This is a genomic window from Falsihalocynthiibacter sp. S25ZX9, from assembly GCF_041205405.1.
Lineage (GTDB): Bacteria > Pseudomonadota > Alphaproteobacteria > Rhodobacterales > Rhodobacteraceae > Falsihalocynthiibacter > Falsihalocynthiibacter arcticus.
Genome location: NZ_JBGFCD010000005.1, coordinates 1 through 57,671, shown reverse-complemented (window position 1 = coordinate 57,671; position 57,671 = coordinate 1). Strand labels below are relative to the sequence as shown.

The window sequence follows — 57,671 nt, the reverse complement described above, 5'->3', positions numbered from 1 at the left end:
TGGCACAGACCAGAAAGCTTTGGCGTGACCCCAAAGCTAAAATGTAAGGACATTTTTTGAGATGCAAGCAAACTCATCGGACGCAGTCTATCTAAATATCGAGAATCTATGGAAAGCGTTTGGCACTTTTCTTGCCCTCAAGGATATCTCTCTTGAAATCAACGAAGGCGAGTTTGTGTGTTTTCTCGGCCCATCGGGGTGTGGGAAAACGACCTTGTTGCGGGCGATTGCGGGGTTGGATTTACAAACCAAAGGCAAAGTGACCCAGGATGGCAAGGATGTTTCGAACCTGCCGCCCGCGGAGCGTGATTTTGGGATTGTTTTTCAGTCTTATGCCCTGTTTCCCAACCTGACGATTGAAAAGAACATTGCTTTTGGCCTTGAGAATACGGGCCGCAGTAAGTCGGAGATTACAGCCCGCGTGCGGGAGTTGCTTGAACTTGTCGGCCTCTCCGAGCAGGGCAAGAAATACCCAGCTCAGCTCTCGGGTGGACAGCAACAACGCATCGCACTGGCGCGTGCCATCGCCACCAATCCCGGCCTGTTACTTCTGGATGAACCTCTCTCGGCCTTGGATGCAAAAGTGCGCGTGTATTTGCGCCACGAGATAAAAGAGCTCCAACGCAAGCTTGGGGTGACGACCGTGATGGTGACCCACGATCAAGAAGAAGCCCTCAGTATGGCTGACCGGATTGTCGTTATGAATCATGGTATTATTGAGCAGGTCGGCTCGCCCACAGAAATTTACCGCACCCCTGCGAACCTGTTTGTCGCGGATTTTATTGGCGAGATGAACCAGATTAAATCGATCGTCACCGAAGGGGGGCGCTTAAGTATCGGCGAGAAAACCTTCGCCTGTTTGGAGCATAAATTCCAAGATGGCGATGCCGTCGTGGCCGCGATCCGTCCTGAAGACGTGATCCCACATAAAGCGGGATACGAAGCCACAGATGCCGACCGCAATTGCATCGAGGTTCGCCTGCAAGAGATGGAGTTCCTTGGATCATTCTGGCGTTGTCGGTTGCAAAATGAACGTTTCGAAGGCTCCGAGTTAATTGCCGACTTCTCGATTAACGCCGTACGGCGCTTGGACTTGGGCGAGGGCAAAAACATGGTCATCGAATTGCCAAATGACCGACTGATGGCCTTTAACCGTCCGGAGGTCGCAGCATGAGTTTTTTCCAAGCGGCCCCAACTGGGCTGCCTGCAGGCCCCGTGATTAAACCCAAGCTCAGCCGCGACGACATCGTTATGCGCGGCGGTATGCTGGTCATCGCGCTTTATCTGATCGTAACGTTGATTTTGCCCCTTTGGGCGATGTTGTCGAAATCAATTTTGACCTATCATTTTGATCTTTCGCAATACGAGTTTCAGGTCAGTGATGAGGTAGGCACATTCGACGGAACCATCCTCAACGCAGCAGTGCTGAACACTGAAACCAAGGCCTATGCGCCAGATGACCTCAGTGCGGGGAGCGATAGCCGGTTAAGTGTTACCAGCTTTTTCCCTGATTTTAGTTTCCGTAGTCCCGTGCTGTATCAGGTCCGTAACACGGTTGAAGGCGGGCGTTTCTTGGTCGGCTCCACCTTGAATGACACCACCGATTGGGTCGAGTTGGACAGCAACACGTTTAGGCGGGTTCAATTGCGGCCCGTCCAATCGACAGGTCTTGAAAACTTTGTGAACTATTTCTCGACCCCCGCTTTGTTCAATTCGATCAAAAACTCGGTAATGATTGCGACGATTTCAACGATCATTACGGTCACGCTGGCGTTCTGGTTCGCCTATGCCCTTAACCGTACGTGCATGCGTTTCAAAGGGGCGTTTCGTCTGGTTGCGATGATGCCCATTCTTGTGCCGTCGCTCCTCCCGGGCATCGCGCTCGTGTACTTGTTTGGCAACCAAGGGATGATCAAAGAACTGCTGTTTGGCGCTTCGATATATGGCCCGATTGGGATTGTCATTGGTTCGGTGTTTTTCACCTTTCCGCACGCGTTTATCATTATTTCAACAGCACTCGCGATCTCGGATGCGCGTCTTTACGAGGCCGCAACCTGCCTGCGCTCCACCCCGTGGCGCACCTTCTGGACGGTTACAATTCCGGGTGCGCGGTATGGTCTGATCTCTGCGGCTTTTGTGGTGTTCAATCTCGTGATTACCGACTTTGGCCTGCCCAAAGTCATCGGTGGGCAATTTAATGTGCTTGCGGTCGATATCTATAAACAAGTGATTGGCCAGCAAAACTTCGAGATGGGGGCGGTGGTGTCCGTTGTCCTTGTGATCCCTGCGATTTTGGCCTTCGCGATTGATCGCCTTGTGCAAGGAAAACAGGTGGCGCAATTGTCCTCGCGCTCAGTTCCGTTTCAACCGTCGCCCAACGCGAAAAATGACAGGCTTTTCTTTATCTACGCGTTGTTTGTGGCCATCTTTATTGTCGGAATGCTGCTTGTTTGCCAGTTTGCGGCCCTTGTCAAATTTTGGCCCTATGACCTGAGCCTGAGTTTGAAAAACTATCAGTTCGGCAACATGGACGGTGGCGGATGGGCGTCGTATTTCAACTCGATCAAACTGGGTTTTCTTACGGCTATTGTTGGTACGATAATTGTATTCTTTGGCGCCTACCTTGTTGAAAAAACGAATAGATTCTTCGTAGGTCGCGCTATGTTTCAGATGTTTGCCATGTTGCCAATGGCAATTCCGGGCATGGTACTCGGCCTTGCATATATCTTCTTTTTCAACAATCCCGCTAACCCGTTCAACGCGATTTACGGCACGATGGCGATCCTAGTGATCTGTTCGGTGACACACTTTTACACTGTGTCACATCTCACGGCAGTGACGGCGCTTAAGCAGATGGACCGCGAGTTTGAATCCGTGTCGTCTTCCCTCAAACAACCCACGCTCAAGTTGTTTACCCGCGTGACGGTTCCGGTTTGTTTGCCGTCGGTGCTCGACATTTCGATCTACCTTTTCGTCAATGCGATGACCACAGTTTCGGCGGTTGTTTTCCTCTATTCTCCGACCACAACGCTGGCATCGATTGCGGTTTTAAATATGGATGATGCTGGGGATATTGCACCTGCAGCGGCGATGGGAATGATGATTTTCTATACCAACGCGGCGGCGCGGATTATTCACCTGATCGCGTCAAAAGGCATCATGCGGCGCACACAGGCTTGGCGCGCGCGGTAAGCAAAAACGCTTCCGCGCCACATCAATGTGTGGCGCGGGTCTCCTTTTCTTCTTGGGCCACGCGGGCAAAATCCACAAAGGTTCTGATGACTTTAACATCGCGGCGTTGGGCCATATGCAACATCACTTCGCTCATCTGGATGTCGACGCCTTGAAGGTGGATTTTTGTGAAGCGATCATCGTTGCCAAACTCCGCCTCCGACACAAACCCAATCCCTGCGCCAGAAGCCACAACTTCACGCACCGCCTCCCGTCCCTCCGCGACAATCGCCGGTGTCAGGCTTAGCCCCTGTTTCTTAGCAACTTCCTCAAGTTGTTGACGGGTTTTGGAGCCAGTCTCGCGGAAAATGAGCGGGTACTTAGTCAACTCCTTCAGGGTAAGCGCGGTTTTGGACGGGGGTAGGAAATCATGTGCGGCGAAGGCCATAATCTGGCTTGATCCAAGGTTCATGATTTCCATATCCCTGCCGGGTGCCATGCTGCCCGCAATGCCAATATCCGCATTATAGGCGCGTAATTCCTCAAGGATATCTTCCGTGTTTCCAGTCCGTAAAGTGACGGTGATATTTGGATAGCGATTGCGAAATTTGCCCAGAAAAAACGTAATATGGTGCGCAGAATCTGCGATAATACGCAGCTCTCCATCCACCGTGGCGCTGGTTGCCGACATGTATTCCTCAATCTGCTGTTCGATCTCGAAATACTGTTTGGTATAGCGAAAAAGGCGGTCCCCCTCTGGGGTCAGAGACACCATTTTACGCTCGCGATGGAATAACAGCACGTCATAGTCTTGTTCCAGTTTGCGGACTTGCTCGGAAATCGCGGGTTGGGTGAGGAAAAGCGCCTCTGCGGCTCGTGAAAACCCGCCCGTTAAGGCAACGTAATGAAAGGCTTTTAGCTGGCTGTGGCGCATATTTTTGGCTTTCACTTATTTCATAAGCTGAGCCTATGATTTGATTGTAATTAGCAATTTCACATATAGGTTGGAATTCTGCAATGGTCGTTTTGAAAGTCACTTCGGAGAGATAAAATGGCCGCTCCAGAATTCAAAATACCCCGCCCACATTTGGGCGAGCCTTACCTTCTTACCCCCGGTCCGTTGACCACATCTTACGCCGTCAAACAGGCGATGTTGCGCGACTGGGGAAGCTGGGACGATGATTTCCGCGGTATGACGCGCGAGTTGAGGGCGCGTTTGCTTGATCTTTTGGGGGCGGGCAAAGAAGCCTTCGATTGTGTCCCAATGCAAGGCAGCGGCACGTTTTCCGTTGAGGCCATGTTGGGGTCGTTTATCCCTCGCAACGGCAAGGTTTTGGTGCTTGCCAATGGCGCCTACGGCAAACGCACGGCGCAGACGCTGGAGTATCTTGGGCGCGCTCATGTGGTTCTGGACAAGGGCGATTACCTGCCGCCACGCGGCGCAGAGGTCGCGAAAATCTTGGCCGACGATCCGGCCATCACCCACGTTGTCGCTATCCATTGCGAAACCAGCTCGGGCATTTTGAATCCGGTTGAGGAGATTTCCGAAGTTACTTATGCGGCAGGTCGCAAGCTGTTAATTGACTCCATGTCGGCCTTTGGTGCGATTGAATTGAAAGTTGCGGATATCCGCTACGAAGCTCTGGTGTCTTCGGCGAATAAATGCATCGAGGGCGTGCCCGGATTTGGCTTTATCATCGCGCGCAAAACCGAGCTTGAGGCCGCCAAGGGCAATAGCCATTCCTTGAGTTTGGACGTCCATGCCCAATGGGCGCATATGAATAAAACCGAGCAATGGCGCTTTACGCCGCCCACCCATGTGGTGGCTGCATTCCTTGTGGCATTGCGCGCCCATGAGGCCGAAGGCGGTGTCGCAGGGCGCGGCGGGCGCTATGCGAGAAACCGCGATGTGATGGTTGCTGGCATGCGCGACCTTGGGTTTGAAACCCTGCTCAAAGATCGCTGGCTTTCCCCCATCATTGTCACATTCTTTTGTCCTTCGGATGATAACTTTGCCTTTGATCGCTTTTACGAACTGATGAAGGACAAAGGGTTTATCATCTACCCTGGAAAATTGACCGTCGTCGACAGTTTTCGTGTCGGTTGTATCGGCCAAATGGACGAACATGTTATGCGGCAAGTTGTTGCCGCTGCCAAAGAAGCGCTTGCCGAAATGGGCGTTGCAAATGCAGCACCACCCGCGCGCGCCCTAGAAGAACGCGCTATCCTAGCCGCTTGATTACAAAAGGAAATACCACATGACTATTCAATCTCCCATCGTCGCCAATGGCCGCGCATATCCCGTTCCTAAAACCTGCGCCATCGCCATTTGTCTGGACGGTTGCGAGCCGGAATATCTGGAGGTCGCTATCGCCGATGGCCTGATGCCAACCCTCAAACGGATGCGCGAAACAGGCACTGACAGGTTGGCGCATTCCGTGATCCCGTCGTTCACCAACCCCAATAATCTGTCCATCGCAACGGGACGCCCGCCTGTTGTGCATGGCATTTGCGGCAACTATTTGTATGAACCGGAAACCGGCGAAGAAGTCATGATGAACGACGTGCGTTTCCTGCGCGCGCCCACCATTTTCAAGACGTTTTATGATGCCGGTGCCCGTGTTGCGATAGTCACCGCGAAGGATAAATTGCGCGCGCTTTTGGGGGCGGGCCTGACGTTTGAGGACGACCGCGCCAAGTGCTTTTCAGCCGAGAAATCCGACACCTCCACACTGGCCGAGCATGGTCAGGAAGCCGCGAGCAAATGGCTCGGTATGGCGCAACCTAATGTCTATTCCGCCGAATTGTCTGAGTTTGTTTTCGCAGCAGGGGTCAAGCTTCTGCGCGAGTGGAAGCCCGATGTGATGTACCTGACGACGACCGATTTTGTGCAACATAAATACGCCCCGCATCAGCCCGAAGCCAAGGCATTTTACGAAATGTTCGACAAATATCTGACCGAACTTGATGCCATGGGCGCGGCGATTGTGGTTACGGCCGATCATGGAATGAAGCCAAAGCACCTCGCCGATGGATCGCCTGCGGTGGTCTATGTTCAGGACTTGTTGGATGAGTGGCTTGGCGAAGCGGCGGCGCGTTTGATCCTGCCAATCACCGACCCCTATGTTGTGCACCACGGCGCCTTGGGGTCCTTCGCTACAGCGTATTTGCCAGAGGGTGCCGATCAGGCCGATATCATGGCCAAGCTGCGCGCGACGAAGGGTATCACGGATGTTCTGACCAACGCCGAAGCGGTTGCGCGGTTTGAACTGCCAAGTGATCGTATTGGCGACATTATTTTGGTTTCGGGCGAGAATATTTGCATCGGAACCTCGGAGCATCGCCATGATTTGGCCGCGCTCAAGGAACCGCTGCGCAGCCACGGTGGGTTAACCGAACAAGAGGTTCCCTTCATTTGCAACCGTGTCTTGCCGCTGCCTGAACGTCCCGTTTTGCGCAATTTTGATGCGTTCTTTTACGCCACTACAGCGGCGGCCCTTTAAAAAATGGCCGTTCTCAAATCTGAAATCCGCAACGAAGGCATGCGCATCGGGGGCGAAATTGTCTTTACCGACGATGTGATCCCCGTTCACTATCCTTTCACAAACGAGGTGGTTGGCTCCGTTCCTGCGGGCACGGCCGAACATGCAAAGCGTGCGTTCGAGATTGCGGCAAACTACACCCCTAAATTGAGCCGCTATGAGCGCAGCCAGATTTTGCGGCGGACGGGGGAGCTGATTGGAGAGCGGCGCGATTATCTTGCGAAATGGTTGACGCTTGAGTTGGGGATTTGCCACCAACATGCGATTTATGAAACCAAACGCGCGCAGGATGTGTATCTATTTGCCGCGCAACAGGCGCTGGTGGATGACGGCGAGATTTTCTCCTGTGATCTGACGCAAAACGGCAAACCGCGCAAGATTTTTACCAAGCGCGAACCCGTGCGGGCGATTTCGGCGATCACCCCGTTCAACCACCCGCTTAACATGGTCAGTCACAAAATCGCACCTTCGATTGCTACCAACAATTGCATGGTCCTTAAGCCCACTGAGCTGACGCCCCTCACCGCGATTGCGCTGGCGGATATCCTCTATGAGGCCGGATTACCGCACGAAATGCTCCAGATTGTTACGGGGTGGCCCAAGGATATCGGCGAAGAAATGATGGTGAACGAGAACATCGATATCGTCACATTTACGGGCGGCGTGCCCGTGGGTAAACTGATTGCAGCCAAAGCGGGCTATAAACGTCTGGCGTTGGAATTGGGTGGCAATGACCCGTTTATCGTTTGCAATGACCTGTCTGATGAAGACCTCGAAAAAGCCGCGTCGATTGCCGTCGCGGGAGCGATTGGCAACTCTGGCCAACGCTGTACCGCGATCAAACGCATTCTGGTTCAAGAGTCTGTGGCGGATAAATTCGTGCCGATGGTTCTGGCCAAGGCCAAAGCGGTGAAGTTTGGCGATCCCCAAGATCCCGAAACGGAACTGGGCTGCGTGATCCATGCAGAGGCGGCAGAACTCTTTGAAAAACGTGTGTTCATGGCGGAGAAGGAAGGTGCGAAGATACTTTACCATCCCGGCCGTCAAGGCGCACTTCTTCCGCCCATTGTGATTGACCACGTGCGCCATGACAGCGAGTTGGTGATGGAGGAGACCTTTGGCCCCATCGTGCCCATCGTGCGTGTTCCCGACGATGACATCGAGGTCATGCGGATTTCAAACTCCACGAATTTCGGCCTAAGTTCCGGTGTCTGTACCAATGATTTAAATCGCGCGATTGCCTATATCAACGGTCTGGATGTTGGCACCTGTAACATTTGGGAGCAACCCGGTTATCGTATCGAAATGTCCCCCTTTGGCGGCATCAAAGACAGCGGCAATGCGGTTAAGGAGGGCGTGATCGAGGCGATGAAATTCTTTACTAACGTCAAAACCTACTCCCTGCCGTGGCCTGAATAACGTCAAATCATCTGTCTCGTTTTTTCTAATTGAGGTCCCATGTCCAAAAAGATTGTCCACACTGAAGGCGAGTCAAACACATCAGACGCCCGCCAAGCTTGGTTGAAAAAATCGATCGGACCGCGGTCCGCGCCATTGCTTGAGAGGGATTCAAATGCTTTTCTGCATCAAAGTCTGTCGAGCCCCTGTGTGAGCACAATCGCCAAGGCCGAAGGGATTTGGATCGAGGACATGGACGGGCGGCGCTATATGGATTTCCACGGAAATTCGGTGCATCACATCGGATATGGCCACCCGAAATTGGTGGCGGCAATCAAAAAGCAGCTGGATGATCTGCCCTTTGCACCGCGTCGTTTTACCAATGATCCCGCCGTCGAATTGGCCGAAAAAATTGCCGAAATCGCACCGGGGGATTTGTGTAAAACACTGTTTACCACGGGCGGGTCGGACGCAAATGAAGTCGCGTTAAAGATCGCGCGTGCGGCAACGGGGCGGTTCAAAACCGTGTCGTTTTGGGATGCATTTCACGGCGCGGGGTTGGGCGCGGCGAGTGTCGGCGGCGAAGCAACCTTCCGCAGCCACATCGCCGGACCGCTTTTGTCGGGCACCGAACACGTCGCGCCATTTGCCTGTTATCGCTGCCCGTATAATCACGCGGGGCCGGATGTTTGCGGCTTGGCCTGTGCGCAGATGGTCGAATATGTTTTGGAGCGGGAAGGCGACGTCGCCGCCGTAATCGCCGAGCCAATGCGGGCCGTGCCTTATGTGCCGCCGCCCGGATTTTGGAAGGTCGTCCGCGAGGCCTGTCATCGTCATGGCGCCTTGCTGATTTTCGATGAAATCCCAACGGGCTTGGGTAAAACGGGCAAAATGTTTGCCTTTGAGCATGACGATGTCATCCCCGATATTGTCACGATGGGCAAAGCTTTGGGCGGGGGAATCCTTCCTATTGCGGCTTGTGTTGCGCGGCGGGAATTGGATGTTTGCGGCGATTTTGCCATCGGCCATTATACCCACGAGAAAAACCCCGTGACTGCGCGCGCCGCCCTCACGACCATTCAAATCATCGAAGAAGAGGGACTTGTTGCGCGTGCGGCCGAACTTGGCGATTACGCGATGGCGCAGTTGCAAGACCGCCTTGTTGATGTGCCAATCGTTGGGGATATCCGCGGACGCGGTTTGATGTTTGGCGTAGAGATTGTCGAAGATCGTGCTGAGAAAACCCAAGGCAATGCGCGCGCCGAACGGATATATTATGCCTGCCTTGAAGCGGGGTTGAGCTTTAAAATCAGTCAAGGTTGTGTCCTTACCCTTTCGCCACCCCTCACCATCGCAAAGGCCGATCTTGATCGCGCATTGGATATTGTGGTGACGGCGATCAAGGAGGCGGCTTGACAGCGGACATCCATTTCGACGTCGCGATTGTCGGTGGCGGCATCAATGGCGCGAGTGCAGCGCAGCATTTGAGTGCGGCGGGGTACCGCGTTTTGGTCGTGGAAAAAGACGACTTTGCCAATGGGGCCACCAGTCGGTCCAGTCGCTTGTTGCATTGTGGATTGCGTCATTTGGCGAATGGTGATCGGTTGCGCGATCTATTGCGTCATCCCCTGCGGTTGATGCGCGCGCTCGCGACTGTGCGCGAAGACATGTTGGCGCGGGACGAGTTGGTCGCCACCCTTCCTGAGCAGGTTAAAGCGATGAAATTTTGCTTGCCAATTTACAAGGATGATCCCTATCCCGCGTGGCTTCTTGATCTCGCCTTTGCAGTTCTGAGGCTGGCAAGTCCGCGGGGTGTGCCGCTTGAATATCGCCGGTATCGCCCTTCCGAAATGCAGAAAATCCCGATTTATCCATGGCTGCGTACGCCAGAAAAGCTGCGCGGGCTTGTGGTGTTTCGGGAGTATATTTTCGACTGGCCCGAACGAATTGCGCTGGATGCCTTATTGGATGCGCGGCGGATGGGGGCCGACATTCGCAACTATACCCAAGTGACGGCGCTGCACCGCGAGGGCAACCAATGGCAATTGAATTTGCGAAAGTCCGACGCAACACAGGCCAAGGTGACCGCGCAAACAGTGCTTAATTTCTCGGGTGCTTGGGTTGATGCTGTGCATCAGTCTACGGGCGATCCTGTGGGTGAAATCTGTCAGGGGATCAAGGGCATCCACATCGCGATTCAACTGCCAGAGGCTTTTGTCGATCATGGCGTTTTTACCTACAACAGCCTTGGCGAACCGCTCTATTGCCTGCCGTGGCGCGGCATTCATTACGTGGGCCTGACGCGTACGCCGTTCACGGGCGATGCCAGCGATATTTCGGCCTCGGATCAGGAAATCGACTGGATACTTGCCGAAACTAACCGCGTGATGCCCGACCTGAATTTGGGGCGTTCGGATGTCTTGTATAGTTGGGCGGGGGTCAATCCGCTAACGTATGATCCACAGGAAGCTTTGGGCAGTCGCGAGATTAAAATCCACGACATGGCGTCCCACGGAATGGAGGGTATGTTTGCCTTGACGGGAGGCGCGATCATGACCCATCGGCGTGTCGCGCGGCGAGTTGTTCAGAAGATTAGGGCCAACATTCAGCCGTCCGTCGCGCCGCAAGACATGCAATTTGGCGCGGGTCTGGGGAGGGTTGACGCCGAATGTGCGCAAAGCTTGACTGACGTTCTGTCGCGCCGGATGGGCCTTGCGTGGGACGCCGATCAGGGGCGCGACTCCGCCCGTGGGATCGCCGAAAAACTGGCTCCCAATCTGGGGTGGGACGCCCAAAGGATCGAAGCAGAACTGATGGACTATGAGGGCTACTTACAAACGGCGCGGCGCAAGCCAACGCAGGATTAATTTTCGAAAACAACGCCTTGGGATTGGGCGCGCAATCGGGGGTCTGTAGATTTCACCAACACATCGCGCCCTTCAAGCACCTCAAAACACCGCTCTAGGGTTTCCGCTTCTAACCGCTCCATCGCCCCCTCCGTATAGAACGTGAGATGCGGCGAGAGGATGACATTCGGGCGATTGAAAAGGGCGCTCATCGGGTGCCGCTCGCGCGCGAGCGGCTCTTGGGAATAAACATCAAGGCCAGCCCCCGCGATCCATTTCTCCTCGATGGCCCGCACCAACGCTTGTTCATCAACAATTGCGCCACGCGAGACATTCACCAGAAACGCGGTGCTTTTCATGGCCCGCAATTCGGCCTCGCCAACCAGGTGGAGCGTATCATCATTTAGGACGCTGTGAATGGTGACAAAATCGCTTTGGGCCAACATTACGTGTAAATCGTCGATCTTTTCGACACCGATCTCCTGCATGTCTTGCGCCGAAGTATGGGGGCTATAGGCGATGACACGGGCGTTGAAACCTTGCCCTGCCATGCGCGCCATGCTGCGCCCGATTTTTCCGAGGCCGATAATCCCCACGGTTTTGCCGGCAATATCCGAGCCCATCCACGTGGGTTCCGGCCACGCCCAGCCTTCGTTGTTCATTTGCTGGTTCAAATGGGGGAGCCGCTTGGCGAGGGCGATCAACATAGAAAAAGCGCCTTCGGCCACCGTTTCTTCGGCGTATTCGGGAATGTTTACCACCGTCACGCCGTGCTCAATCGCGGCAGGAATATCGATGGCGTCAATTCCGACACCGTATTTCACGATGCCCTTAAGTTTGGGCGCGTTTTCCAAAACATGGCGTGTGATCGGCGTATAGCACATGAGGAGAAGGTCGGCGTCTTTTAGGGCTGCAATGAGATTCTGAGGGGTCGTCGCATCAGGAAGAAGTGCCAAATCGTGGCCCGCCGCAATCAAGGCTTGATCCAAATAGGGTGTTTGTAATTCGCTGTCGGTTCTTACAATTCTCATGGTCAGCCTTTCAAAATCAGAACTGCAATAGTTCACCCATTTAACGATTGCTCAAATACAAAAATGTGATCGGTCCATATGCCTGACCTATATGTGCCCGTGGAATGGTGCGTGAAATTGCCAACGCTGGACCGAACTCCGAGACCCTTGAGGAAGATATGGCAGCTTAACGTTCGTTCTGGTGCTGAGGTTGCTATCCGACGCGAGATTTAGGGATGCAAAGTACTAATTGTTTGTATAACAATGTTAATAATTAAAACTCAATTTTTCCAAGGGTGATGCGCTGTGGTATTTCAGACTTGCGTGACCGGGGTTCGCAAAAGCAAATTCCTTGTGTGCCTTTTCATGACGTGCCTGGTAGGGGCGCAGGCGTTGGCGCAGACGGCCAGTGAAATCACACCCGACACATTTCAGCCCCCGTTGCAGCGGTTAACGGGCGCAATTGTTTTTTCAGGGCAAGCGGGAACCGAGGCTCCTGCGGGATCAGAAAAGATTGAGATCACACTCTCTGGGGTGGATTTGCAGGATGGTTTGCGCCAGATGGCAAAGGAAAACGCGGCGTTCGAAGCGCGGTTGACGCGTGGCCGCATTCCCGTATCTGAACTGTTCGAGGCGACCGCCGATCTTGAGGCGGCCTATGCCAACGCCGGATATGTTTTGGCGCGCGTCGTGTTACCACAGCAAACCTTGAACAACGGGGGCAGGCTGAAGGTCACGGTTGTTAACGGGTTTATCGAAGCGATTGATTCAACAAATGTTGCGCCCAATATCCGTGCGCGCCTTGAGTTGTTGACGGCCCCATTGGTGGACCAGCCCGGCCTTACGCGTGCGGAACTTGAAAGTCAGCTGCTGTTGGCGGGCGATATGCCCGGGGTGGCTTTGCAGTCGGCACTGGCCGCAGGGGAGCTTGAGGGCGGCGCAGTAATTGCATTGGATCCTGAGTTTAGGCCGTTCACTGGTTTTATCGGATTTGGGAACCCCTATGGCGAAGATTTAGGGGGCAACAGCCTAAATATGGGCTTTGAAATCAATAGCCCGTTTAAGTTCGGCGAGACTTTTTATGCCCGTTTGTCGGGCGCACCGGGGGCGATGGAAACGTCTGATCCGCGCAATCGTATTTTTGCCATCGGGGCTGTGGTGCCGCTGGGATATTCCGGATTAACGATAAACGTTGAGGCGACCCAGAGCGAGACAAACCCGGACGTCGCCTTTTTCCCAACGCAATCCACCTTTGAGCGCAATGCGGTGCGCCTCGCTTATCCCTTTATACGGTCGCTTGATTTGAATGTGTCGGGGCTGTTTGCGTTGGATATGCAGACGGATCAGCAATCATTGAGAAGTGGGCCGCAGATATACGAAGATCGGCTCTCAATTTTGCGCCTCGGCGGTACCGTCTCGAAAATTCACGACAGTGGCGCGACGAGTTTTCTGGGTCTGACCGTGTCGCAGGGCATAGACGCCTTTGGTGCGCGGGTCGAAGGCGATGCGGGATATGCGCCGTCACGCGCGGGTGCCAATGCGATCTTTACCAAGTTGAACGGCGCATTTTCGTATTTGAGCAACGTGTCTGAATCTGTGATGGTAGCTGTCTATGGGCGGTTCCAAACGTCGTTTGGCGATCCGCTACCAACATCAGAACAGTTTAGTTTGGTAGGTCCGACGGAATTGTCGGCGTTTGATTCCGGCGAGCTTCGAGGCGATAGTGGTTGGGTTCTGCATGCAGAAGTCTCGACCCTGCGCCAAGTCAGCCTAGGAGAGACGCCGCTTTTGGCGAGCCCCTATCTTTTTGCCGGTTTCGGACAAGCCTTTACCGAGAGGCCGACCTTCTATGAACAAAGCCGCGTCAATGCGTTTGTTTATGGTGTTGGCACCGATCTATTTACAGTAAATGAATCCAACTTCCGATCCGACAGTTTGCGGATAGAGTTTGGGAGAGGGAGCCGAGACGATGGGAAATCAGATGATTACAGATTCAGCATTACTGCCAATTCCCGCTTCTAAATTCGCCGCTCGTTTGCGCGGGGTTTTGCGCACCAGCGTGGCGGTATGTATTTGCCTGCCCAGTGTCGTATTCGCGCAAGCCTTGCCCCAGAACGGCACGGTGGTCAGCGGCAATGCAAACATCAGTACCGCAGGCACAGGCATGACCGTGCGCCAAGGGACCAACTCGGCCATCGTGAATTGGCAAAGCTTCTCGATTGGCACTGGCGCGGATGTTAATTTCATTCAGCCCAACGCGAATAGCGTGACTTTGAACCGTGTGACAGGCAGTACCACAAGTGACATTCACGGCAATCTGACGGCCAATGGATCGGTCTATCTCATCAACCCCAATGGTATTTTCATTGGCCCAAATGGCGCGGTGAATGCGCAGGGTTTTGTGGCCTCGACGTTGGATATGACGAACGAAGATTTCAACAATGGCAGATTGCGGTTTAGTGGCGACGGCAATTCGGCCTCTGTCACCAATCAAGGGCGCGTCACCATTGGGCGGGGCGGCTATGCCGCGCTGTTGGGCGGGCACGTCCGCAACGACGGGATTGTGACCGTGCCGATGGGGCGGGTTGCCTTTGGCTCGGGCGAGCGGATTACGCTGGATTTTTCGGGCGACCAGTTTTTGCAAGTGGCCCTGCCGACGGGCGAAGACGCAGATGTGTTGATTGACAACGCGGGCGCGGTGCAGGCCAACGGCGGCTCAATCGAGATGCGGGCGGCGACGGCGCGCAACGCGGTGCGCAATGCGATCAACCTTTCAGGCGTGGCCGAAGCGCGGTCAGTTTCCTTGCACAACGGCAGCATTGTGCTGGGCGGCGGCAGTGGCGGCGGAGTGAACGTTTCCGGCACGGTCAACACGCGCAGCGCCAGCAACGCCAACGCGGGCACCACGGGCGGCGACATTACGATCACCGGACAAGACATTGTGCTAGACGGCGCGCAGATGGATGCCAGCGGCAATGGTGGCGGCGGTCTGGTGCGGATTGGTGGCGATTTCGCTGGCGAGGGTGCCTTGCCACGCGCCGATACGCTGTCGGCGGATGCAGAGACACGGATTATTGCCGACGGGCTTTTGAACGGCGACGGCGGGCGGATTGCCCTTTGGTCTGACGTCAATACGGGTTTTGCTGGGGATTTATCGGTGCGGGGCGGCGATATCGGTGGGGACGGCGGCTTTATCGAAGTTTCCAGTCGTCAGACGCTAGCCTATAGCGGGTTCGCGGATCGCCGTGCGCCAAACGGCATATGGGGAATGCTGCTTTTAGATCCGGGCGATGTGACCATAAATTCAGGTACTGGAGGGGATTATGGCGGCACAGTCGGTGTCGAAGGCAGCCTAGCGTTTGGCAATCTCACTATTGAGACGAATTCGCGCAGTGGCCCTCCGGGGGCGGGGACGATCACCATCAACGGCGATATTTCTTGGACCACGAGTACTTCCCTATATTTGACGGCTGACGTAGATATCGTGCTAAACGGCGCGATTAACGGGCAAAATGGCGGGTTGCATATCTACGCGATAGGCGATGTCATCGCCAATTCCGCCACCAGCAGCATCGACGTGGAATCTCTTTACGTGGACGGAGGGAATTGGATTGAGGTCGGAGCGGCATTGACCCCGATCGACGTGACTTCCTTCTATCTGGATAGCTATGCTGCCACCTTCGTGCGCGCCACGGGTGGAACGGGTATTGAGAGCGATCCCTATATGATCGCCGATATCTATGGCTTGCAGGGGATAGCATCAGGCAATACTTCAGCGGCGCATTTTGCTCTTCAAGGGGATATTGACGCCCGCAGTACGGAGTTTTGGCTCACGACCTATGGCTCAGGATTTTCCCCAATCAACACAGTGGACGGATCCTTGAATGGGAACGGCCATACTGTCAGTAACCTTTTTATCTTGCCTTCGTTTGATGAATCTGGCCCGAGTTCCGCAGCCTTCGCGTATGGTATTGGAACCACGGGTTCCATTTCGAACTTGTTCCTGACCGGCGTTGAAGTGGTTGGTTCCAATGCGGCAATTTTGGCGCTCTACAATGACGGCCTAATCAGCAACGTGCATGTTGACGGGGCAATTCAAACCGTTGGCAGCGCCGCCGGTGGTTTGGCGGCCTATAACAATGGTATCATTGAGGACAGCAGCGCCGATGTTTCTATCCTCGTGGAGGACTCGTTTTTTGGAAATGGAAGCCCCCGCAGTTTCGGCGGATTGGCTGGGGAAAGTGCTGGCGTGATCCAGAATTCGACGGCGGTTGGTGATATTACTCTGCCTATGAGCCTCGACAATCTCGCCGTCGGTGGTGCTGTCGGCGCGCAGTTTGGTGGGGATTTGATCAATACAAACGTCGATGTCGATATCTCGGCAACGGGGACGTTGTTTGCCAACGCGTATTTTGGTGGCCTTGTGGGGTATGTGGATGACGATCTTGGGGAAGGGGCTGTCGATGCAGAGCCATTAGGCGATGCGGCCCTCGGCTCTCCGAATGCGACCCTCACCAATAACACCTCTCGGGGTGATTTGACCTTTAACATTCAGACCGACCATACCAATCTTGACTCGCTATATGTTGGGGGCCAAGTCGGCTACTTGTCGGGCACCTCTACGTTAACACGAGGCCTCTCGTATGGCGATATTTCGGTCACATCCATCGGCACAACCAGCCTGAATGCAGGCGGTGCCATTGGGCGCGCCGATTTCAACGCCACCATCGGCCAAACGCGTTCTCTTGGCGGCAGTATGACCGTTGACTATGACGGTACGGGCGAGATTGGCGGATTTGTTGGGGCGAACGACGGGACGATCACGCAATCCGACACTGCAACCGCCCTCCGCAGTTACGGTTTCAATGACACGAGCATCGGTGGTTTTGCAGGGGCGAACCAAGGCATAATCATGCGGACCGCCGCCAATAACGAAATCTATGTTGATTTCAGCGGTGGTGACAAAGTGATTGGTGGCCACACGGGAAGCAATCTGGGTGGCTCAATCGACATGTCCTATACGACCGGAGATTTGATTGTTTCAGGCACATCAGCTGGCTATCAGTCCTATCTTTACGACGTTGGTTTGTTCGCAGGTCAGCAATACGGTAGCGTCTCGGAAAGCTTCGCTGCACGCGATCTCTCCCTTGCCGACTCGCCCATGTTGAACTCTGGTTTCTCGGGTGCCTTCAATGATTTATTAGGCTTCGTGGATGTGTTTTTTGATAGTGATCTGGCTGGATTTGCGGCGTCTGCTGATGGTGCGACCGGATATACGACGGCGCAATTGCAAGACACAGAGTTTTTCGTCTCCACCCTCGGGGGCCTGAGTGCTGGGTTTTCTATAACCGACTGGGCACCGGGGGCGGCGGGTTTCTATCCTGTTTTGTATAATCTTGTGCCGGTGATCTATGCTGAACCTGATCCCGTAACGGTTGTGTTTGGGCAAACGGCAAGTGCTACGACGACGGGTACCGTATATGGCGGAGTTGGGTCCTATGTTTTTGGGCCGGACGGCGATAGTGTAAATTTGGACACGCTATTTACCACACTGGTATTCGGCGGAACCTCGGTTGGGCCGCAAGTGTTTACGTTGGCCACAACGGCGCTGACCAGTGCTCTGGACGTGATCTATCAAGTCATTGCGCGTGAAGGGGATGCAACGATTACAGCCGCACCGCCACCACCGCCACCACCACCACCGCCACCACCGCCACCACCGCCGCCGCCACCTCCGCCACCACCGGATCCAGATCCGAAACCGGAGCCGGTCGCTCCACCACCAGTGGTACCTGAGTTTTTGCTGCCAAATCCGACGGATATCATTGTGGGCGGTGAAGGCCCCCAAAGTGTATTGACGATCCAATCGGTCACCACCCAGTCGGCGGCGACCGCATTGTCAGTGACGCAAGCAAGCGCGGATGGGCTGGTTTCAGCGACGAGTGCTTGTGACGAAAGTGGTGACGTTAATCAGTATCTGGCCTGTGTGTCCGATGCGCTGAATGACTTTGCGGATGAGCTGGATGCGATTGCCACGGATTTGCCACCGGGAATGGAAAACGTTGCGCAGATTGTGCAAACCGCACGGGCGGAAATTGATGGCGCACGCACCCGCGCCACCAGACGTTTGGCAAGCGCCACAACGGACGCCGAGCGTCGGGCCATTCGCCGTGATGCGTTGAGTGAATCCACCGCGGCCCTCGCCACCGCTGCAAGCGAAATTCGCAAAGTGATCTCTTTGGTGCGGGTTGAAGACCCCGAATTGGCGAGCATTCAGCAAGAGACGATTGTGACGGCCTCCGCTGCTGTGGACAATGTTGGAATTCAACTTTCGCGCGCTGTTGGACTTTAAGGGGAAGTTATGCTGAGACACATTATTGCGTCTGTCCTATTGTGGGGGCTGACGGTTTCCACCGTTTGGTCTGAGGGGCGTGTGGCCTTTGTTGTGGGCAACTCTGCCTATGAAAACGTCGGGGCACTGGACAATCCGATCAATGATGCTTTGGATATTTCCGTTGCCTTGGAAGGCCTTGGCTTTGACGTGATCTTGGGCAGCAACCAGAGCTTTGAGGCGATGTCCGACGCGATTGCACGGTTTTCGCAGGCGGCGCTGACGGCGGATGCGGTGCTGTTTTACTATGCGGGGCATGGGTTTCAGGTTAATGGCGAGAACTATCTGGTGCCGGTTGACGCGGTGATTGCACAAGCCAGTGATGTGGCGACGGCTACGATCCCTTTGACTGAAGTTATGAACGCAATGGAGCAGTCAAAAGGGTTGAAACTTGTGTTTCTGGATGCCTGTCGCGACAACCCTTTTGCGGGCGGAGCAGCGGTCCCTGAGGCCGGAAGCGGTTTGGCACGGGTTGGCTCGTCGGCGGATTTCATGATTGGCTATGCAACCCAGCCCGACAATGTGGCCTATGACGGGACTGGGCGGAACAGTTTCTTTTCCGAGGCGATGCTGAACCATCTCTATACTCCGGGCCAGTCGATTTCCGAACTGATGATCGCGGTGCGCCGCGATGTTTTGGCGGCGACGGGCGGGCGACAAATTCCTTGGGATAACTCGTCCCTGACACGGCAGTTTCGCTTTGATAACAGCCCCGTAACCGCCTCCGAGGAAACGTTGTTGTGGCAGGTTGCGGCGAGCGAGAGCGATGCCAACTTGATGCAGTTATATGCCGAGCGCTATCCGCAGGGCGCGCATGTGGATGATGTGAATGCGTTTATTCAGAGCGGCGCGCAAACCCGCACGCTGGCGGACCGCGATGAAGTGGCCGAGGCCGCGCGACTGTGGTCGTTGGCGCGGCGCAGTCGGATGCGCCCCCTGTTGGAATATTATCTGGAGCAATACCCGACCGGCGCCGACGCCGAACAGGTCGCACGTCTTTTGGCGCTGATCCCCGAGGCCGATGACACCACACCGGGAGGGATTTGCGAGCGCTTAGCAACCCATCCTCGTGATGCGACGGCAAATCAGTCAGGCGTCAGTTTCGAGCAATTACAACGCAATGCTTTTTCGGCCATCCAAGCCTGTTCTGCGGCTGCGGTTCGCTCGCCAGAATTGCCACATTACACCGCCCTTTTGGCGCGGGCGACGGCGGCCTCGGGAGAGATGGATCGGGCGGTGCAGCTGTATCAAAGTGCGGCAGAGCGCGGCGATTTGCGCGCAATGGTCAGCCTTGCGCAATTGACCGAGTCCGGCAACGGCCTGCCACAGGACCAAACCCAAGCACTGGCACTATATGAACGGGCGGCAGAGGGGGGAAGCGCTGATGCGATGATCAACCTCGCTATAACTCTGTTTGAGGGCGTGTTGCTCCCTGCCGATCCAGATCGCGGTGTGGCTTTGCTGCGGCGAGCGGCGGAGGGGGGCTCGGCCAAGGCCGTGTTCAACCTTGGTGTTTTGGCCCAGAGCGACCAGATTGATACGCCGGCGGATGCGCTGGATTATTTCCGCCGCGCCGCACGCGATGGCGAGGTTGAAGGTTATCGTGCCGCTGCGATCTTGCTGGATGAAGGCCGAGGCATTGATCGCGACCCTGAAGCGGCGGCGGATTTGCTGCTGCGCGGCTTGGCCGAAGATCGGGGCGCTTTGCTGCAACAATTGACGACCGCGTCGGATGAGTGGTCCCGCGATACAATCTCTGCGGTTCAGTCGCGCCTGTTAGAAGCGGGATATTACACAAGCACCATTGATGGCCTGCCCGGGCCGAACTTCACGTCTGCGCTGACGCGTTGGCGCAATGGTGGTTTTAACGCGGATGTTTTGAAGAGTTGAGCTGAACTGGGCTAGAAAAGCCGCCTTTCGTTGCGGGTATATGCGGCGCAAAGGGAGCTTTTTGATTGAACGCTCTCCTCGTTCAAAGGGCTTGTGGTGTTGATTGTGCGTTGGTTCTTGCTTGAATCGACCTTGCTCAATTACGCGGCCTTAGAAGGCTTGGAAATATATACTTGGTTGCATTCCGTCAGTATTGCGATAGTTTGTGGCCTGAAAGCGACTAGAGATGTCGCAAATAGACCTTCCACTTTTTTTGACAAAAAAAGGAATGCAGCCTGACTGCTGGGATGGCGTTTGCGAGGTTGCTGGGCTTTCTGCGAGTGCGCCAACACGTGGCTGACACTCGGTAAAACAAGAAATAAGAAGGAATTACCCATATGAAACGTATTATTATCGGCGCGGCATTCGCGGCACTCGCAGCCCCAACGGCGGCTTTGGCACAAGACCAGTGCGGCGAAGTTACGATCACTCAGATGAACTGGGATTCAGCTGCTATTGTTACGGCTGTCTCGAAATTCCTGATGGAACAGGGCTATGGGTGTGACGTAACGGCGGTGCCGTCGGACACGACGCCGGCGATGACGTCCCTTTCCGAAAACAACGAACCAGATATCGTAACCGAGTTGTGGGTTAACTCCGCAGGTGATGCTTACAAAAAGCTAAAAGCTGACGGCAAAATCGAAGAGTTGACCAGCGTCCTTGACCCCGGTGGTGTCGAAGGTTGGTGGCTTCCAACTTACCTTGTTGAAGCGCACCCAGAGCTTGCAACAATCCAAGGCGTGATGGACAATCCTGAACTGGTTGGTGGCATGTTTAACAACTGTCCCGATGGTTGGGGCTGTCGCATCGTCAATGACAACCTGATCCGCGCGTTCAACCTTGAAGATAGCGGTATCGAAGTCTTTAACCACGGTTCCGGCGAAACGCTGGCGACTTCGATGGCTGCGGCTTATCAGAGCGAAGAACCTTGGTTTGGCTACTATTGGGGTCCAACGACGCCAATGGGTAAGTTTGCAATGACCAGCGTTGATCTTGGTGAATACGACGAAGCGGTACACGCGGCGAACCAAAACGCCGATGCGGCTGATCCTAAGGCATCGTCCTTCCCATCTGCACCCGTGCTGACGATCGTGACCAAAGACTTCATGGGTACGCACCCTGATATTGCGGACCTGATGAGCAAAGTGACCTTCAAGACGGACACAATGAGCCAACTTCTCGCTTGGAAAGAAGAGAACAACGCCTCTAACGAAGAAGCGGCTGTTTACTTCCTCAAGGGCAATCCTGAGGTTTGGGGAAGCTGGATCAATGAAGCAGCGACAGAAAAACTGTCCGCACTTTTGAAGTAAGCGAACTGCCTGTCTGAGTGCTCGTTCAAGGGCATGACGGTATTTTAGGCGATCCATTTAACAGGGCCAGTTCACATGATCTGGCCCTGTCGTCGTTTAGACGAACAATAGAATAGGGCCGAAACGATGGCCTGAATGAGGGATGTATGGCGACTTACGATTTTGTTTTCGACGGACTTGGCTTACGCAACTGGTGCGGTAGCAGCGGAGATGACGGCGGAGGAATGACGTCGATGGCGCAACTTCTGGCGGAGACATCAGACGAAGATGTAGTCGCCTCGGCTTGGGAAACGCCTTTTCCCTCCATGGATGCCCTGCATGAAGCCTGTCCCGCCTTTCCACAATCACGTGAGCTGACCAGTGGACTAGAAGAAGGCTTCCTATCGATCAAAGACAGTCTGAAAGTCGTCGTCGACCCGCTGACTCAACCCCTGAGCTGGGCGCTTAACGAAGCGCTCTGGGTAATGCAGGTGGTGCCATGGTTCGTCATGATCCCGCTGTTGATGCTCATTGCTTATGCCGTTAGTCGGCAGTGGAAACTGGTTGGGCTGGTTGCGATTTGCTTCGGGTTCCTCGGTTTTGTTGATTATTATAGCTACACAATGCAGACGCTGGCGATCATCTTTGTCTGTGCGATAACCTGTGTGTTACTTGGCGTGCCCATAGGGATAGCCATGTCGCGGAGCGACCGCGTACAGCGCACAATGATCCCGATTTTGGACATGCTCCAGACCCTGCCGCCGTTCGTTTATCTGATCCCGTTGATTTTCCTCTTCTCGGTGACGGAACCAAAACTCTACGGTATCGCCATTATTCTCTATGCGATCGTACCGGTGATCCGCCTCACGGATCTGGGCATCCGTCTTGTTGATCCCGACGTGACCGAAGCCGCAGATGCCTTTGGCATGACCAAACGGCAAAAACTGTTCAACGTGGAAATCCCGCTGGCGCTGCCAAATATCATGGCAGGCGTCAACCAAACCATCATGATGAGCCTCGCAATGGTCGTCATTGCATCGCTGGTTTCAGCCCCCGGTCTGGGTGTGCTGGTTCTGCGCGGCATTCGCTCGCTTGAACTTGGCGTAGGTCTGCTCTCTGGTCTGGGGATTGTGCTTCTTGCAATCATTCTTGATCGCGTGACCAAGGCGGCGCTTGCTCGCATCAATGTAAGTCAATCTAGATAAGAGGTGACGGATATGAACGAACCAGAAATCAAGATCTCGATCCGTAATCTCTATAAGATTTTCGGAGACGACCCAGAGCCAGCCCTGCAACACATCATTGACGGGATGGGCAAATCTGAACTGTTGGAAGAGCACAACCATGTTCTTGGCCTGAACGACATCAACATCGATGTGCCCGCCGGAAAAACGACGGTCATCATGGGCTTGTCAGGCTCGGGGAAGTCGACGCTTATTCGGCACCTCAACCGTTTGATTGAGCCAACCGCTGGTGAAGTCTGGGTCGATGGCGACAACATTCTGGAATACAACGAGAAGCAGATGCGGCACTTGCGGCAGCATAAAATGTCGATGGTCTTCCAAAAATTTGCGCTACTGCCGCATCGGACCGTGTTGCAAAACGCGGGCCTTGCGCCATCCATCGAAGGGCAGAACGAACGCAAATATGCGGATGAGGCCCGCAAATGGCTTGATCGCGTCGGGCTGCAAGGGCAGGGCGAGCAGTATCCCCATCAACTGTCAGGCGGGATGCAGCAAAGGGTGGGCATTGCCCGCGCGTTGACCAGTAACTCCGACATTATGTTGATGGACGAAGCGTTTTCGGCTCTTGATCCCTTGATCCGGACCGACATGCAAAACCTGTTGAACGAGTTGCAGGCCGAGTTGCAAAAGACGATCGTTTTCATCACGCATGATCTGGACGAGGCGCTAAAACTTGCAGACCATCTGGTCATTCTCAAGGACGGTTTTGTTGTCCAACAGGGAGAGCCGCAAAACATTTTGCTCAACCCTGCAGACCCCTACATCGAAGATTTCGTGAGTGATATCAATCGCGCGCGGGTTTTGCGGGTGCGATCTGTCATGCTTAAGACACCAGATGCACCGGGGGAGCGGGCAGGTGACATCGATCATGATGACACGCTGGAATCTGTGATTGCCCTGTCGGAGGGCGACACAGCACTTAGCTATCGTGTGATGAAGGACGGCAAGCCAGTTGGCTTACTGGACATGCGCAAACTGGTGCGTGCCCTCGTGCCATCAGAGCAATCTGACGATCCGGAAAGCGCCCGCCGCAGTGGCTGATTGACCTAGATTGAAACCGGAAGCCATTTTGGTTTCCGGTTGATCTCGTTCCCTATAGTTAACTTTAAATCTCTCAGCTGGATCGGAACGCGGCCCCCCGTAGATTTGTGGATGCCCTTTTTTTCAGTTCAAAGCCAAGGTCATAGATTTTTTCACTTTTGGTCTCGATTTTTGCGTTGGCGTCGATAACGATTTGCGCCGCAACTTTGCCAATTTCAACGCGCGGTGTGTGTACAGAAGTTACCGCTGGATTCATTTGAGATGTCGTTCCTAAATCATTAAATCCGCAGATTCCCATATCTTGAGGGATGCGGATATTGCGTCTTTCGCACTCAAACGCGATTCCGACCGCGACATCATCGTTGTTACAGAAAACGGCGTCGCAATCGGGAACCGTTGATAGAATGTCACCCAAGAGGTGCCGCCCGATTTCCACGCTCGATTTGATCTGCGTCGTTATTTGGAGGGCAGGGTCAAACAGGCCTGATTTCTCCATCATAGACCGATATCCCGCCATACGCATTTGTGTGCGAGGGTCCATGCGCGTGCCGACAAAGGCGATCCGGCGAAACCCTTCTTGAATCATATAATCGGTGGCTTCTGCTGCGGCTTGGAAGTTGGAAAACCCAACGATACTGTCGATTGGATCGTCGGCAATATCCATCACTTGCACCACGGGACAGTCGGTCGCCTTGAGGAGTTTGCGGGTCATTTCTGTTTGGTCGACCCCAGCGACGATCATGCCCGCAGGTTTCATCGTAAGAAATCTGCGCACCATCTCTTCTTCTTTGAGGGCGCTGTAGCGTGTGTTGCCAATTTGGATCGAATATTTAGTGCCTTCAATGGCGTCGTAAGCACCCGCCAAGACTTGTGAGAACACATTATTTGAAAACGACGGGACGAGCATTCCAATCACAGTGGAACGTTTTGAGGCCAGCGTAGAAGCCGCGCTGTCTGGCACGTATCCAAGCTCCTCTACCGCCGCTTGCACTTTGATGCGTGTCGATTCGGAAACCCGTTCTGGATCGCGCAAAGTCCTTGAAACAGTGATTGCGCTAACGTCTGCAATACGTGCGACATCGATCAAGGTTGGTTTCTTCATCCTCAATTCTCCTTGTTTGTAATGACGTATAAGCTTTTCCAGCTAGAAAAGATATTTCTTTTGACAAATGATTGCGCAATCATTTAAACATGTCTTGGTCATGGGGGGAGATAGACTTGAATGCAGCGTTTGTAATTATGGGTGTTTGCGGTGTTGGCAAAACGTCAATCGGCCAAGCGCTTTCAGTGAGCTTGCCTGCGACGTATATCGAGGCCGACACCTATCACCCACGTGAAAATATCACAGCGATGTCCGCGGGAATTCCACTGTCCGATGCCATGCGCATCCCTTGGCTTGAGAGCATAGGGGATGCGACGGAATCTGCCCGCGCAAAGGGCAACGTTGTCGTCGCTTGTTCGGCGCTCAAGCGGTCGTATCGCGACCTGCTTCAAAGTCGCATTGGCTGCGTCAAGTTTGTCTATCTGCACGGTGACCGAGATTTGATCGCTGACCGCTTAAAGCAACGAAGCGATCACTTCATGCCCACGACGCTGCTTGACAGTCAAATCGAAACGCTTGAACCTCCGACACCAGAGGAACACGCTCTTTTTGTCGATATTACGGGCAGCAAAGATCAAGTGCAGACCGATGTGGAAAATGCCGTGCGCGCGTATTTTGCCACCTCTAACGAAACGATCCGATAAATCATTGAAATCAGGGAGTAACTCAATGTCACTAAACGTAAAATCACTCGCGATTGCCGCGACACTTGCAATGACCGCCTCAGGCGCTTTCGCACAAGACTTTGCATTGCGCTTTCAATCGTCCGATCCCGCTGGCAACCCTAACTTTGGTTTGCAAAGCGAATGGGCCGCCAGCGTTGGCGTCCTCACAGGTGGACGGGTTACTGTTGAAATGTTGCCAGTAAACTCAATCGTCCAACACACAGAAACCCAAGATGCGGTTGCCGCAGGGATCATCGACGGTCACATCACCGATACGTCCTACTTCACGGGCAAAGATGCGGCGTTTGGCTTAATTGCGAACCCCGTTGGCGCATGGTCTTCACCGTATGAAATGTTTGCGTTTATGCAATACGGTGGCGGCAATGAACTGATGGCCGAATTGGTCGAGCCTTATGGTTTGCACTTTATCGGGGCCACAACCCCTGGCCTTGAAGCGTTTATCTCAAAAGTACCCTTGGATGGTGTTGACGATCTCAAAGGCTTGAAAATGCGGGCGCCAGAAGGCCTCGTTCAGCAAGTGTTTGCAGCAGCAGGCGCGGCTCCGGTCAATTTGCCCGGTTCGGAAGTGTTTACCTCGCTTGATAAAGGCGTGATCGACGCGGCTGACTATACCGTGTTCTCGACCAATCAAGAGCAGGGTATGCATGATGTTGCCAAGCATCCCGTTTACCCCGGTTTCCACTCCATGCCACTCGTCGAAGTGTCGATGAACAAAGCGACATGGGACAGTATGCCTGCGGATATCCACGCCATCCTAGAAATGTCGGTGCGTGATTTCGCCAACAATATGGTGAGCCAACTGGCCGCACGCGATACGATTGCTGTTGCCGAAGCGAACGCAAACCCAGAAATCACAGTGCACAACTGGTCCGCAGCAGAGCGCGCCAAATTCCGCACGATTGCACAGGGTGAGTGGAGCAAAGTGGCGACACGTTCGGACAATGCACAACGCGTTTTTGATGTGCTCACTGCATATCTTGCAGCGCAAGGCATGATTTCCGAGTAATCTAAACCACAAGCGGCCCCGTCATTTCGGCGGGGCCGTTTTTTCAAGGGATGTGAACCCAATGGACCAAGATCAAATCAAAAAACTGCATTTAGAGGAAGGCGCTGACCCGGACTCAGGGGCATTGGGGCAAGTCATTAATTCTGTGGGCATCATCTTTGCCATCGGAATTTTAATCTCCGCAGCCATTCTGATCCTCGAAATTTTTCTGCGCTATGTGCTGAATGCTCCCACCATTTGGGCCCACGAGACCGTGATTTTTCTGAACGCCAGCGCGTTTGTCTTCGGTGGCCTCTATGTGGTGTCGCGCAACAGCCATATCCGTGTTGTTTTGATCTATGATTACCTGTCCAAACCCGTTCGGCGCCATTTTGACATCGCGATTTCCCTCACAAGTTTTCTGGCGTCGGTGATATTCGCATGGGCCGCGTGGCAAGGCGTGAAACGCGCAATTTGGACCCCTACTGGCGATTTTCGCTTGGAGACGTCCGGCTCCGCGTGGAACCCTCCAACGCCGGGTCTGTTGAAAGTCTTTCTGCTTATAATCCTGTGCCTCATGGCTATTCAATTTCTAGTGTTGGCCGTTTCCTACTACAAAAAGAAAGATAGCTAACATGGAATGGCTTTCCCTCCTCACAGACTTCAAGGCTATGGGTATTGAATGGGCGACATTCGCCATGTTCGCCGCGCTGTTGCTTTTGCTCATTACCGGCATGCCGCTGGCGTTCGTTACCCTTTTGGTCGCTTTGATATTCGCTCTGGGTTGGTTCGGACCTATGGCCGTGCCGCTGATCACCAGCCGAATTTTCAGCTTTGTGAATTCGTTTGTGTTCGTGTCTGTGCCGATGTTTGTTTTGATGGCCGCCATCCTTGATCGGTCGGGCATCGCGCGCGATTTGTTTGATGCTATGCGGCTGGTTGGCGGACGATTGCGCGGCGGCATCGCTATTCAAACCTTACTTGTTGCGGTCATTCTCGCAGCGATGTCAGGTATTATCGGTGGCGAAGTTGTGCTTCTCGGCCTTATCGCTTTGCCGCAAATGTTGCGCCTTGGATATGATCGCAAACTCGCCATCGGCGTGTGTTGCGCAGGGGGCGCGTTGGGGACGATGATCCCACCGTCCATCGTTTTGATCGTCTACGGGCTTACCGCAAACGTGTCGATTGGCGATCTCTTCACGGCTTCCTTCCTCCCCGGATTGATGTTGGCAGGTCTCTATGTCGTTTACATCCTCATTCGCGCCTACCTAAACCCGTCACTGGCTCCAATTCCAGAACAGGGCGAAATCCCAAGAGCAGAAAAACTGCGTCTTCTCAAAGGTTTGTTCCTGCCGGGGTTGGTTGTGTTTTTTGTGCTTGGGTCGATCTATGGCGGCATTGCCAGCGTGACCGAAGCCTCCGCTGTGGGTGTGTTTGGCGTTACCTTGTCCACCATAATCCGAGGCGAGTTTTCAACGAGTTTGCTGCTCGGCGCGGCGCGGCAAACCCTTGCAACCGTTGGGATGATCGTTTGGATCGGGATCGGGGCCACGGCCTTGGTTGGCGTGTTCAATTTGATGGGCGGTATCAATTTTGTTTCGTCGCTCATCACCGGTATTTCTGACGAGCCTATTTTGATTATCCTGTTTATGATGGCCATCCTCTTTGTGCTTGGGATGTTCCTTGATTGGGTCGGAATCGCCCTTTTAACGATGCCAATCTTTGTGCCGATTGTCGTATCGCTCGGCTATGATCCTGTTTGGTTTGGCGTTGTGTTTGCCATGAATATGCAGGTGAGTTTTCTATCGCCACCATTTGGTCCCGCCGCGTTTTATCTCAAAAGCGTTGCGCCCAAAGACATCTCGCTGGGGGAAATCTTTCAATCGCTTCTTCCGTTCATCGGGTTGCAAATTATCGCGCTCGGCCTGCTCCTCGCGTTTCCAGGTATCACGGGTCGTTAGGAAGGTGCCATTTCTAGGCTGGGCACGCCTCCGCCTAGATCTGTGGTCTCAGTCCATTCGCTTTTTGCAATCGAGGACAATGATAGTGCCGTAATCACGGTGGATTGCCCCGTTTAGGGTGGGTTCGCGCAATGCAGTTTCACCGGCATTGCGCGAACCCACCATTTCACCAAGTTCCAACTGGGCGATCGGAATTGAATTCCCCCCCCTCTGAGCCCATGCCGAAAAGGGGCTCGTGCCCGATTAATCGCAGCAAAACCAGCGCGTGATTAAGCATGTTCACCCTCCACCGCATCGTTATTTTCCGCGACGGACCTGAGCGCGCTGGCCAAGTCGAACCCTGTACCACAACGCCACCAATGGGGGCGATTGATCCGCGTAAACTTTGTGGGTGGTTGCAAAACTATGAGGATAAAACCGACGATATGTTGGCTGGCGAATATCCGCAGTCTGGCCTACAGCGCGGTTTGATGCTGAAAGAGACTCTGGGTGTGAATCCGTTCAATTTCGGCATGGTCGGTGCGGGCGACAATCACATATCGATGTCTAGTCCAGGCAACGATAGCTTCATTGAGAAAAAACACGCCCAATGTGCCCTCCGAACATGGGGTCGTCAACGAAGTGGGTGAGTTGCACATTGCTTTGTAAAACTAAGAATTGGGCCTCGAACTCGACAGTTATGAGTGGCGCGCTGTTTGCTGCGATAGAGCGCCGTGAGGTGGGTCGTGTATGCGCGTGCGTCTACTTGGTGGCTGGGATTTTAAAGACGATGACGCCCTGCGTCGTGACTTCGCGGTCGTTGGCAATAGCAAAAGGGGGGGGGCGATGGGGGATTGTATGGGCAGACTCAGATTTTGCTCCTGCTCTCAAGGCGATCTATGACGCTCGCGTTATCGAATTTCGACCCCGCACAAGACAGCCGATGATCGCGTGAAGTACGACCCAGATATCCCCGTGACGGTCCCCTTCAAAACACAAGATCGGGCCATTACCTCGCCGATTTGGTGCACCCTAAAGGGCTAAATGATCTATCGAAACGTTTGGTCTGTGGGGCCAACTCTGAGTGTGGGAAGGCGCATCGATCCAGATTTTCGGACGGCTGGATTTGAAACTCCGGCCGCCTCCTTGAAAAAGTCATCTACAGATAAAGGGAGAAAAATAAATGATATGGTCCTTAGTGCGGCACGAATGGGCGCCACAACGGCAGGCGCTGCCGAACTTGAGACACCCGAAAGCTATGCGCGTGCCGTGGTTGATGAATCGTTCAAAAGCGCTGTTCAGGATGTTAGCTCCTGCACATACCGCCTATGCCGAGAAAGACCCTGATGGTGCCAATCTGGGACACATCCGAGTATCAAAGGGTGGGTGGATGCGCTTGGTGGCACACGCCGCGTATTATCGACGTATTGATTTGAAAATATACCTAATATTTTGGCGCGCCCATGCTCTCGGGGGGAGGCGGACACTGATTTTCCCCATGAATCCCCATCGTTTTACGCCGCGCGCGTCCTTGAAATTCCGAGGCTGTGTGCAATGTTTCACCGTTGATGCCAGAGGTTGCTGCGACGATCCAAAAGAAAGGCTCTCAGATGAATCCTCTACGCCAATTCATCGGGCCCATGGGCGATGCGACACCCTTGTTTGCGGTCGAAGGCGGGCTAGGAAACTATTTTCTGAGGTTACGCGAATCCTTTTCGGGCATTCTCATTTGAGACACGTCGTCGGGTTTGGGCGATACCACGATCACCCTCGTGGTCAGCCGGCATTCTGGCAACCTCCATAGTAGCGCCGCCTTTTTGATCTATACCCCGACAGGAAGCGATGCAAACTGCGCTCAATGCGCGTAACCATATCTGGTTGCTCCAGCCCGTTTTATCGGCCAAGTGGTTGGGAATATTCAGGTTCCGTCCGTGTTTTGTCCAGCACCCGCAACGCAGGGGCAGTCGACCAAACGCACCAGCGTTAAACCTTCGGGGGGCCGTACATGATGGCGTGTTCAAAATAGCGCTAGCCTTTGCACAAACCAAAAAGCCGCCACGCCGCCAATTCCATAGCCAATGGTGATTAGGGCGACGCCCTGTGATTGCAATGCTTTTCTGGCATTTTTTGGGGCCAAGCGGAGCAACAAGTATCCCAGCAATAGCACAACTGTGATGAACATGAGTTGGCCGATTTCCACACCTATGTTGAAAGAAAATAGCGCCAGTGGGATGTCGCCCTCGGGCAGGCCGATTTGGACCAAAGCGCCAGCAAAACCAAGGCCGTGCAGCAAACCAAAAGCAAACGCCACGGCCCAAGGATAGCGCACAGTTAGCGTTTGGTGGTCCTTGGACTGTTGCACCAATTCCGATGCGAGGAACATAATCGACAACGCGATGACCGCTTCTACGGGAGGCGCAGGGAGCGTGACCCAGCCAAGCGTTGCCGCCACGAGGGATATACTATGGGCGACAGTAAAGGCCGTTATCGCTGCCACCAAGGGACGCCAATTTCGGATGAGCAACAACAGGGCAAGCACAAACACGAGGTGATCAATCCCGCCAAGGATATGCTCAACCCCCAGCGCCACATAGCTTGAGAAAACGCCAAAGGTACTTGGCGTAGCGGGGATCACAAAGGACGGTGTACGTGCCGTCAGGCGCATCGTTTGCCCAGTTCCGCAATCGAGGGTATAGCGCACGAGCACGTCGGTATTGGTGTTTTCCAACCCTTCAATCGTGATCTCGTTGCCCGTCAATCCGCCCACGCATTCCGTCGTCCAGCGCGAGATATACGCGTAGCCATCGAATTGGGTGCTCGGGGGGCGTTGGTACGCACAGTTTTCCGGCAACACGGCTTCGATGGGCATAGGTCGCCCCGAAACGGCGGGTTTGCGCCATGTGACGCGCCAGTTTTCGGCCTCTAAAGGTTCGAGTTCCAGATATCCGGGTTCAAGCGCATGTGCGTGAGTCGACGGAACGGGCGCTCCAAAGAAGGCCAGCATGAGGCCAACAAGAATAAGCCGGATCATTGCGTCAACAACGCGCTATAATCACCAACTTGCACGTCATACCTTGCGCGCAGGTTGTGGATGTTTTGCGCTTTTTCGGCTTCTGCGTTTTGGGTTTGCCAGTCCTGTGTAACCCGCTCTTTAATGGATTCAAGGGGCACGGTTTCAGCGGGTTTGAAGTTTTCGACGCGCACAAGATGAACACCGAAGGACGACACGATTGGCCCCTGCCACTGCTCCAACAGTGTCACGTCGATTGCGTCATAGAACCCCATGCCAAAGCTGCGATCCACATTGGCGCGCGTGGAGCCTTTGAGCGTTGAGGGGAGCAGGGTTGGAACGCCTAAATCCTGGGTCGGTTGGCCATTGTGAACCGCGTCTTGTGTCGCCGAAATCTGGGCGTCAGTGGCGTTCGGGCCGAGGTAGATTTGTTCAAAAGTAACAATGGGATCTAGGGTGTAATTTGCAGTATTCGCGTCATAATAGGCTTTGAGCACGGCCTCGTCAGGGGGCGCACCCACTGTATTGACGCCCGTTATGAAATCCATCTTTTGCCGAAGGCGCTGGCGGATTACAGCATCGTCTTGATCAAGCCCCAAGGCCAATGCCTCGCGCACCAACACTTCTTCTTGTACAAAGCCGTCGACCATTCCGGCCATCTCGTCTTGTGTGGGGAGCCGCATCCAAGTGGCGCGAAATTGTTCCGCGATGCGCACCAGATCCGCGTTATCCACGACAAGCAAGTTTTCCTGCTGTTTGACTGGCCGCTCGTTGAGCGCTGCAAAGGTTGCAAAAACGAGTCCACCAACAAAAATGAAATGCAGTAATGGCTCTCTTAATAGCTTTGAAATTGTGTCTTTCATCATGTTTTCAACGGGTGCCTTTAGAAAAAGGAGGGGTAAAATTCCGTGCAGGGTATGGCTGAATTTGCAGGGGCACAACACGAAAAAGGCTTGCGAAGGTTAATTCGATCCGAGCGATCAAGGCGGAAGTATCAAGGCAAATCTTCGCGAAGAAGGTGAGGTTGATACCCGCTAGAAAACGTGGGTTAGGACTGTTTGTGCATGGGTTTTGTTTCCAAAGCGCCGTCGCTAACGACGGCGTCAATCAGGATGCGCGTGGTAAGTTCGAGATGCTCTCGCATCGCAATACTCGCGGCGGTTTTGTCGCGACCGATCGCGGCATCGGCAATCGCCTTGTGCTCGGCGGTCACATCGCGCTTGCGACTGTCTAGGGGAACGGACACGCTGCGATATCGTTCGGATTGCGCAAAAAGCGTCTCGCGAATGCGCAGCAACCACGGGCTGTCACAGGCCGATACCAGAGCTGCATGGAACCGACTATGCGCCGCGGCCCAGTCTTCGTTGACACGGTCGGGATCGTTCGGATCTTGGAGGCTGATCCGGGACAGTTCAAACTGCGTTGAAACAATGCCGGTTTCCCATTTCAAATCGCCATTCTCGATCGCATTTTCTAGGCAACAGCATTCGATAAGAATGCGCGTTTTGGTAAGGTCTTCCAACTCCGATTGTGTGATCGAGGCAACGCGATACCCCTTGTTGGGTTCAGCCACCACAAGCCCTTCAGAAGTAAGACGGGATAATGCCTCGCGCACAGCACCAAGGCTGAAGCCAAGGGCACTCACGAGGTCAGATATCTTAATTTTTTCGCCAGGTCGCAGGCGACAGGCCAGAATATCCGAACGGACCTTTTCATAGGCCTGCGCTGTTAGGTTCTGAGTCTTGGCCGCCATAGGTTGATCCCCTTTTGCCGATACCTATTTCATGAACATCTACTATATCGCAATAGTATACTGTTGCCCATTCCACAGTCACGACTGCGAGCTACGGTAAATAATATATTTTTAATTGACTGATACATTATTGCAAATTATGGTTTCCCTGTCTTATCAGAGGAACTGACATGAAATTTGCCGCATTCGAATTTGCTGGGCAGCGCGGGCTCGCCATAGAGGTTGAGGGCGCGTTTCGTGGCCTTATGGCACAGGACGAAGGGTTTCCCGGCGATCTGCTGACATTGATCCGCGCCGGAGCGCCGGCACTCAAAGCCGCGGCAAAGGCGCTTGGGAATGGTCCCGTTATCGACATGGCGGCGGTCACGTATCTTCCCCCTGTGGCAGACCCCGAGAAAATTGTGTGTGTTGGGCTAAACTATCGCGATCACTCGGCGGAAAGCGGCTTTGAACAGCCAACTTTTCCAACCCTGTTTGGCCGTTTCAACTCGTCTCTTATCGGGCACGGTGCCGCGATCATCCGTCCACAAGTGTCGAACCAACTCGATTATGAAGGTGAATTGGCCGCGATCATCGGGGCCGAAGCGTCCAAAGTGTCCGAGGCCGATGCGCTGAATTATGTCGCGGGATACTCAATCTTCAACGATGCCTCAATCCGCGACTATCAAGTCAAGTCGCCGCAATGGACCGCAGGCAAGAATTTCGACAACACAGGCGCCTTCGGACCCTATTTTGTCACGGCGGACGCGTTACCCAAGGGCTGTCTCGGGTTAGCACTGACAACCCGCCTCAATGGCCAAGTGGTGCAGCAGGCCGAGATTGATGATATGGTGTTCTCTGTTGCGCAAACCATTTCGATCTGTTCGCAGTTCATGACCTTGAAACCCGGTGATGTAATCGTCACGGGAACACCTTCGGGGGTTGGTCTTGCGCGCAAGCCGCCGCTTTGGATGGTTGACGGCGATGTCTGCGAAGTCGAGATTACGGGCCTCGGTAAGTTATCCAACCCCGTGCGCGACGAAATTTTACAGCCACTCACCAAATCCGCCTGAGTTAAGGGAGAAAACCATGACTGCAATCACTGGCAAAGTCGGCATCACCAAGCGCCCCGGCGAATTGGGTATTCATTCGATGGACACCTTTCACATGGTGGTGCCTGATCTTCGGGTGGCACAGGATTTTTACACCAGCTTCGGCCTAGATGTGCGCGAAGAGGGGGAGGGGTTGGGGCTTTATACCTTCGGGTCGACCCAACGCTGGGCGTCCCTTGGGGAGGCTGGGCGCAAGAAGCTCAACCATCTTAGCTTTGCGATATTTGAGGAAGACTTCGAGCCGATGAAACGACGAATTGAGGCGGACGGAGTGCCGATCATGGATGCGCCGCTCGGTTTTGACAGCAATGGAATTTGGTTTCGCGATCCTTTCGGTGTTTTGATTGAGGTCAAGATTGCTGAAAAAACAAGCCCAGCACAAAAGGCGGACTTTAGTGTTCCTTCGTCGGCGGCGGGTGTGATGGGCTCAATGCAGCGCTGCAATGCGCCCAAGGTCCAGCCACATCGGCTGGCGCATCTGCTCATTTTTACCCCCGATGTTCCGGCCTGCATCCGCTTTTACAGCCGTACATTGGGGTTGCGTTTGAGCGACCAGTCTGGCGATGGTATTTGTTTTATGCATGGGATTCACGGCTCGGATCACCATCTGGTCGCCTTTGCAAAATCTGACGCTCCCGGTTTGCATCATTGCAGTTGGGACGTGGGCGGCATCAATGAAATCGGCTTGGGTGCGGCGCAAATGGCAGACAAGGGATTTGACAAAGGTTGGGGCCTTGGACGGCACGTGCTTGGGTCGAATTACTTCCATTATGTCAAAGATCCATGGGGCAGCTACTCGGAATATTCCGCCGACATCGACTATATTCCTGTCGATCACGATTGGGAGGCGGGCGACTATCCACCAGAGGACTCGATTTACCTGTGGGGGCCAGAAATTCCGAAAGATTTCATCACAAATTATGAGTCCCAACCAGAGTAAAGCCCACCTAAGAAGAAACGTTATCGTTTTCAGGCGGCACAACCTATTATTCGGAGGGCAAGAGAGGTAGAAGCGGTTTACCGTCAGGCGCATTTTAGGAGATCGGCCCGTGAAGTTAACCCAGATCAGGGACCTAATTGCGACCGCTGACACCGGCAGTTTGCGCGCGGCGGCGCGTCATCTAGGCGTGACTCAGCCCGCGATAACGCGCAGCATCCGCGAATTGGAGCGGGAGTTGGGCGTTCCCTTGTTTGAACGGCACCAGTTTGGCATGTTGCCCACAACGATGGGGCTGGCCATGCTCAAACGGGCCCGCACCGTTGAAGAAGAACTGCGGCGCGCGACGGAAGAAATCAGTCAAATGCAGGGCGAAATGGTCGGAGAAGTCCGCGTGGCGATGTCGGCGGTTTCTACTTTCGCCATGATGCCGCAAGCGGTGATGAGTTTTCGCCGCACCCACCCTCGCGCTGTCATGAAGTTCGTTGAGAGCTTTTATGCGCCAATAGAGGGTCAATTGCTCAACGGTGAAATCGACTTTTTCGTTGGTCCCTTTATGGATACCGGACGGGGGAGCCGCGTGACGTCGGAAGTGTTGTTCCAGAATATGCGCGTTGTTATCGCGCGCAAAGGCCACCCGCTTGCGCAGGCGACATCGATTCGTCAGCTTGGGGAGGCAGAATGGGTCAAACAGGCCTTGCACGACCGCAAAAGTGAGGGCGACTTTGAGCGACCATTTGTTCAGCTTGGATTGCCGATGCCACGGATCATTATGCATACCACATCTTCTACGGCGACTCTGCTGGCGGTGGCCAATAGCGATTTGCTGACCTCAGTTCCAATGCAGGTGTTGAATGCGCCCGTTGATCGCGCGTTGTTTGACGTGCTGCCAATCACCGATGTTCTGGAAGCGGCACCGATCTGCCTCGTGCGGCGTGTCGATCTTTCGCTCACACCGCTGGCGGAATGTATGTTCGACATGTTCCGCCGCGCGGGTCTACAACACAGCCGCAAATCCGATGGCGCAGCTGTATTGTAATCCCTTTTTCTATGCTTTGAGCGAACTGCGACGTCCGATGAGTTGTTCGAAAACCTCGACCGTTGGCACCACTTCTCCGCGCCATGCAACATGTTGATCGGGACGAATTAGGACTAAGGGTGCGCCATAGAGCTTGGCCAGTCGCCCGTCTTTTGGTGCAAACACGGTCAGTGGCATGCCCACGTCTTCGGCCGTTTTGCGCGCCTTGGCGATCTCTTGCGCGTCAACTTTATCGGTAATCAACAGCGTGAACCCCTGACCAAAATGGTCATAAAGCGACGAGTCGTCCGCGAGCCAACAATGCGGCGCGATGCAACCCGGCGTGGCCGAGGGCGTATAGTCAATCGACCGCTTCCAGTCTTTTTGCGTGCCGTCATCTATAATCGCGGGTGAATTGCAGTAACAATAGCCCAACACCACTCCACGGGCATAGAATTCGCCGTGCTTGTGCTTGCGCACCATTGCCGCCGCTTCTTGGCGTGCGGCGACACCTTCTGGTGTGTCTTCTTCGATGTGCGGTAGGATCAGCTGGTTGGCGAGGATCGTGTGGTTGGCCTCGGCGGCATCCAGCACAAATTGCGCGGTCTGGCGGCGCTCAACCTCAAAGCTGTCGAGTAGGGCCGTGCCGCCCCAACCCTGAAGCACCGCGGCGAGTTTCCAGCCGATATCAACAGCATCCCCAATCCCCAGCAGCATCCCGAACCCGCCAAACGGTGGGTGCAAATGGCCAGCATCGCCAATCAGAAAGGTGCGATCCGTGCGAAACCGGTCGGCCAGCAACTTGCTCGCGACCCACTCGTCAGAGCTGAGCACCTCAATTTCGGTGTCAATTCCGGTCGCCGCGCGGATCATATCCGCAGCGGCCTCCAGACTTGGGGCGTTGGCCGCATCAATGCCGGTCGGCATGAAATACCAGAGATCACCCGTGTCCATCGGCCCGATCAGGCTTGGAAAATCGGGGTTGATTTGCCAGTACATGATGCCGTCGCCGTGTGGGTGTTTCGCGGCCAATTCGGGCGCACGGAAAATGACGTTCAGATTGCGCGAGAGGCCGTAGGTGCCTTCCATCTTGGCGCCAATGGCGTCGCGAACGGCGCTTCCGGCCCCGTCTGCTCCCACAAGATATTCCGCCGACAACTCCCAGTCGCGAGAGGTGGCACTGTCATAAAGCTGTACCGATACGCCGCCATCAAGGGCTGTGTAGCCTGTGAATGTCTGGCCATAGCAGATTTCAACACCCGGCAATGACAAGGCGTGATCAATCAGCACTTTCTCAAGCTTGTATTGCGGAATCCATTGGCCGTGCTCGGAAAATTCCTCGTTACGCTCAGCCTTGCAATCGAGCGCGTGTTCAAAACGGTGCAACAGATGTCCGCCCAGTCGGGTCACGAAATTAACGTGCGAAGGGTACTCAACGCCAAAGGGCGAGGCGGCAGCCAGCTTATCGGCGATCCCCCAGCGGCGCATGTGTTCGCGAGTCCGTGAGTGGGTCGTTTTGGCACGTGGCGCATAGCCTGCGCGGACGCTGCGTTCGAGGATAACGCAAGGCACGCCGCGATAGCCAAGCTCAATGGCAAGGGCGAGGCCCGCAGGCCCGCTGCCGATGATTGCCACTTTTGTGGCGCTAGGTAGGTCTGACATCTGTGAAAGTGCCTCCGATGGCCAAGGCGCAAAGGGCCCTTGGCGTCAATTTTCGTGCGGCAGAGTTGCCTCTGCCGCGGCGTTTGGGGATCAGCTGGGCAAGCGGATGTCGCCGGGTGTGTCAGGTAGGAAATCACCAGCACGTGACATCTTCAGCAGATCGGATTGGGCAACCCCGTCCTTCAGAGCCTTGATCAGTTTGGGCGGATCAACTTCGACACCGATAGGCTCGCGTGCAAATTCGGGCGATGTCTGCATCCAATGCGCGGAGTGAATCCAGTTGCCAAAGTTGTCGCTTTGCAACTCAACGCTATTGCCGTCGGGATCGACATAATAGAACGACATGGTCAGCCCATGATCTAGGCTGATGTGCGGGAGAATGCCGACCTCGGCCAGACGTTCATAATTGTCGAGCAACCCTTGGAGCGTGCCAAATTCAAAGGCCGTGTGATGGATACCGTCATGGACGATCTTATCGGGATCGGCTTTGATCCCAGGGGTGGCGAGAAAGGCAATCCGGTGATTTGCCGTATCATTCGTCGTCCAGGCGGCACCTTCAAAAACGAAATTGGGTGCGCAGCCTACCACGGCTTCGTACCAGTCCATCATTTCCTGCATGCGTGTCGTTTTGAATGTTACGTGGTGCAGTATTGGTTTCTGCGCGATTGGTTTTGGTTTCTTCAATGGTTTCTCCTCCCAGTATAGACGAGCGCAATCCGTTAGGACGCAAACTCGATCGGTCAGTGAAACTCTGTCACGGCCTCTCCACATGGGGCAGATGGAAAACCACCTTTGCTGATACCAGAAAATTATCGCTCCCCTTGATTTCGCGTATTTTTGTTGATGATACCAGAAACCTATCGTCGAAAAGAAATGTGGATCGCGCCAAGGTCGCCAATGGTTTCTAAAACGATACAGAACCAAAGGGGGGATCATGCCAGCAGGACGTACAGCGGAACTAGAAGCCAGAGAAATGCTGCGGTGTGCCGCGCTTATGGCGGGTGATTATAACGGTCTCGCGAATTTATTGACGGATGATCTTGTTCATATTCACCTCACAGGGCAGGTGGATACAAAAGAAGGATATCTGAGCGGATTTCGCGATAAGTATAGGTTTCGCAATATCGAACGCGGCCCGCTTCGAATTCGGTTCTTTGGCAATACAGCCGTGATGACGGGGCGGCTCACCCAGATAATCGACGTGCGCGATACAGAGCAAGTGCTTGATGTAACAGCCATGACGACACAGGTCTGGAACCACGACGGAACGCGCTGGCAGCTCAATACCTGTCATAATGCGCCGTTGGCGTGAAATCCGTGCTATCACGGGCCCATACGCCAAAGTTTGGCGCGTTTTCTGCGACAGTAAACGTCGCCGTACTTACATGGAACATGCTGAATAGACGGGATAATATTCGATGCGCGGCCACGCCAATTCGTTGTTTTTCATAACTTGATACCGTTTTGGCATCACTTGACGCCCGATCATATCTTCGGTGGGGACAGACCCCATGGTACTGCTTAAAAGAGGGAGAACTGTGCGTCGATTTGTTGCCCAAACGGGGCGCAGGCGTACAGTATAAGGGAGGATAGAATGAGCATTAAAACTGTAACTGCCGTTGCATTGATCGCAGGGGCTACTGCTGCGATTGTACCACAGATCGCAAGCGCACAGGACCATGTCCTAAAAGTATCCGCGCCAATTCCGCCAACCGAGAGAGATCCGGTTTACGCGTGGATGGTCGCCTTTGAAAAAGGTGTCGAAGCAAGTTCGAACGGACAGATAGACGTGCAATTGTTCCCCGCCAACCAGCTCGGCCAGCTTCCAGCTGCGGTTGAGGGTGTTTCGATGGGCACGATTGAAGTTTCGTTTTCGATCATCGGCTTTTTCAACGCGCTCGACCCGCGCTTTCAGGTGCTAGATGCGGGCGGATTGTTCAACTCTCCCGAAAATGCAATGCGCGCCTACCAACAGCCAGAAACGCGCCAGATGCTGTCTGAATTCGGCGCGGCCGCCGGTGTGAAACCACTGGTGATCGTGATTGACGGGCAGGGGGTTGTTGTCTCAAAAGAGCCTCTCGAAACTGTTGCAGATTTTGAAGGCGTGAAGGTCCGCACGGGCGGGGCCGCTCCGCTCTTGGTCGATCCGCTCATCGCAATGGGCGCGGCACCAGTCGCCATGCCATTGGGGGAAGTTGTTCCCGGTTTGCAAACGGGCACCATCGACGCGGCCACCAATTCCATGGGTGTGGTCAACGCCTTTAAAATGGCCGATGTCGCCAAGAACGTCACCTATTTGCCAGGCAACTACACCACAGTTGGCGCGGTTGTTAACACGGGCTTCCTTGATGAAATTGGACCGGATTTGGCCAAAATCGTGATGGATGAAGCGATGAAAGCGGAATCTGTCATTTTTGATCACTTGGCAAATGCTCCAGCGCAAGAAGCCGCTTGGGAAGCTGCTGGAGGGCAAGTCATTCGGATGAACGACGCGGAGCAAGAACTCTTTCTTTCGATTTCCAATCCAATCGTGGAAGGTCTTGTCGCACAGAACCCGCAAATGCAGGCGGATTTTGAGGTCCTGAAAGAAGCAGCCGCTGCTTCGCAGTAATCCGCATAAAGGTACCGGGGAGCAGAATTGCCCCCGGTCGTATTTCTCAAGGGGAAGACTATGCATTTTCTCGACAAGGTCGCTAACGGCCTGCTGCAACTGCTGGGGATCATGCTCATTGCGATGGTTTGTCTGAGCGTTTACAATGTGATCAGCCGATATGTGTTCAACAGCGCGTTGCTCTGGGCCGACGAAATTGCCGTGTTTGCGATGATCGCCCTTGGTTGGCTTGGCGCGGTTGTTTGTGGTTGGCGCAATTCCGAAATCCGCATGGATATCCTGAGCAACTTAATGCCGCAATCCGCACAGAGGATCCTTCAGATATTCCAGCAGGCGGTTATTGCGGTTTTGTGTGGTTGGGTGGCGCTTCAATCCGTGCCCTATATCACGCGGACCCACGCCATCGGCATGCGCAGCGACGCCTCGGGTTTTCCGGTCTGGCTTATCCATATCGTGATCCCCGTAAGTCTTGTGTTGATCGCGTTGATCGCGGCGCTCCGCTGTTTGCGTCTGATCGCGGGTAAGGACGTGGTTTTCGCGCCTGTGACACCAACGAAAAGGACCGTCGGATGATTTTCGCTCTGGGCCTCGTGCCCGTCGTCTTGTTGCTTTTTGGCTTTCCCATCTTCATCGTTTTGTTGGCGGGATCGGTGCTGGCGCTCACGGGCTACATGCAAATGCCGCTGACGGCCATTCAGCAAAATTTGATGGGATCCCTGAATTCTCCGGGCTTGTTGGCTGTTCCCTATTTCATCTTTGCGGGCGAATTGATGTCGCGCGGCACCGTGTCCAAACGGCTGGTAGATTTTGTGCGCTCTCTTGTGGGCAATCTGCCCGGATCGTTGGGCGTTACCACGGTTGGGACCGCCACTGTTTTTGGCGCGATCTCTGGTTCGAGTGCGGCTTCGGTCGTCGCCGTCGGCAAGGTCATGCATCCTGCGATGACCGCCGACAATTACCCCCAAAGGTTTTCGGCAGGGATGATCACCTCGGTCAGTGCCATTGGTATTATCATTCCGCCGTCCATCCCGATGATTATCTATGGCGCTGCCGCTGAAGCGTCGATCCCGCGTCTCTATGCGGCTGGCGTTGTGCCGGGGTTAATCCTCGCGGCGATGCTGTCGATCTTTATCATGTTGCGCGCCCGTGCGGGTGGTTTTGGTACCACTGAGGCGCCCTCGCTTAAGCGAATTCTCTATACGATGGGCCGCGCGTCTTGGGCGCTGGGCGCACCGGTGATCGTTTTGGGCGGCATCTATGGCGGGGTCTTTTCCCCGACCGAAGCCGCCGCTGTGGCCTGTGCTTATGCGCTGATCGTTACGCGGTTCATCTATCGTGAACTCAGTTGGTCCGAGATCTTGGATGCGGCGACCTCGACTGTTTTCTTCACCGCACAAGTGTTGGTCATCATCGCCGCTGCGGGGCTTTTCTCGTGGATACTTACGGTAAATCAGGTGCCGCAAACGCTGGTGACTTGGATTGCCGAGATGGAGATTTCGCCTTGGCAGTTCCTGCTGGCGGTCAACATTCTGTTGCTGGTTGTGGGTTGTTTCATGGACCCTCTGTCGGCGATCCTATTGCTGACACCGCTGCTCATTCCGATCGTTGACTCGCTGGGGATCGACAAGGTTCACTTTGGGATCGTCATGACGCTGAACCTCGCTATTGGCCTGTTCACGCCGCCCTTTGGCATCAATATCTTTGTCGCTCAATCCGCGTTGAAAATGCAGACCCTTGATATCTATCGTGGTGTGCTGCCCTTCTTTGCGGTCTTCCTTGCGGCTCTTTTGCTCATCACTTTCGTCCCTGCGATTTCGCTTTGGGGCATGGAACTGTTCCTGTTCTGAAAGGACGAAACATGTCGCGACTGTCTGATCGCACGATAATTATTACTGGTGCTGCGCAGGGAATTGGCGCGGTCTATGCCAAGGCCATCGCCGCACAAGGCGCGCGTGTGGCGCTATGTGATGTGGCCGCACCCGACGCTTGTGTTGCCGAAATCCGTGCGGCGGGGCATGAAGCGATGGGCGCCATTTGCGACATTACCGATGCAGCGGCAGTGGCGGATTTCGTCGCCGAAGTGACCGCGCAGTTTGGTGAGGTCACGGGTTTGGTCAATAACGCGGCGATGTTTGCGTCGCTGCGGCCCAAACCGTTTGAGCAAATCACCTCCGAGGAGTTTGACCGCGTGCTTCAGGTCAACGTGCGCGGCACGTTTGAATGTATCCGTGCAGTGATGCCGGGGATGCGGGCGGCGGGCTATGGCAAGATCGTCAACATCGCCTCAGGGACGCTTTTCAAAGGCACACCGGGATTGCTGCATTACACCGCCTCCAAAGGGGCCGTGGTCGCGCTGACCCGCGTGGTCGCGCGCGAAGCTGGGGCAGCGGGTATTCGCGTTAATTGCCTGACCCCGGGTTTCACGTTGAGCGAGGGCATCATGGATGCCGCCGAAACCGAAGCGATCAACCAAATGACAGTGGCGTCGCGCTGCCTGCCGCGCGACCAGATGCCAGATGACTTGAACGGCGCGGTGATTTTTCTGCTGTCACAGGACAGCGATTTTATGACGGGTCAAACCATTGTCGTCGACGGTGGGTCGGTGATGAACTGACGCGCCTGCTAACCTCAAAAATACTGTGCCAAATGGCACGCTCACCACTTTCAACGAATTAGGAAACGATATGCCAATTGCAGTATTTACGAAGAATTCGCGGCCACGGCTCGGCAAAGTTTTTGGCGATGCCTTGATTGACCTTTCCGTCGCCGCCCCTGACCTGCCTGATAGCATCATCGCGTTTCTGAAAGCTGGTGCGCCCGCGCGCGCGGCCTATGACAAAGTGACCCGTGACTCAGGCGAACTCATCCCGCTTACCGACGTGACGCTGCAAGCCCCTGTGCCGCAACCCGAGAAATTCCTCGCCATTGGCATGAACTATGCCGATCACGGTGAGGAGGCAAAAAAGCTTGGTGTTGAGGTGCCGCCGTACCAGTTGTGGTTCAATAAACAGGTGAGCTGTATCAACGGGCCGTTTGATGATGTGGTGTCGCCGAAAGTGTCGGAAAAGCTTGATTACGAGGTGGAGCTTGCCGTGGTGATCGGCAAAACCTGTCGCTATGTTTCTGAGGAGGACGCAGCTTCGGTTGTTGGCGGCTACATGGTGTCCAACGACGTGTCGGCTCGTGATTGGCAATTGCGCACAGGCACCATGACGCTCGGAAAATCCTTTGATACGCACGGACCCATTGGCCCATGGTTGACCTTGCCGGACGAAATCGGTGATCCGCATGACTTGCGCCTGCGCACGTTCATTAACGGCGAGGTGCGCCAAGACGGCAATACCCGCGACCTGATCTACAGCATCTGGCAGCAGATTTCCTATCTGTCGCAAGTCATGACCCTAAAACCGGGCGACATTCTGGCAACAGGCACACCCAGTGGTGTTGGCGTGGCGATGAATCCGCCGCAATTTCTGCGCGTGGGGGACGTGATGCGGGTGGAGGTTGAGGGGCTTGGCCATCTGGAAAACCGCGTGATCAAAGATCGCGGATAACAAAATTAGGGAGGAGTACACAATGAACCAGAAGGCAAACACCACCAGTTTCAAAGAACAAATCGACACGCAGGTTTTGAGTGGCAAAGTGGCACGCGGCAGCGATACCAGTTTGCCGGTGATCCTCGCGATCCATGGCGGCACTTATAATTGCGACTATTTCGATATTCCGGGATACTCGTTGATCGACCGTGCCGTAGCACAGGGATTTGATATCGTGGCGCTCGACAGGCCAGGGTATCGCGAGTCAACAGCCTTGCCGGATACGCCTGATATGATTGATGCCAATGCCCAAGCGCTGAATGCGGCTTTGCCAGCGTTGATCGCCAAGCTTGGTTTGGCGGGGCGGCCGATTTTTGTGATCGGGCATTCCATTGGCGGGGCGATTGCTCTGACGCTGGCGTCGATCCGCGCGGGCTGGTCGTTGTCAGGGATTGCAGTGTCTGGAGTGGGGGCCGAAACGCCGCCCGAGGATGCGGATAATTACGCCAACCTACCGCAGCAATATTTTGTCGAATTGCCAACGCCAATGAAGGACGCGGTAATGTTTGGCCCCGAGGGCAGCTATGCGGCGGACATGCCCCAAGCCAGCCATATGGCCAATACGGCCGTGCCCCGCGCGGAATTGATCGACATCACGGGCGAGTGGCAAAATCGGGTCGCGGGCATTGCGGCGCGTATCGACGTGCCTGTGCATTACCGACAAGCCGCTCATGAGAAGCTTTGGTTGACATCAAAGGAACGCGTCGCGGCATTCGCGGACCTGTTCACAGCCAGTCCGCGCGTCGATGCTGCCCTCATTGAGAACGTCGGGCATTGCATTGATTTCCACAACGTGGGTGCCGCGTTCCAGAAAGCGCAGCTTGATTTTGCTGCAGGAACGCAAACGGCCTAACGAGGCTTTCGTCAAGAATACCACCGAAATAATCGGCGGTGCCTTTCGTCCCATGGGCGAGGGACCGAAACTTGCAACCCGGACGCTGCATAAGGCACGCCGGTAAGGACCATTAGGGAGGAGACCCAAATGAAAACGTTACTACTTACGACAGCCTTCACCTGTGCCGCCATCGGTGCGCAGGCGCAGGTGTTGACCATCTCGACCACCAATCCCGGCGGGCTAACCCATTCCATCGGCTCGGCCATTGCCAAGACCATTACGGACACCACAGATATCAACGCGGTTGTGGTTCCTGCGGGTGGATCACCAATGCCCGCCGTTGCAGGGGGCGAGGCCGATTGCGGAATCAACGTTGCGTTTGATGTGTCTTACTACACGAACGGCACCGCCTTCTACGAAAGCGAAGGCAAGCATGAAAATTTGCGCATGGTGGCGGCGGTTTTGCCGTCGCAGGTGACGCTTTATGTCCGCACAGACGCCGAAGCACATGACATCGCAGACCTAAAGGGCCAGCGGTATCCCGGCGGACTCAACGCGCAACTTGCGATTGGGGCTGTCTATGACACCTACCTGAAACTGGCAGGATTGAGCCGCGATGATGTTGAAAGCATCCCCGCGCAAAGCATCGTTCAGGCGGCAAATGACTTTGCTTCGGGTCGCAACGACACTTTCTTGTTCTCGGTCGGTTCGGCCAAAGTGTTGGAAGTTGACAGTTCGGTTGGTGGCCTGAAGGCGCTGCAAATCGACGCGTCGGATGCGAACAAGGCGATCCTTGCGGAAAACCTGCCTGGTGCCACGTTTGTTGCCCTGCAACCTGGTGCGGCGCCCCAGATCGTCGAGGAAACCAACGTCATCGCCTATGATTTGGTGCTGTTCTGTGCGGAGTCCGTGCCGGATGAAACCGTCGCTGCTCTGACCCAAGTTGTGCATGACAACAAGTCTGCGCTGGCGGAAAGCTTCAAGGCGATGAGCCGCTTTGAACCGGCCAACATGGCGCCAGAAGTCCCCGGTGTCGACTATCATCCCGGTGCCGTGAGCTATTACGAAACAGCGGATCTCTGGCCACCAAAAGGCTAAGCCAAACAGGGTGGCCGCAACCGCTCGTGGCCACCCAGACCAATTTTGCAGAAAGTAGATGCGATGTCTGACCAGAACGAAATACAATCGGGAGCCGGCCTTTCCAATCGTTGGCTTGTTGGTCTGCTGGCGGCTTTGTTGCCGTTGGGCACTGTGGCTTGGGCGTTGGACCTGCCGCGTCGGGCGGGGCTTTTGGTGTATCCCGAAACCTTTGGCGGAGTCATGTTGGCGGTCGCAATTGCGCTGGTTTATCTGGCGGTGCCTGCAGGCGAAGGACGGCGACGCAGCCACGCGCCTTGGTACGATGTGATCCTTGCCGCCATCGGGTTCGTCGTCTGTATTTTTCTTGCCATTCAGTTCCCGCAGCTTTCGATTGCTTCGGTCAAAACGCCCCTAGGGCTGCTCACAGCGGCGCTGGTGATCCCGCTCTTGCTCGAAGGGGCGCGCCGGACGGCAGGCTTGCCCATTGTGCTGGTTGCTGTCGGGTTTCTGGCACTGGGCTTGATGGCGCATTTGCTGCCCAGCCCGCTGACGGGGCGCAATGTGTCCGTGCAAAGCCTCGGCTGGTATCTCGCGTGGAACAACAGCGCGATCCTCGGCACACCGACCATGGTTGTGGTGACGGTTGTGGTGGCCTTTGTGTTTTTCGGGCAGGCCTTGTTCATGTCTGGTGGCGCTGGGTTTTTCACCGATATTTCCTTGGCACTGATGGGGCGCTACCGTGGCGGTCAGGCAAAAATTGCCATCATCGCCTCGGCGTTATTTGGCACAATCTCGGGCAGTACCGTGGCCAATATCGTTTCTACGGGCGTGGTCACAATCCCGATGATGAAGCGCGCAGGCTATCGCGCGCATGTGGCGGGGGCGGTGGAATCCGTGGCCTCGACGGGCGGACAGTTGATGCCACCCGTGATGGGCGTCGCCGCCTTTTTGATCGCTGAATTCCTCCAAATGCCCTATGGCGCGATTGCCTTGGCGGCGCTGATCCCCTCGGTTATTTATTTCGCAGCCCTCTTTATCCAAGTTGATCTGGAGGCCGCGCGCCACGGCATTACCCGCGTGGCGGAGTCCGATATTCCCCGTGCCCGTGCTGTGCTCAAGGCGGGGTGGTACATTCCCATTCCGTTCGCAATCCTGATCACCTGCATCTTCTGGCTCAATGTGCCGCTGGATCTGGCCGCGCTTTATGCCACGGTCGCCGTCATCGTGAGCGGTGTTTTGTTTGGCTATAACGGCCAGCGGATCGACCTGCGCAAACTGTGGGATATCCTGACCAAAACCGGCATCGGCCTATTGGATATCCTGATGATCGCCCCGCTCGCAGGGATCGTGATCGGCGTTTTGAATATCTCGGGGTTGAGCTTCACATTGGCGCTGAGTTTGGTGGCAATGGCAGGGGGCAGCGTACTCGCATTGCTGTTCCTGACCGGAGCGGTCAGCATCGTTTTGGGCATGGGGATGCCCACGGTGGGCGTCTATATCTTGCTGGCCACGCTGGTTGCGCCTGCACTCATGCAGGTGGGAATTGATCCGCTCGCGGCGCATCTGTTCATTTTCTATTATGGCATGTTGTCGATGATCACGCCGCCTGTGGCGATTGGGGCCTTTGCTGCGGCCTCCATCAGTGGAGCCAACCCAATGCGCACGGGGTTTACCTCCATGCGGTTTGGCTGGGCGGCCTTCGTCATTCCGTTCCTTTTTGTCTATTCTCCCAGCCTCCTGATGCAGGGCGGCTTGGTTGAAACCGTGCTGGATGTGGCCACAGCACTTGCGGCCGTCTGGCTGATCGCGGCGGGTTTCACGGGCTTCAGCTTGCGCCTGATTTCGCGCCCACAACGCTTTGTTTACGGGCTGGCGGGGCTTTGTCTGCTCCTGCCTGTCGGGATGTTGGACTGGAGCCATATTGCCAACCTCGTGGGCGTCATCGCGGGCGTTGGCCTGCTGGCGTTTGACCTTATTCGGCGCAAAAATACGCCCATAGTACAAGAGAGCCTCTCATGATTATCGACATTTACACCCACATTTTTCCACAACCTTATTTCGACGCTTTGATCCGTGAAACGGCGGGTCTGGGCAGTCTTGGCGAGCGTATGAAAGGGGTGCCGTCGGTTATCGATTTGGATGTGCGATTCCGCCAAATGGATAAGGTCGGAGCCTACCGGCAAGTGATCAGCCTACCTGCACCCACGCTTGAGGAGGTCGCCGAACCCGCCCTTGCACAGCGCCTCGCACGGCTGGCAAATGACGGCTTGGCCGATTTGGTGGCGCGCCATAACGACCGCTTTCCCGCCTTCGTCGCCAGTGTGGCGCTCAATGATATCGACGGGGCGGTCGCCGAGGCACAGCGCGCGGTTACCGAATTGGGCGCCAAAGGCATCCAGATTCACACTAATATGTGCGGTCGCCCGCTGGACGATCCTGAGTTTTTGCCGATCTTTGATGTTGCTGCGGAATTGGGGGTGCCGATCTGGCTGCATCCGACCCGCAGCGCCGCGATGAGTGATTATGCCGCCGAAAAGAAATCACGTTTCGAGATGTGGTGGTGCTTTGGCTGGCCCTATGAAACCTCCATCGCGATGGCGCGGTTGGTGTTTTCGGGCCTGTTTGATCGTCATCCTGATCTGCGCATCATCACTCACCATCTGGGCGGGATGATCCCCTATTTCGACGGGCGGATTGGTTATGGGATGGAAATGCTGGGCAGTCGTACGCCTGATGAGGATTACAGCCAAGTCCTGTCCGCGCTAAAGCGTCCGCATTTGGAGTACTTCCGCGAGTTCTATGGTGACACGGCCTTGATGGGCGGCACCTCGGGGCTCCATGCTGGGCTCAAATTTTTTGGGGCGGATCAAGTGGTTTTTGCCACCGACACCCCCTTTGCCCCCATCAAAGCCACCTTTGACGCAATCGACGCGCTTGATCTCTCGGATGCAAATCGCCGCAAGATATTCAGCGGCAATGCCGGACGCCTTCTTGGCCTTGATTTTTCGTGATTTAGCAAACGGTTATTTGCAATAGAACTTTACCACAGGAGACAATAATGAATTCTTCAATGACACCAAAATGGGCGCGGATATTTTCCCAGATTTGCCGCAGAACTGCAGGCGCTGGCGCTTTATCGGTCCTACCCGGCCTTGCCTGTGCCGCCGTTATCATCCAAAATGTCACGGTTGTAGATACCCTAACTGGTGACGAGACGCCCAATATGTCCATCGTCATCGAAGGCAACCTGATCGCAGCCGTAAGCCCCTCCGACAAAACCACAGGAGCAGCCTCCGATGTCATTATCGACGGTAGCGGGCTGTTTGCAGTGCCCGGATATAACGACATGCACAGCCATGCCCTGACCTCTGGCGACAGTGCGACCAACCTGCGCGTGATGCTGGCCAACGGCGTTACGGGCTATCGGCAAATGAGCAGTGCCGCTGAACTTCTGGCAGGTTTCGGCGACAAGCGCGGCGTGGCTGAAGGGCCTGATTTGCTGGCGTTGTCGGGCGCGATCCTTACGGGGGGCAACGTGCGCACGCCCGAACAGGCGGTAGAAGAGATCGCGGCTCAGAAAGCGGCCGGCGCGGATTTCATCAAAATCCTTGTCGAAAATCCACAGGTTTTTGTGGCCGCATTGGATGCCGCAGAGGCGCTAGAGATTCCCATCGCGGGGCATTTTCCACCTAGTGTTTCAGCCGAGACTGCGGCCGCGCATGGCATGGACACAATGGAGCATCTTGGCCCGCGCGAGTCGCTTTTGTTGAGCGCCTCGAGTCAAGAAGACGAATTGCGTACCCTGATCGCCAATGCGCCTCCGCCCCCACCACCATCCGCGCCCCCCACACCGGCGTTTTATGAACGGCTGATCGCCAACCCGATCCCCTCGACTTCTCCACAACAATTCGCGAGCATGTTCGCGATGGCCGATAGCTATGACACCGACAAGGCCGCGACGCTCGCCCGTATGTTGAAGGAGCACAACGTCTGGCAAGTGCCGACCCTGATCCGATTGCGCACGATGAACCATGGCGACGACCCCCACTATAGCGAAGATCCAAACCTTGTTTTTGTCACCGACGAGCAGCGCGCGTTGTGGCAAAGTATCGCTGCGGGTTTTGCTGCCAGCCTGCCTGAAGGGGCGAAGGTTGAGTTGGACCGTATGTATGATGCCCAGATGAAACTGACGCTTCAGATGGCGCAAGAGGGTGTGCCAATGTTGGCGGGCTCGGATTACGGCGGTCAATGGCTGGTGCCGGGTTTTAGCCTGCATCAGGAATTCGCCGAGCTGGCCAAGGCGGGATTGACACCGCTGCAAATCCTGCAAATGACCACGTTGAATGCTGGACAGTTTCTAGACCGTGATATGGGCCAAATCGCGGCGGGAATGGCGGCGGATCTCGTCTTGCTCAGCGCGGACCCACTGGCCGATGTGGCGAACCTGAACCAGATCGAAGGTGTCGTGGAGTCAGGAACCTATCTTGATCGCGCCGCACTTGACGCGCTGCTGGTCCACTAAAAAAAGCGCGCCATCCGAGGGGTCGGTTGGCGCGCGATCTATTAAAAGGGGCCTTTTAGATCGCAGTCATTTTACCCACTAGTTTTTCCATCCGCGCCCCGAAATCGGCGATAAACCCGCTGAGCGTTTCGTCGTCCATCTGGCCATCATCTCCGATCATGGTGGGCGATTTGAAGGTGATGTAGACCTCCCCCGGCATGACAATCGCGCCCTGAATGGCGAGGATTTGGCGTAGGTGTTGTTGTCCGACGGCGGTGCCGATCCCACCGGGAGACGCGCCCGTCATTGCGATCACTTTGTCGCGCCAGATGTTTTCTGCGGGTGGTTTTGACCCCCAATCAACGGCGTTTTTCAAAACACCGGGGATCGAGCGGTTGTATTCTGGCGTAACGATGCAAACCCCGTCGCACTCACGGATGGCCTTGGTAAAAGCATTCACCTCTGCTGGTCTTTTGCCTTCCAGATCGCCGTTGTACCATGGCATTTCCTCCATGCTCACAGGGATGAAATGCAAATTGGCTGGGGCCGATAACTTGATAGCGCGGGCCAGTTTCTGGTTGATAGAACCAGTGCGCGTACTGCCCACTAGCAGGGCGATAGTATAATCTGTCATGGTAATCCTTTGTCAAAGAGGTGCCCAAGTTTGCCAAATGCGATGAAGCGTCCCTTGATCACCAACTTTCGATTATGACCGGAGCAAACGTTTCTCGCAAGCAGGGGGCGTGCCCGCTGTCGTGACGCAATCCGATCCTCAAAGTATGCTAGTTTGCGGATCGACGTGGGTCAATTAGATAATACATTATTTTACAATTAATCTATTGTTATTGAGGCTGACCCTGCTATTGTTTTGCCTATACCGCAGGATTGGCGGGAGGCGAAATAAAGGAAGGTAGGACTTTGACACACGATTCCACCCAACAAATTCTTTCCCAATTAACGACGCGATTTCCGGGCGTTCCTGTCGGCCCTGAAGCCATCCCGCGTTACCATTTTTTCCACGCGCCGAATTCAATATGCTCACAAAAAGTGCGCGCTGTTTTGGCGTATCATCAAGTTTCCCATAGTTCCCATCTGCTCGATATCTTCGCGGGCGAGACGTATGATCCTGCCTATGTTCGCGTGCGCATGCAGGGCTGTGCGCGCCTTGGGGTGCCATTGGCGGCCCAACATTTAGGGACGACTTCGGTCGAGGCAAGCGGCTGTGACGGGTGTGTGGTGCCTACATTGGTTGATGCGCAGGACAAAACTGTTTTCGTGGATTCCTTGCGCATTTGTCAAATGCTGGACGCCTCGGAGGGGGGCGGGGCCTTGGTTCCCGCTGCCTTGCGCGCTGCCATTATGGCCGAGCTCGCAGTGGTGGACGATCTGCCAAACTACCAAAATCTTGCCGTTCGGGTGGTGCCCGCATCGGCGCCCGGAAATGCGTTTGCAGCCAGCAAGGTTGCCCGCTGCGATACGCTTCTGGCGGAATTTGGCGACGATCCTGTATTGCGCGCGGCCTATGAGGCCAAGCGCGCAAAGGAGCAATTCGCAGCGGATATGCTGTTCGATGACGTCGCCCTTACCCGCGCGCGTCAGGCTGTTGTCGACGCCTTGGATGGGCTCGAAGATCGGCTTGCCGACAGCAATGGTCCTTGGTTGTTTGGCGCGACAATTACCATGGCCGATCTCTTTTGGGGCGCGGAGTTGATCCGTACTGAGGATGTCGGGCAGGGGCAATTATGGCAGCTTAATCGGTTGCCATATGTGGCGGCGTACTATGCGCGCCTTTGTGCGTTGCCAGCCCTGTGTTCGGCCATAGTCGACTTTCCCGGAGCCCGTTTGGCCCCGCCGAAATCCGCGGTTTCCGCATGAGTTTTGGCAGGGCTTCAGAGGTCCAGCGTGCGGGACAATCCGGCCTTTACGCGTCGCAACGGCACCGAACTTTCGATCGAGGCCACGCCGGACACTTTGGTAAACGAACCTGTCAAGAAACGCTCGAAATCCGCCGGACTGCGGGTGGCAATGCGCAAAAGGTAGTCGCGATTTCCGGTCATAAGCCAGCAATCAACCACCTCGGGAAAGCTGCGCACGGCGGCCTCAAAGCTGGCCAATGCATCGTCAACTTGTCGGGCCAGTTTGACCGAGACAAAGACCGAAAATTCATACCCCAAGGCCGCTTCATCAATCAGGGCTGCATAGCCGGTAATGATCCGGTCTTCTTCCAAAATACGCAACCGGCGGGCCACCGGAGAGGGGCTGAGGTTGACCTGTTCGGCAAGGTCGTTGATCGACGCGCGCCCGTTGGTTTGCAACGCGCGCAGGATGCCAATGTCGTAGGAATCCAGTTTGGCGATTGTCATGGCGATTCTCCAGTTGTTTGATGAATATCACCACAAATCGAGAAGATTGGCGACGGATATAGTGAAAAAATCCGTAAGTTTAGTTGTAATGTCGCGCAAGTTGCTCCGAAACACACTCTCTGAGGTCCTCCCATGAAACCTACTGACGCCGCTCATTTAAAAACCCTGGAAGACCGCCTGTTGTGGCTGTCTCACTGGATGATCCACCATGCCAACCACATCCGTCCAAAAGAGGACGGGATCAAGGTAGGTGGGCATCAGGCCAGTTCGGCGTCGATGGTGTCAATCATGACCGCGCTTTACTTTTCGGCGCTCAAACCCGCGGATCGTGTGGCAGTTAAGCCCCATGCCTCGCCTATCTTTCATGCCATGCAATATCTGATGGGCAATCAGACCCTCGACAAGATGCAGAACTTTCGCGGTTTCGGCGGGGTGCAATCCTACCCCAGCCGCACCAAAGATGTGGATGACGTGGATTATTCGACGGGCTCGGTTGGGCTGGGCGTGGCGATCACGGCTTTTGGGTCGATCGTTCAGGATTACATCTCGGCAAAAAGCTGGGGCAAGGGCCTGACGCTTGGGCGGCATGTGGCGCTTGTGGGCGATGCCGAACTTGACGAGGGAAATGTTTACGAGGCCTTGCAGGAGGGTTGGAAAAACGATCTGCGCAATTGTTGGTGGATCATTGATTACAACCGCCAGTCCCTTGATGGCGTGGTGCGCGAAGGGCTTTTTGAGCGGATCGAAAAAATATTCGAGGCGTTTGGCTGGAATGTGATCCGCGTGAAATACGGAGCGTTACAGCGCGCGGCCTTCCTTGAGGCGGGCGGCGAGGCGTTGCGCGCGTGGATCGATGCCTGTCCGAACCAGCAATATTCGGCCCTGACCTATCAGGGTGGCGCAGTGTGGCGCAAACGTTTGATGGACGATTTGGGCGACCAAGGGGCAGTGACGGCCTTGATCGAGAAACGTTCTGATGACGACCTCGCCGCATTGATGGAGAACCTCGGCGGCAATTGCGTTTCAACCATGGCGGATGTTTTTGCCAGCGTCACCGATGATCGCCCGACCTGTTTTCTGGCCTATACGATCAAAGGGTGGGGCACGCCGATTGCGGGCCACAAGGACAACCACGGCGGCTTGATGACCAAGAACCAGATGGCCGACTGGCAAAAGCGCATGGGCGTGCCTGATGGCGAAGAATGGGACAAGTTCGCCACCGTGGCGGATACCGCAGGGTTGCAAAACTTCCTCGACAAAACTCCGTTTTTCGCCAAGGGGCGTAGAAGGTATTCCGACGATGTTCTGCCTGTGCCTGCTATCGCCTTGTCATCGGATCGCGAGATTTCGACGCAAATGGCCTTTGGCAAAATCCTTGATGATCTGTCCAAAGGCGACAGTGATCTGGCCGAACGGATTGTCACCATGTCGCCCGATGTGACGGGCACCACAAACCTTGGCCCTTGGGTAAACCGCCGCAAACTATTTGCCCGCAAAGCGCAGGCCGATGCCTTTATCGAGCATCGCATTCCGTCCACGGCGAAATGGGAATTCACACCCGACGGCCAGCATATCGAACTTGGCATTGCCGAAATGAACCTGTTTCTGTTGCTCGGGGCGGCGGGCTTGTCCCATTCCTTGTTTGGCAAGCGTTTGATCCCGATTGGCACGCTTTATGATCCCTTTGTCGTGCGCGGACTCGATGCGTTGAATTACGCCTGTTATCAGGATGCACGTTTTATGGTTGTGGGCACGCCCTCCGGTGTGACGCTGGCCCCCGAAGGAGGCGCGCATCAATCCATCGGCACGCCGCTAATCGGCATGAGTCAGGACGGGCTGGCGGCGTTTGAACCCGCCTTTGCTGACGAGTTGGCTACGATCATGGAATGGGCTTTTGGCTATCTTCAGCGCGACGGAGCGGGTGATCCGGATGAGCGCACTTGGTTGCGGGATGAAACCGGTGGCTCGGTCTACTTGCGGCTCTCGACCAATCCGGTGGAGCAACCGGGCAAACGGCCCGATGAAGACTGGCGACAAGGCGCAATTGACGGCGCTTATTGGTTGCGCAAACCGGGGCCAAATTGCGAAGTGGTGATTGCCTATCAAGGGGCCATTGCACCCGAAGCAATCCGCGCCGCAGGGGCCATCGCCGAACACAGGCGCGATATCGGTGTTCTGGCGGTCACGTCCGCCGACCGTTTGAACGCAGGGTGGACAGCGGCACAACGGGCGCGCGCGCACGGCCAGTTTGAGGCGACGAGCCATGTGGAGCGGTTGATGCAAACCCTGCCGCGCCATTGCAAATTGGTAACCGTTATTGACGGCCACCCAGCAACCCTGTCGTGGCTTGGCTCCGTCCACGGGCACCAGACTATACCGCTCGGGGTGGAACACTTTGGCCAGACTGGAACCATCAATGACCTCTATCGCCACTTCGGCATCGACGCCGACAGTATCATCGGCAAAATCAACGGCTTAACGCCGGGCCGCAGCATGGCGGTCTCAAGGAATGAGCCTCAATGACCCAGACAATAATTTTCAGCTACCCCGGCGCGTGTTCGCGCGTCACAATGACGGCACTCGAAGAAATCGGCGCGCCCTATGAGGTGCGCTGGATCGACATCATGTCTCAGGCGCAATATGCGTCGGAATATCTGGCGAAAAACCGCAAGTCCAAGGTCCCCGCGCTGGTGGTCGAGGGCACAACCCTCACCGAAAATGCGGCGATCCTGAACTATTTGCATACAGCCCATCCGCAGGCAAAACTGTTGCCCCAGACGGGCAATGCGATTGAGGATACCCAAGGGCTCAGCGATCTGGTGTGGTGCGGCGGCATGTTGCATCCGATGGTGCGTCAAATACGGGCACCGCAAAAATGGACCAAAGGCAGCGAAGCCGAAACCGCAGGCATCCGAGCAGACGGGATGGAGAAATTGGCCAAGGAATGTGCCTATATCGAACAGCGGCTCGCACAGGCGCCGTGGTGGTATGGGGCCGATTGGTCGATTGTTGATACCTATCTTTATTGGGTGGTCTCGACGGCGGCTAAGTCGGGTTTTTCTACAGCGGATTATCCGGCCATCACCGCCCACTCGCAACAGGTCCGCGCGCGGCCTTCGTTTCAACGCATGTTGGCGCGTGAAGTCGCGGCACTCTCATCCGACGGCATTGCCCTTGACCCCACAAGCCTCTGACACAGAAGGAAAACTTGAATGTCGAATTCCAACAATTGGCGTAAAACGCATTTCATTAACGGCGCGTGGGCGCCAGCCGATGAGAGCACCTTTGATGACTATAACCCGTTTAACGGCGAAGTGATCGCGCGCATTGCTGCGGGGGGTCGTGCCGAAGCCGACGCAGCGGTTGCAGCGGCGCATGCGGCCTTTCCAGAATGGGCCGCCATGACACCAGGCGCGCGGCAGGCGCTGTTCTTAAAAGCGGCGGAAATCACCGAACGGCGTCACGATGATGCTGTGCATCTGATGGCGGTTGAGGCGGGGACGGCCCGCGCATTTGCGTCTTTTCAGGTACGGCTCTCGGCCAGTCTAATGCGACAGGCGGCCTCGTGGGGTTACCTTCCGTATGGCGATCTGCTCAAGAGTGACCTTCCGGGCCGCATGGCCATGGTCGCGCGCAAACCCTTGGGGGTTGTGGCGGGCTTTACCCCGTGGAATGGCGCGTTCTATCTGGGATGGCGCACGTTCCTTTTGCCCATGGCGTTTGGCAATACCGTGGTGATTAAGCCCTCCGAGGAAGCGCCTTTGTCGGCGGGCTTGCTACATGCCGAGATCCTCGAAGAAGCGGGCTTCCCCGCAGGGACGTTCAACGTTGTCACCCATGCACCGGGGCAGGCGGCGGCGGTTGCCGATGCTTTTTTCGAAAGTCGGGCGGTGCGGTGTATCAACTTCACAGGATCAGACAAAACCGCGCGTATTTTGGGCGAACAGGCAGGGCGATCCCTCAAACGCATGGTGCTGGAATTGGGCGGGTTCAACCCGATGATCGTGCTCGCGGATGCCGATCTAGACGAAGCCGCCAAGGCGGTAAACTTCGGCGCATTCTTCCATCAGGGGCAGGTGTGCATGAACACGCGCAAGGTTTACGTTGCGCGCGAAATTCACGATGAATTCCTTGAGCGCCTCACCGCACGGACGCAAACCTTGAAGTCAGGTGATCCGCTCACAGAAGGCGTGGTCGTCGGCCCACTGATCAACGACCGCGCCGTGGAACAGGCCCAAGGGCGCTTGCAAGACGCCCTCGACAAAGGGGCGCGGCTGGTGTTGGGCGGCACGGTCAAAGGCCGCATTTTTGAGCCGACGATCCTTGCTGACGTGCCAAAAGATGTGGTGGCGACGCAGGGCTGTGACGAAACCTTCGGCCCGTTGCTAATCATCGAAGCGTTTGACGATCCGGAACAGGCGCTGGTCGATGCGCAGGACACGCCTTACGGTCTTAGTGCTGCTATCATGACCGGAAACGCGGCCCGAGGTTTGGAAATGGCGCAACGGTTTGACACCGGTATGGACCTGTCACGGTTTGATGCCGCTCCTTTGATAGCATTTACTGCAACAAAGGAGACTGAGCATGGGACTGAAACGAACAGACGAATTTAGGGAAGATGCGGTGCGGATCGCACTGAC

47 protein-coding genes and 1 pseudogene are annotated in these 57,671 nt (G+C 55.2%); 37 read left to right on the top strand and 11 right to left on the bottom strand.

The window, feature by feature from the left end; genetic code table 11:
* Positions 1-61 precede the first annotated feature (61 nt).
* Together AB9F29_RS07330 and AB9F29_RS07325 are read left to right on the top strand one after the other, a co-directional pair.
* Positions 62-1,174: a putative 2-aminoethylphosphonate ABC transporter ATP-binding protein gene (locus AB9F29_RS07330; RefSeq protein ID WP_369755138.1), complete on the top strand. Its 1,113-nt coding sequence runs from the start codon at positions 62-64 to the stop codon at positions 1,172-1,174.
* Positions 1,171-3,192: a putative 2-aminoethylphosphonate ABC transporter permease subunit gene (locus AB9F29_RS07325; RefSeq protein ID WP_369755137.1), complete on the top strand. Its 2,022-nt coding sequence runs from the start codon at positions 1,171-1,173 to the stop codon at positions 3,190-3,192. Before AB9F29_RS07330 ends, AB9F29_RS07325 begins: the two co-directional genes overlap by 4 nt.
* 22 nt (positions 3,193-3,214) lie before the next feature.
* On the opposite strand, the gene AB9F29_RS07320 is transcribed toward AB9F29_RS07325, so the two are convergent.
* Positions 3,215-4,120, bottom strand: coding sequence for a LysR substrate-binding domain-containing protein (locus AB9F29_RS07320; protein WP_369755136.1), 906 nt, complete (start codon positions 4,118-4,120; stop codon positions 3,215-3,217).
* Positions 4,121-4,222: 102 nt separating this feature from the next.
* Between AB9F29_RS07320 and AB9F29_RS07315 the strand changes: the two genes are divergently transcribed.
* Genes AB9F29_RS07315 through AB9F29_RS07295 form a run of 5 tightly spaced genes read left to right on the top strand, consistent with a single transcriptional unit; the run spans position 4,223 to position 10,978 of the window.
* Positions 4,223-5,410, top strand: a complete 1,188-nt coding sequence (locus tag AB9F29_RS07315; protein WP_369755135.1) for a 2-aminoethylphosphonate--pyruvate transaminase — start codon at positions 4,223-4,225, stop codon at positions 5,408-5,410.
* A 19-nt stretch (positions 5,411-5,429) separates the two neighbouring features.
* A complete protein-coding gene (phnA, locus tag AB9F29_RS07310) occupies positions 5,430-6,674 on the top strand; it encodes a phosphonoacetate hydrolase (protein WP_369755134.1) in 1,245 nt (414 codons plus the stop codon).
* Positions 6,675-6,677: 3 nt separating this feature from the next.
* Complete coding sequence (phnY, locus tag AB9F29_RS07305) at positions 6,678-8,132, top strand: phosphonoacetaldehyde dehydrogenase (RefSeq protein ID WP_369755133.1); 1,455 nt, start codon at positions 6,678-6,680, stop codon at positions 8,130-8,132.
* Positions 8,133-8,171: 39 nt separating this feature from the next.
* Positions 8,172-9,527: an aspartate aminotransferase family protein gene (locus AB9F29_RS07300; protein ID WP_369755132.1), complete on the top strand. Its 1,356-nt coding sequence runs from the start codon at positions 8,172-8,174 to the stop codon at positions 9,525-9,527.
* Positions 9,524-10,978 carry an FAD-dependent oxidoreductase gene (locus AB9F29_RS07295; RefSeq protein WP_369755131.1) on the top strand — a complete coding sequence of 485 codons (1,455 nt, stop codon included), beginning with the start codon at positions 9,524-9,526 and terminating at the stop codon, positions 10,976-10,978. The genes AB9F29_RS07300 and AB9F29_RS07295 overlap by 4 nt, the downstream gene beginning before the upstream one ends.
* Here AB9F29_RS07295 and AB9F29_RS07290 read toward each other — a convergent pair.
* A complete protein-coding gene (locus AB9F29_RS07290) occupies positions 10,975-11,988 on the bottom strand; it encodes a 2-hydroxyacid dehydrogenase (RefSeq protein WP_369755130.1) in 1,014 nt (337 codons plus the stop codon). The genes AB9F29_RS07295 and AB9F29_RS07290 overlap by 4 nt on opposite strands.
* Before the next feature lie 345 nt (positions 11,989-12,333).
* On the opposite strand from AB9F29_RS07290, the gene AB9F29_RS07285 reads away from it, so the two are divergent.
* The 6 genes from AB9F29_RS07285 (at position 12,334) to AB9F29_RS07260 (ending at position 23,861) form a co-directional block, all read left to right on the top strand.
* The gene (locus AB9F29_RS07285) at positions 12,334-13,989 is read left to right on the top strand and encodes a ShlB/FhaC/HecB family hemolysin secretion/activation protein (protein WP_369755128.1); all 1,656 of its coding nucleotides are present in this window, start codon (positions 12,334-12,336) and stop codon (positions 13,987-13,989) included.
* Complete coding sequence (locus tag AB9F29_RS07280) at positions 13,949-18,319, top strand: filamentous hemagglutinin N-terminal domain-containing protein (protein WP_369755127.1); 4,371 nt, start codon at positions 13,949-13,951, stop codon at positions 18,317-18,319. Before AB9F29_RS07285 ends, AB9F29_RS07280 begins: the two co-directional genes overlap by 41 nt.
* Before the next feature lie 9 nt (positions 18,320-18,328).
* Entirely contained in the window at positions 18,329-20,248 is a 1,920-nt protein-coding gene (locus tag AB9F29_RS07275) for a caspase family protein (protein ID WP_369755126.1), read from the top strand.
* Positions 20,249-20,625: 377 nt separating this feature from the next.
* Positions 20,626-21,597 carry an ABC transporter substrate-binding protein gene (locus AB9F29_RS07270; RefSeq protein WP_335583522.1) on the top strand — a complete coding sequence of 324 codons (972 nt, stop codon included), beginning with the start codon at positions 20,626-20,628 and terminating at the stop codon, positions 21,595-21,597.
* 146 nt (positions 21,598-21,743) lie between these two features.
* Positions 21,744-22,781 (top strand): proline/glycine betaine ABC transporter permease, encoded by a 1,038-nt coding sequence (locus AB9F29_RS07265; RefSeq protein ID WP_039002657.1) that lies wholly within the window; start codon positions 21,744-21,746, stop codon positions 22,779-22,781.
* Positions 22,782-22,793: 12 nt separating this feature from the next.
* Positions 22,794-23,861 carry a glycine betaine/L-proline ABC transporter ATP-binding protein gene (locus AB9F29_RS07260; RefSeq protein ID WP_369755124.1) on the top strand — a complete coding sequence of 356 codons (1,068 nt, stop codon included), beginning with the start codon at positions 22,794-22,796 and terminating at the stop codon, positions 23,859-23,861.
* 73 nt (positions 23,862-23,934) lie between these two features.
* Here the strand turns inward: AB9F29_RS07260 and AB9F29_RS07255 are convergent, their stop codons facing one another.
* Positions 23,935-24,963 (bottom strand): LacI family DNA-binding transcriptional regulator, encoded by a 1,029-nt coding sequence (locus tag AB9F29_RS07255; protein ID WP_369755123.1) that lies wholly within the window; start codon positions 24,961-24,963, stop codon positions 23,935-23,937.
* A gap of 116 nt (positions 24,964-25,079) precedes the next feature.
* Between AB9F29_RS07255 and AB9F29_RS07250 the strand changes: the two genes are divergently transcribed.
* The 6 genes and pseudogenes from AB9F29_RS07250 to AB9F29_RS07225 all read left to right on the top strand — a co-directional run.
* On the top strand, positions 25,080-25,607 hold the full coding sequence (locus AB9F29_RS07250) for a gluconokinase (RefSeq protein ID WP_335583519.1): 528 nt from the start codon (positions 25,080-25,082) through the stop codon (positions 25,605-25,607).
* A 25-nt stretch (positions 25,608-25,632) separates the two neighbouring features.
* Positions 25,633-26,655, top strand: a complete 1,023-nt coding sequence (locus AB9F29_RS07245) for a TRAP transporter substrate-binding protein (RefSeq protein WP_335583518.1) — start codon at positions 25,633-25,635, stop codon at positions 26,653-26,655.
* Between the two features lie 61 nt (positions 26,656-26,716).
* Positions 26,717-27,268 (top strand): TRAP transporter small permease subunit, encoded by a 552-nt coding sequence (locus AB9F29_RS07240; protein ID WP_369755121.1) that lies wholly within the window; start codon positions 26,717-26,719, stop codon positions 27,266-27,268.
* Position 27,269: 1 nt separating this feature from the next.
* Positions 27,270-28,595 carry a TRAP transporter large permease subunit gene (locus tag AB9F29_RS07235; protein WP_039002663.1) on the top strand — a complete coding sequence of 442 codons (1,326 nt, stop codon included), beginning with the start codon at positions 27,270-27,272 and terminating at the stop codon, positions 28,593-28,595.
* A gap of 275 nt (positions 28,596-28,870) precedes the next feature.
* A complete protein-coding gene (locus tag AB9F29_RS07230; RefSeq protein ID WP_369755119.1) occupies positions 28,871-29,224 on the top strand; it encodes a DUF3604 domain-containing protein in 354 nt (117 codons plus the stop codon).
* A gap of 1,095 nt (positions 29,225-30,319) precedes the next feature.
* Positions 30,320-30,442 (top strand): annotated as a pseudogene (locus tag AB9F29_RS07225) (hypothetical protein); the annotation flags it as partial.
* Positions 30,443-30,591: 149 nt separating this feature from the next.
* Here AB9F29_RS07225 and AB9F29_RS07220 read toward each other — a convergent pair.
* From AB9F29_RS07220 to AB9F29_RS07210, 3 genes are all read right to left on the bottom strand, one after another.
* Complete coding sequence (locus AB9F29_RS07220) at positions 30,592-31,605, bottom strand: HupE/UreJ family protein (protein WP_369755118.1); 1,014 nt, start codon at positions 31,603-31,605, stop codon at positions 30,592-30,594.
* On the bottom strand, positions 31,602-32,450 hold the full coding sequence (locus tag AB9F29_RS07215; protein ID WP_369755117.1) for a peptidyl-prolyl cis-trans isomerase: 849 nt from the start codon (positions 32,448-32,450) through the stop codon (positions 31,602-31,604). The genes AB9F29_RS07220 and AB9F29_RS07215 overlap by 4 nt, the downstream gene beginning before the upstream one ends.
* A 182-nt stretch (positions 32,451-32,632) precedes the next feature.
* On the bottom strand, positions 32,633-33,337 hold the full coding sequence (locus AB9F29_RS07210; protein ID WP_369755116.1) for a GntR family transcriptional regulator: 705 nt from the start codon (positions 33,335-33,337) through the stop codon (positions 32,633-32,635).
* 170 nt (positions 33,338-33,507) lie between these two features.
* On the opposite strand from AB9F29_RS07210, the gene AB9F29_RS07205 reads away from it, so the two are divergent.
* From AB9F29_RS07205 to AB9F29_RS07195, 3 genes are all read left to right on the top strand, one after another.
* Positions 33,508-34,389: a fumarylacetoacetate hydrolase family protein gene (locus AB9F29_RS07205; protein WP_369755114.1), complete on the top strand. Its 882-nt coding sequence runs from the start codon at positions 33,508-33,510 to the stop codon at positions 34,387-34,389.
* A 16-nt stretch (positions 34,390-34,405) separates the two neighbouring features.
* Positions 34,406-35,368 carry a VOC family protein gene (locus tag AB9F29_RS07200; RefSeq protein ID WP_369755113.1) on the top strand — a complete coding sequence of 321 codons (963 nt, stop codon included), beginning with the start codon at positions 34,406-34,408 and terminating at the stop codon, positions 35,366-35,368.
* Positions 35,369-35,477: 109 nt separating this feature from the next.
* Positions 35,478-36,404, top strand: a complete 927-nt coding sequence (locus AB9F29_RS07195) for a LysR substrate-binding domain-containing protein (protein ID WP_335583508.1) — start codon at positions 35,478-35,480, stop codon at positions 36,402-36,404.
* Positions 36,405-36,413: 9 nt separating this feature from the next.
* Here the strand turns inward: AB9F29_RS07195 and AB9F29_RS07190 are convergent, their stop codons facing one another.
* Positions 36,414-38,045 (bottom strand): FAD-dependent monooxygenase, encoded by a 1,632-nt coding sequence (locus AB9F29_RS07190; protein WP_369755112.1) that lies wholly within the window; start codon positions 38,043-38,045, stop codon positions 36,414-36,416.
* A gap of 90 nt (positions 38,046-38,135) precedes the next feature.
* The gene (locus tag AB9F29_RS07185) at positions 38,136-38,729 is read right to left on the bottom strand and encodes a VOC family protein (RefSeq protein WP_369755110.1); all 594 of its coding nucleotides are present in this window, start codon (positions 38,727-38,729) and stop codon (positions 38,136-38,138) included.
* A gap of 250 nt (positions 38,730-38,979) precedes the next feature.
* On the opposite strand from AB9F29_RS07185, the gene AB9F29_RS07180 reads away from it, so the two are divergent.
* A complete protein-coding gene (locus AB9F29_RS07180; RefSeq protein ID WP_369755109.1) occupies positions 38,980-39,357 on the top strand; it encodes a nuclear transport factor 2 family protein in 378 nt (125 codons plus the stop codon).
* Between the two features lie 69 nt (positions 39,358-39,426).
* Here AB9F29_RS07180 and AB9F29_RS07175 read toward each other — a convergent pair whose 3' ends face one another.
* The gene (locus tag AB9F29_RS07175) at positions 39,427-39,558 is read right to left on the bottom strand and encodes a hypothetical protein (protein ID WP_369755108.1); all 132 of its coding nucleotides are present in this window, start codon (positions 39,556-39,558) and stop codon (positions 39,427-39,429) included.
* An 81-nt stretch (positions 39,559-39,639) separates the two neighbouring features.
* Between AB9F29_RS07175 and AB9F29_RS07170 the strand changes: the two genes are divergently transcribed.
* The 10 genes from AB9F29_RS07170 to AB9F29_RS07125 all read left to right on the top strand — a co-directional run bounded on the left by AB9F29_RS07170 (position 39,640) and on the right by AB9F29_RS07125 (position 50,689).
* Entirely contained in the window at positions 39,640-40,656 is a 1,017-nt protein-coding gene (locus tag AB9F29_RS07170; RefSeq protein ID WP_369755107.1) for a TRAP transporter substrate-binding protein, read from the top strand.
* Positions 40,657-40,716: 60 nt separating this feature from the next.
* A complete protein-coding gene (locus AB9F29_RS07165) occupies positions 40,717-41,229 on the top strand; it encodes a TRAP transporter small permease (protein ID WP_369755106.1) in 513 nt (170 codons plus the stop codon).
* Positions 41,226-42,503, top strand: a complete 1,278-nt coding sequence (locus tag AB9F29_RS07160; RefSeq protein WP_369755105.1) for a TRAP transporter large permease — start codon at positions 41,226-41,228, stop codon at positions 42,501-42,503. The genes AB9F29_RS07165 and AB9F29_RS07160 overlap by 4 nt, the downstream gene beginning before the upstream one ends.
* Positions 42,504-42,514: 11 nt before the next feature.
* Entirely contained in the window at positions 42,515-43,270 is a 756-nt protein-coding gene (locus tag AB9F29_RS07155; RefSeq protein WP_369755104.1) for an SDR family NAD(P)-dependent oxidoreductase, read from the top strand.
* Between the two features lie 70 nt (positions 43,271-43,340).
* A complete protein-coding gene (locus tag AB9F29_RS07150; protein ID WP_335583500.1) occupies positions 43,341-44,210 on the top strand; it encodes a fumarylacetoacetate hydrolase family protein in 870 nt (289 codons plus the stop codon).
* A gap of 22 nt (positions 44,211-44,232) precedes the next feature.
* Positions 44,233-45,105 (top strand): alpha/beta hydrolase, encoded by an 873-nt coding sequence (locus AB9F29_RS07145; protein ID WP_369755102.1) that lies wholly within the window; start codon positions 44,233-44,235, stop codon positions 45,103-45,105.
* Positions 45,106-45,234: 129 nt separating this feature from the next.
* Positions 45,235-46,185, top strand: a complete 951-nt coding sequence (locus tag AB9F29_RS07140) for a TAXI family TRAP transporter solute-binding subunit (RefSeq protein WP_369755101.1) — start codon at positions 45,235-45,237, stop codon at positions 46,183-46,185.
* A 63-nt stretch (positions 46,186-46,248) separates the two neighbouring features.
* The gene (locus tag AB9F29_RS07135) at positions 46,249-48,186 is read left to right on the top strand and encodes a TRAP transporter permease (protein WP_369755100.1); all 1,938 of its coding nucleotides are present in this window, start codon (positions 46,249-46,251) and stop codon (positions 48,184-48,186) included.
* On the top strand, positions 48,183-49,178 hold the full coding sequence (locus tag AB9F29_RS07130; protein WP_369755099.1) for an amidohydrolase family protein: 996 nt from the start codon (positions 48,183-48,185) through the stop codon (positions 49,176-49,178). Before AB9F29_RS07135 ends, AB9F29_RS07130 begins: the two co-directional genes overlap by 4 nt.
* A 47-nt stretch (positions 49,179-49,225) precedes the next feature.
* On the top strand, positions 49,226-50,689 hold the full coding sequence (locus AB9F29_RS07125) for an amidohydrolase family protein (protein WP_369755098.1): 1,464 nt from the start codon (positions 49,226-49,228) through the stop codon (positions 50,687-50,689).
* Positions 50,690-50,744: 55 nt separating this feature from the next.
* Here the strand turns inward: AB9F29_RS07125 and AB9F29_RS07120 are convergent, their stop codons facing one another.
* Complete coding sequence (locus AB9F29_RS07120) at positions 50,745-51,302, bottom strand: NADPH-dependent FMN reductase (RefSeq protein ID WP_369755097.1); 558 nt, start codon at positions 51,300-51,302, stop codon at positions 50,745-50,747.
* A gap of 284 nt (positions 51,303-51,586) precedes the next feature.
* Between AB9F29_RS07120 and AB9F29_RS07115 the strand changes: the two genes are divergently transcribed.
* Positions 51,587-52,543: a glutathione S-transferase family protein gene (locus AB9F29_RS07115; RefSeq protein WP_369755096.1), complete on the top strand. Its 957-nt coding sequence runs from the start codon at positions 51,587-51,589 to the stop codon at positions 52,541-52,543.
* 14 nt (positions 52,544-52,557) lie between these two features.
* Here AB9F29_RS07115 and AB9F29_RS07110 read toward each other — a convergent pair whose 3' ends face one another.
* Positions 52,558-53,031, bottom strand: a complete 474-nt coding sequence (locus AB9F29_RS07110; protein ID WP_038999978.1) for an Lrp/AsnC family transcriptional regulator — start codon at positions 53,029-53,031, stop codon at positions 52,558-52,560.
* Positions 53,032-53,163: 132 nt separating this feature from the next.
* Here AB9F29_RS07110 and AB9F29_RS07105 point away from each other — a divergent pair, with 132 nt between their 5' ends.
* The 3 genes from AB9F29_RS07105 to AB9F29_RS07095 are packed head-to-tail and all read left to right on the top strand — an operon-like array spanning position 53,164 to position 57,644.
* Positions 53,164-55,554 (top strand): transketolase, encoded by a 2,391-nt coding sequence (locus tag AB9F29_RS07105; RefSeq protein ID WP_369755095.1) that lies wholly within the window; start codon positions 53,164-53,166, stop codon positions 55,552-55,554.
* Positions 55,551-56,225, top strand: a complete 675-nt coding sequence (locus AB9F29_RS07100; RefSeq protein ID WP_335583491.1) for a glutathione S-transferase family protein — start codon at positions 55,551-55,553, stop codon at positions 56,223-56,225. Before AB9F29_RS07105 ends, AB9F29_RS07100 begins: the two co-directional genes overlap by 4 nt.
* A gap of 18 nt (positions 56,226-56,243) precedes the next feature.
* Positions 56,244-57,644 (top strand): aldehyde dehydrogenase family protein, encoded by a 1,401-nt coding sequence (locus tag AB9F29_RS07095; protein WP_369755094.1) that lies wholly within the window; start codon positions 56,244-56,246, stop codon positions 57,642-57,644.
* The last annotated feature ends 27 nt before the right edge of the window (positions 57,645-57,671 follow it).

Bases quoted from the DNA above. Each gene is read 5' to 3' on its own strand.
- AB9F29_RS07125 (WP_369755098.1), top strand. From the start codon at position 49,226: ATGAATTCTTCAATGACACCAAAATGGGCGCGGATATTTTCCCAGATT.
- AB9F29_RS07150 (WP_335583500.1), top strand. From the start codon at position 43,341: ATGCCAATTGCAGTATTTACGAAGAATTCGCGGCCACGGCTCGGCAAA.
- AB9F29_RS07260 (WP_369755124.1), top strand. From the start codon at position 22,794: ATGAACGAACCAGAAATCAAGATCTCGATCCGTAATCTCTATAAGATT.
- AB9F29_RS07130 (WP_369755099.1), top strand. From the start codon at position 48,183: ATGATTATCGACATTTACACCCACATTTTTCCACAACCTTATTTCGAC.
- AB9F29_RS07120 (WP_369755097.1), bottom strand. From the start codon at position 51,302: ATGACAGATTATACTATCGCCCTGCTAGTGGGCAGTACGCGCACTGGT.
- AB9F29_RS07200 (WP_369755113.1), top strand. From the start codon at position 34,406: ATGACTGCAATCACTGGCAAAGTCGGCATCACCAAGCGCCCCGGCGAA.
- AB9F29_RS07280 (WP_369755127.1), top strand. From the start codon at position 13,949: ATGATTACAGATTCAGCATTACTGCCAATTCCCGCTTCTAAATTCGCC.
- AB9F29_RS07135 (WP_369755100.1), top strand. From the start codon at position 46,249: ATGTCTGACCAGAACGAAATACAATCGGGAGCCGGCCTTTCCAATCGT.
- AB9F29_RS07220 (WP_369755118.1), bottom strand. From the start codon at position 31,605: ATGATCCGGCTTATTCTTGTTGGCCTCATGCTGGCCTTCTTTGGAGCG.
- AB9F29_RS07255 (WP_369755123.1), bottom strand. From the start codon at position 24,963: ATGAAGAAACCAACCTTGATCGATGTCGCACGTATTGCAGACGTTAGC.
- AB9F29_RS07315 (WP_369755135.1), top strand. From the start codon at position 4,223: ATGGCCGCTCCAGAATTCAAAATACCCCGCCCACATTTGGGCGAGCCT.
- AB9F29_RS07175 (WP_369755108.1), bottom strand. From the start codon at position 39,558: ATGGGGTCTGTCCCCACCGAAGATATGATCGGGCGTCAAGTGATGCCA.
- AB9F29_RS07110 (WP_038999978.1), bottom strand. From the start codon at position 53,031: ATGACAATCGCCAAACTGGATTCCTACGACATTGGCATCCTGCGCGCG.
- AB9F29_RS07230 (WP_369755119.1), top strand. From the start codon at position 28,871: ATGTTCACCCTCCACCGCATCGTTATTTTCCGCGACGGACCTGAGCGC.
- AB9F29_RS07170 (WP_369755107.1), top strand. From the start codon at position 39,640: ATGAGCATTAAAACTGTAACTGCCGTTGCATTGATCGCAGGGGCTACT.
- AB9F29_RS07330 (WP_369755138.1), top strand. From the start codon at position 62: ATGCAAGCAAACTCATCGGACGCAGTCTATCTAAATATCGAGAATCTA.
- AB9F29_RS07190 (WP_369755112.1), bottom strand. From the start codon at position 38,045: ATGTCAGACCTACCTAGCGCCACAAAAGTGGCAATCATCGGCAGCGGG.
- AB9F29_RS07245 (WP_335583518.1), top strand. From the start codon at position 25,633: ATGTCACTAAACGTAAAATCACTCGCGATTGCCGCGACACTTGCAATG.
- AB9F29_RS07105 (WP_369755095.1), top strand. From the start codon at position 53,164: ATGAAACCTACTGACGCCGCTCATTTAAAAACCCTGGAAGACCGCCTG.
- AB9F29_RS07155 (WP_369755104.1), top strand. From the start codon at position 42,515: ATGTCGCGACTGTCTGATCGCACGATAATTATTACTGGTGCTGCGCAG.
- AB9F29_RS07290 (WP_369755130.1), bottom strand. From the start codon at position 11,988: ATGAGAATTGTAAGAACCGACAGCGAATTACAAACACCCTATTTGGAT.
- AB9F29_RS07235 (WP_039002663.1), top strand. From the start codon at position 27,270: ATGGAATGGCTTTCCCTCCTCACAGACTTCAAGGCTATGGGTATTGAA.
- AB9F29_RS07180 (WP_369755109.1), top strand. From the start codon at position 38,980: ATGCCAGCAGGACGTACAGCGGAACTAGAAGCCAGAGAAATGCTGCGG.
- AB9F29_RS07210 (WP_369755116.1), bottom strand. From the start codon at position 33,337: ATGGCGGCCAAGACTCAGAACCTAACAGCGCAGGCCTATGAAAAGGTC.
- AB9F29_RS07300 (WP_369755132.1), top strand. From the start codon at position 8,172: ATGTCCAAAAAGATTGTCCACACTGAAGGCGAGTCAAACACATCAGAC.
- phnA (WP_369755134.1), top strand. From the start codon at position 5,430: ATGACTATTCAATCTCCCATCGTCGCCAATGGCCGCGCATATCCCGTT.
- AB9F29_RS07215 (WP_369755117.1), bottom strand. From the start codon at position 32,450: ATGATGAAAGACACAATTTCAAAGCTATTAAGAGAGCCATTACTGCAT.
- AB9F29_RS07285 (WP_369755128.1), top strand. From the start codon at position 12,334: ATGACGTGCCTGGTAGGGGCGCAGGCGTTGGCGCAGACGGCCAGTGAA.
- AB9F29_RS07160 (WP_369755105.1), top strand. From the start codon at position 41,226: ATGATTTTCGCTCTGGGCCTCGTGCCCGTCGTCTTGTTGCTTTTTGGC.
- AB9F29_RS07095 (WP_369755094.1), top strand. From the start codon at position 56,244: ATGTCGAATTCCAACAATTGGCGTAAAACGCATTTCATTAACGGCGCG.
- AB9F29_RS07140 (WP_369755101.1), top strand. From the start codon at position 45,235: ATGAAAACGTTACTACTTACGACAGCCTTCACCTGTGCCGCCATCGGT.
- AB9F29_RS07165 (WP_369755106.1), top strand. From the start codon at position 40,717: ATGCATTTTCTCGACAAGGTCGCTAACGGCCTGCTGCAACTGCTGGGG.
- AB9F29_RS07145 (WP_369755102.1), top strand. From the start codon at position 44,233: ATGAACCAGAAGGCAAACACCACCAGTTTCAAAGAACAAATCGACACG.
- phnY (WP_369755133.1), top strand. From the start codon at position 6,678: ATGGCCGTTCTCAAATCTGAAATCCGCAACGAAGGCATGCGCATCGGG.
- AB9F29_RS07240 (WP_369755121.1), top strand. From the start codon at position 26,717: ATGGACCAAGATCAAATCAAAAAACTGCATTTAGAGGAAGGCGCTGAC.
- AB9F29_RS07275 (WP_369755126.1), top strand. From the start codon at position 18,329: ATGCTGAGACACATTATTGCGTCTGTCCTATTGTGGGGGCTGACGGTT.
- AB9F29_RS07270 (WP_335583522.1), top strand. From the start codon at position 20,626: ATGAAACGTATTATTATCGGCGCGGCATTCGCGGCACTCGCAGCCCCA.
- AB9F29_RS07205 (WP_369755114.1), top strand. From the start codon at position 33,508: ATGAAATTTGCCGCATTCGAATTTGCTGGGCAGCGCGGGCTCGCCATA.
- AB9F29_RS07100 (WP_335583491.1), top strand. From the start codon at position 55,551: ATGACCCAGACAATAATTTTCAGCTACCCCGGCGCGTGTTCGCGCGTC.
- AB9F29_RS07325 (WP_369755137.1), top strand. From the start codon at position 1,171: ATGAGTTTTTTCCAAGCGGCCCCAACTGGGCTGCCTGCAGGCCCCGTG.
- AB9F29_RS07265 (WP_039002657.1), top strand. From the start codon at position 21,744: ATGGCGACTTACGATTTTGTTTTCGACGGACTTGGCTTACGCAACTGG.